Annotated in this window: 50 protein-coding genes and 1 pseudogene (2 of these 51 running past the window's edge); 10 read left to right on the plus strand and 41 right to left on the minus strand. The window is 43.0% G+C overall.

Annotated features, from left to right (window positions below; genetic code table 11):
* A protein-coding gene (locus tag B9N86_RS16965) for a histidine phosphatase family protein (RefSeq protein ID WP_208914339.1) crosses the window boundary here: on the plus strand, positions 1 to 321 show its 3' portion. It extends 297 nt beyond the left edge of the window; the window shows 321 of its 618 coding nt (coding positions 298–618); the start codon falls outside the window, past its left edge; the stop codon is at positions 319 to 321.
* Positions 322 to 455: 134 nt separating this feature from the next.
* Here the strand turns inward: B9N86_RS16965 and hcp are convergent, their stop codons facing one another.
* From hcp to B9N86_RS17000, 7 genes are all read right to left on the minus strand, one after another.
* Positions 456 to 1,748, minus strand: coding sequence for a hydroxylamine reductase (gene hcp, locus B9N86_RS16970; RefSeq protein ID WP_208914340.1), 1,293 nt, complete (start codon positions 1,746 to 1,748; stop codon positions 456 to 458).
* A 146-nt stretch (positions 1,749 to 1,894) separates the two neighbouring features.
* Positions 1,895 to 2,125 carry a DUF3953 domain-containing protein gene (locus B9N86_RS16975; RefSeq protein WP_208914341.1) on the minus strand — a complete coding sequence of 77 codons (231 nt, stop codon included), beginning with the start codon at positions 2,123 to 2,125 and terminating at the stop codon, positions 1,895 to 1,897.
* 157 nt (positions 2,126 to 2,282) lie between these two features.
* Positions 2,283 to 6,605 (minus strand): discoidin domain-containing protein, encoded by a 4,323-nt coding sequence (locus tag B9N86_RS16980; RefSeq protein ID WP_208914342.1) that lies wholly within the window; start codon positions 6,603 to 6,605, stop codon positions 2,283 to 2,285.
* An 847-nt stretch (positions 6,606 to 7,452) separates the two neighbouring features.
* Positions 7,453 to 7,677 carry a hypothetical protein gene (locus B9N86_RS16985; protein WP_208914343.1) on the minus strand — a complete coding sequence of 75 codons (225 nt, stop codon included), beginning with the start codon at positions 7,675 to 7,677 and terminating at the stop codon, positions 7,453 to 7,455.
* The gene (locus B9N86_RS16990) at positions 7,677 to 7,898 is read right to left on the minus strand and encodes a hypothetical protein (protein ID WP_208914344.1); all 222 of its coding nucleotides are present in this window, start codon (positions 7,896 to 7,898) and stop codon (positions 7,677 to 7,679) included. The genes B9N86_RS16985 and B9N86_RS16990 overlap by 1 nt, the downstream gene beginning before the upstream one ends.
* Before the next feature lie 165 nt (positions 7,899 to 8,063).
* Positions 8,064 to 8,585, minus strand: a complete 522-nt coding sequence (locus B9N86_RS16995; RefSeq protein WP_208914345.1) for an NAD(+) diphosphatase — start codon at positions 8,583 to 8,585, stop codon at positions 8,064 to 8,066.
* 62 nt (positions 8,586 to 8,647) lie between these two features.
* Positions 8,648 to 9,133 (minus strand): NTF2 fold immunity protein, encoded by a 486-nt coding sequence (locus tag B9N86_RS17000; RefSeq protein WP_208914346.1) that lies wholly within the window; start codon positions 9,131 to 9,133, stop codon positions 8,648 to 8,650.
* 304 nt (positions 9,134 to 9,437) lie between these two features.
* On the opposite strand from B9N86_RS17000, the gene B9N86_RS17005 reads away from it, so the two are divergent.
* Together B9N86_RS17005 and B9N86_RS17010 are read left to right on the plus strand one after the other, a co-directional pair.
* Entirely contained in the window at positions 9,438 to 10,376 is a 939-nt protein-coding gene (locus B9N86_RS17005) for a helix-turn-helix transcriptional regulator (protein WP_208914347.1), read from the plus strand.
* Between the two features lie 54 nt (positions 10,377 to 10,430).
* Positions 10,431 to 11,009 carry a type 1 glutamine amidotransferase family protein gene (locus B9N86_RS17010; protein ID WP_208914348.1) on the plus strand — a complete coding sequence of 193 codons (579 nt, stop codon included), beginning with the start codon at positions 10,431 to 10,433 and terminating at the stop codon, positions 11,007 to 11,009.
* Positions 11,010 to 11,170: 161 nt separating this feature from the next.
* Here the strand turns inward: B9N86_RS17010 and B9N86_RS17015 are convergent, their stop codons facing one another.
* From B9N86_RS17015 to B9N86_RS17105, 19 genes are all read right to left on the minus strand, one after another.
* A complete protein-coding gene (locus tag B9N86_RS17015; RefSeq protein ID WP_208914349.1) occupies positions 11,171 to 11,980 on the minus strand; it encodes an ABC transporter permease in 810 nt (269 codons plus the stop codon).
* 5 nt (positions 11,981 to 11,985) lie between these two features.
* Positions 11,986 to 12,780, minus strand: a complete 795-nt coding sequence (locus B9N86_RS17020; RefSeq protein ID WP_208914350.1) for an ABC transporter permease — start codon at positions 12,778 to 12,780, stop codon at positions 11,986 to 11,988.
* Positions 12,777 to 13,772 carry an ABC transporter ATP-binding protein gene (locus B9N86_RS17025; RefSeq protein ID WP_208914351.1) on the minus strand — a complete coding sequence of 332 codons (996 nt, stop codon included), beginning with the start codon at positions 13,770 to 13,772 and terminating at the stop codon, positions 12,777 to 12,779. The genes B9N86_RS17020 and B9N86_RS17025 overlap by 4 nt, the downstream gene beginning before the upstream one ends.
* Positions 13,773 to 14,312: 540 nt before the next feature.
* Positions 14,313 to 14,585, minus strand: a complete 273-nt coding sequence (locus B9N86_RS17030; RefSeq protein ID WP_208914352.1) for a hypothetical protein — start codon at positions 14,583 to 14,585, stop codon at positions 14,313 to 14,315.
* 354 nt (positions 14,586 to 14,939) lie between these two features.
* Positions 14,940 to 15,149 carry a hypothetical protein gene (locus B9N86_RS17035; RefSeq protein ID WP_208914062.1) on the minus strand — a complete coding sequence of 70 codons (210 nt, stop codon included), beginning with the start codon at positions 15,147 to 15,149 and terminating at the stop codon, positions 14,940 to 14,942.
* A gap of 193 nt (positions 15,150 to 15,342) precedes the next feature.
* Positions 15,343 to 15,483, minus strand: a complete 141-nt coding sequence (locus B9N86_RS17040) for a hypothetical protein (protein ID WP_208914061.1) — start codon at positions 15,481 to 15,483, stop codon at positions 15,343 to 15,345.
* 271 nt (positions 15,484 to 15,754) lie between these two features.
* A complete protein-coding gene (locus tag B9N86_RS17045) occupies positions 15,755 to 16,027 on the minus strand; it encodes a transposase (protein WP_208914353.1) in 273 nt (90 codons plus the stop codon).
* 186 nt (positions 16,028 to 16,213) lie between these two features.
* Positions 16,214 to 17,488 carry an MFS transporter gene (locus B9N86_RS17050; RefSeq protein WP_210190589.1) on the minus strand — a complete coding sequence of 425 codons (1,275 nt, stop codon included), beginning with the start codon at positions 17,486 to 17,488 and terminating at the stop codon, positions 16,214 to 16,216.
* A gap of 51 nt (positions 17,489 to 17,539) precedes the next feature.
* Positions 17,540 to 19,234, minus strand: coding sequence for a ribulokinase (locus B9N86_RS17055; RefSeq protein ID WP_208914355.1), 1,695 nt, complete (start codon positions 19,232 to 19,234; stop codon positions 17,540 to 17,542).
* Positions 19,235 to 19,250: 16 nt separating this feature from the next.
* Positions 19,251 to 20,357: an MDR/zinc-dependent alcohol dehydrogenase-like family protein gene (locus B9N86_RS17060; protein WP_208914356.1), complete on the minus strand. Its 1,107-nt coding sequence runs from the start codon at positions 20,355 to 20,357 to the stop codon at positions 19,251 to 19,253.
* Between the two features lie 179 nt (positions 20,358 to 20,536).
* Positions 20,537 to 21,655 carry an ROK family protein gene (locus tag B9N86_RS17065; protein ID WP_208914357.1) on the minus strand — a complete coding sequence of 373 codons (1,119 nt, stop codon included), beginning with the start codon at positions 21,653 to 21,655 and terminating at the stop codon, positions 20,537 to 20,539.
* A gap of 496 nt (positions 21,656 to 22,151) precedes the next feature.
* Positions 22,152 to 23,510, minus strand: a complete 1,359-nt coding sequence (locus tag B9N86_RS17070) for a glycoside-pentoside-hexuronide (GPH):cation symporter (RefSeq protein WP_208914358.1) — start codon at positions 23,508 to 23,510, stop codon at positions 22,152 to 22,154.
* Between the two features lie 119 nt (positions 23,511 to 23,629).
* The gene (locus B9N86_RS17075; protein WP_208914359.1) at positions 23,630 to 24,733 is read right to left on the minus strand and encodes a Gfo/Idh/MocA family protein; all 1,104 of its coding nucleotides are present in this window, start codon (positions 24,731 to 24,733) and stop codon (positions 23,630 to 23,632) included.
* 30 nt (positions 24,734 to 24,763) lie between these two features.
* The gene (locus tag B9N86_RS17080) at positions 24,764 to 25,612 is read right to left on the minus strand and encodes a sugar phosphate isomerase/epimerase family protein (RefSeq protein WP_208914360.1); all 849 of its coding nucleotides are present in this window, start codon (positions 25,610 to 25,612) and stop codon (positions 24,764 to 24,766) included.
* A 268-nt stretch (positions 25,613 to 25,880) separates the two neighbouring features.
* Positions 25,881 to 26,885, minus strand: a complete 1,005-nt coding sequence (locus B9N86_RS17085) for a LacI family DNA-binding transcriptional regulator (protein ID WP_208914361.1) — start codon at positions 26,883 to 26,885, stop codon at positions 25,881 to 25,883.
* Positions 26,886 to 27,044: 159 nt separating this feature from the next.
* Positions 27,045 to 29,588 carry an ABC transporter permease gene (locus B9N86_RS17090; protein WP_208914362.1) on the minus strand — a complete coding sequence of 848 codons (2,544 nt, stop codon included), beginning with the start codon at positions 29,586 to 29,588 and terminating at the stop codon, positions 27,045 to 27,047.
* A complete protein-coding gene (locus B9N86_RS17095) occupies positions 29,585 to 30,262 on the minus strand; it encodes an ABC transporter ATP-binding protein (RefSeq protein WP_208914363.1) in 678 nt (225 codons plus the stop codon). Before B9N86_RS17095 ends, B9N86_RS17090 begins: the two co-directional genes overlap by 4 nt.
* A 104-nt stretch (positions 30,263 to 30,366) precedes the next feature.
* Positions 30,367 to 31,287 carry a sensor histidine kinase gene (locus B9N86_RS17100; protein WP_244562735.1) on the minus strand — a complete coding sequence of 307 codons (921 nt, stop codon included), beginning with the start codon at positions 31,285 to 31,287 and terminating at the stop codon, positions 30,367 to 30,369.
* Positions 31,280 to 31,969, minus strand: a complete 690-nt coding sequence (locus tag B9N86_RS17105; protein WP_208914364.1) for a response regulator transcription factor — start codon at positions 31,967 to 31,969, stop codon at positions 31,280 to 31,282. Before B9N86_RS17105 ends, B9N86_RS17100 begins: the two co-directional genes overlap by 8 nt.
* 333 nt (positions 31,970 to 32,302) lie before the next feature.
* Between B9N86_RS17105 and B9N86_RS17110 the strand changes: the two genes are divergently transcribed.
* Positions 32,303 to 32,614: an ArsR/SmtB family transcription factor gene (locus B9N86_RS17110; protein ID WP_208914365.1), complete on the plus strand. Its 312-nt coding sequence runs from the start codon at positions 32,303 to 32,305 to the stop codon at positions 32,612 to 32,614.
* A gap of 79 nt (positions 32,615 to 32,693) precedes the next feature.
* Complete coding sequence (locus tag B9N86_RS17115) at positions 32,694 to 33,869, plus strand: MFS transporter (protein WP_208914366.1); 1,176 nt, start codon at positions 32,694 to 32,696, stop codon at positions 33,867 to 33,869.
* Between the two features lie 237 nt (positions 33,870 to 34,106).
* Here B9N86_RS17115 and B9N86_RS17120 read toward each other — a convergent pair whose 3' ends face one another.
* The 15 genes and pseudogenes from B9N86_RS17120 to B9N86_RS17185 form a co-directional block, all read right to left on the minus strand.
* A complete protein-coding gene (locus B9N86_RS17120) occupies positions 34,107 to 34,523 on the minus strand; it encodes an SRPBCC family protein (RefSeq protein ID WP_208914367.1) in 417 nt (138 codons plus the stop codon).
* 147 nt (positions 34,524 to 34,670) lie between these two features.
* Complete coding sequence (locus tag B9N86_RS17125) at positions 34,671 to 35,222, minus strand: GNAT family N-acetyltransferase (protein ID WP_208914368.1); 552 nt, start codon at positions 35,220 to 35,222, stop codon at positions 34,671 to 34,673.
* 340 nt (positions 35,223 to 35,562) lie between these two features.
* Positions 35,563 to 35,937 (minus strand): hypothetical protein, encoded by a 375-nt coding sequence (locus B9N86_RS17130; protein WP_208914369.1) that lies wholly within the window; start codon positions 35,935 to 35,937, stop codon positions 35,563 to 35,565.
* A 328-nt stretch (positions 35,938 to 36,265) separates the two neighbouring features.
* Positions 36,266 to 37,801, minus strand: coding sequence for a copper amine oxidase N-terminal domain-containing protein (locus B9N86_RS17135; RefSeq protein ID WP_208914370.1), 1,536 nt, complete (start codon positions 37,799 to 37,801; stop codon positions 36,266 to 36,268).
* A gap of 107 nt (positions 37,802 to 37,908) precedes the next feature.
* A complete protein-coding gene (locus B9N86_RS17140; protein ID WP_208914371.1) occupies positions 37,909 to 38,229 on the minus strand; it encodes a hypothetical protein in 321 nt (106 codons plus the stop codon).
* Positions 38,230 to 38,240: 11 nt separating this feature from the next.
* Positions 38,241 to 38,678: an ATP-binding protein gene (locus B9N86_RS17145; RefSeq protein WP_208914372.1), complete on the minus strand. Its 438-nt coding sequence runs from the start codon at positions 38,676 to 38,678 to the stop codon at positions 38,241 to 38,243.
* Between the two features lie 2 nt (positions 38,679 to 38,680).
* Complete coding sequence (locus B9N86_RS17150; protein ID WP_208914373.1) at positions 38,681 to 39,418, minus strand: tRNA(His) guanylyltransferase Thg1 family protein; 738 nt, start codon at positions 39,416 to 39,418, stop codon at positions 38,681 to 38,683.
* A gap of 238 nt (positions 39,419 to 39,656) precedes the next feature.
* Entirely contained in the window at positions 39,657 to 40,106 is a 450-nt protein-coding gene (locus tag B9N86_RS17155; RefSeq protein ID WP_208914374.1) for a hypothetical protein, read from the minus strand.
* 270 nt (positions 40,107 to 40,376) lie between these two features.
* Positions 40,377 to 46,649 (minus strand): 5'-nucleotidase C-terminal domain-containing protein, encoded by a 6,273-nt coding sequence (locus B9N86_RS17160; protein WP_208914375.1) that lies wholly within the window; start codon positions 46,647 to 46,649, stop codon positions 40,377 to 40,379.
* Between the two features lie 247 nt (positions 46,650 to 46,896).
* Positions 46,897 to 47,013, minus strand: a pseudogene (locus B9N86_RS30825) (bacitracin ABC transporter ATP-binding protein); the annotation flags it as partial.
* Positions 46,986 to 47,249, minus strand: a complete 264-nt coding sequence (locus B9N86_RS17165; RefSeq protein ID WP_208914376.1) for a hypothetical protein — start codon at positions 47,247 to 47,249, stop codon at positions 46,986 to 46,988. The gene B9N86_RS17165 and the pseudogene B9N86_RS30825, both read right to left, overlap by 28 nt.
* A gap of 54 nt (positions 47,250 to 47,303) precedes the next feature.
* Positions 47,304 to 48,587: an MFS transporter gene (locus B9N86_RS17170; protein ID WP_208914377.1), complete on the minus strand. Its 1,284-nt coding sequence runs from the start codon at positions 48,585 to 48,587 to the stop codon at positions 47,304 to 47,306.
* Positions 48,588 to 48,601: 14 nt separating this feature from the next.
* Entirely contained in the window at positions 48,602 to 49,249 is a 648-nt protein-coding gene (locus B9N86_RS17175) for a TetR/AcrR family transcriptional regulator (RefSeq protein ID WP_208914378.1), read from the minus strand.
* A gap of 197 nt (positions 49,250 to 49,446) precedes the next feature.
* Positions 49,447 to 51,063, minus strand: a complete 1,617-nt coding sequence (locus B9N86_RS17180) for a cobyric acid synthase (RefSeq protein WP_244562736.1) — start codon at positions 51,061 to 51,063, stop codon at positions 49,447 to 49,449.
* 369 nt (positions 51,064 to 51,432) lie between these two features.
* Positions 51,433 to 51,900: a macro domain-containing protein gene (locus tag B9N86_RS17185; RefSeq protein WP_244562737.1), complete on the minus strand. Its 468-nt coding sequence runs from the start codon at positions 51,898 to 51,900 to the stop codon at positions 51,433 to 51,435.
* Between the two features lie 244 nt (positions 51,901 to 52,144).
* On the opposite strand from B9N86_RS17185, the gene B9N86_RS17190 reads away from it, so the two are divergent.
* The 5 genes from B9N86_RS17190 to B9N86_RS17210 all read left to right on the plus strand — a co-directional run.
* On the plus strand, positions 52,145 to 53,479 hold the full coding sequence (locus B9N86_RS17190; protein ID WP_244563152.1) for a TraB/GumN family protein: 1,335 nt from the start codon (positions 52,145 to 52,147) through the stop codon (positions 53,477 to 53,479).
* A gap of 135 nt (positions 53,480 to 53,614) precedes the next feature.
* Entirely contained in the window at positions 53,615 to 54,493 is an 879-nt protein-coding gene (locus tag B9N86_RS17195) for a GNAT family N-acetyltransferase (protein WP_208914381.1), read from the plus strand.
* A gap of 231 nt (positions 54,494 to 54,724) precedes the next feature.
* Positions 54,725 to 56,563 (plus strand): UbiD family decarboxylase, encoded by a 1,839-nt coding sequence (locus B9N86_RS17200; protein ID WP_208914382.1) that lies wholly within the window; start codon positions 54,725 to 54,727, stop codon positions 56,561 to 56,563.
* 588 nt (positions 56,564 to 57,151) lie between these two features.
* Positions 57,152 to 57,475 carry a transposase gene (locus B9N86_RS17205; RefSeq protein ID WP_208914383.1) on the plus strand — a complete coding sequence of 108 codons (324 nt, stop codon included), beginning with the start codon at positions 57,152 to 57,154 and terminating at the stop codon, positions 57,473 to 57,475.
* 11 nt (positions 57,476 to 57,486) lie between these two features.
* Positions 57,487 to 57,671 carry the 5' portion of an IS3 family transposase gene (locus tag B9N86_RS17210; protein ID WP_280174990.1) on the plus strand. 721 nt of this gene lie beyond the right edge of the window, so the window shows 185 of its 906 coding nt (coding positions 1–185); its start codon is at positions 57,487 to 57,489; the stop codon falls past the right edge of the window.

The raw sequence follows: 57,671 nt of genomic DNA on the forward strand, positions 1-57,671 counted from the left end.
GATTCCCCTACTCCATTCCATCAATTTTTCAATGAACCTCATTTATACCAACCTATGGGCCAGGGGGAGAGCTATAGTGAATTAATGAGAAGAGCGCTTCCTGCAATCCAAGAAATCCTGACGAAACATGAGGGCCAACAAGTGCTTATTGTAACTCACCGGATCACGTTAAAAGCGATTATGAGCTACTTTATGAACAAACAGCTGCATGACATCGGGACCATGCCAGACATTCTCCCAACTGCTCTATGCCAAGTTACAGTTCACAGTGGAATTCTGAACGTTGATTTATATGGTGACACCACTCATTACCAGAATTAACCTTACTCTCCAATTCATATTCTTGTTCCCCTTTTTCAAAAAAAGACACTAACATGACGTTAGTGTCTTTCAATTTTATTTCTTTCATTATTTTCTTCATGAATAGCAATCCATTCACTATCAGCATCTGTAACCTATGACAGTGCCAACATCGCATTCATGTCTTCCTCAGCCGTGGTAATCAACTTCAATCCAAAGAGCTCTACCAGCACTTCCAGCACGCCAGACGAGATAAACTCAGGCGGCTTCGGTCCGATCCGAATGTCTTGAATGCCGAGGCTGAATAAGCCCAGCAAGATGGCGACCGCTTTTTGCTCAAACCAAGACAGCACGATGCTGACAGGTAGCTCGTTCACGGTACAGTCAAAAGCATCAGCCAAGGCCAGTGCAATTTTCACAGTAGAACCGGAATTATTGCATTGCCCAAGGTCAATATAACGCGGAATGCCCGTGTCTCCCACGGTGCCATAATCTACGTCATTAAAGCGGAATTTTCCGCAAGAAGTAGTTAAAATGACAGTATCGTTCGGCAAGGAAGTCGCTAACTCCCGGTAATAATTTCCAGCTTTGCCCGGCGCGTCGCAGCCTGCAATGACGAAAAAGCGGCGGATATGCCCGTCTTTGACGGCCTGAATGATCTCAGGAGCAAGTCCGATCACTGTTTCATGGTGGTATCCAGTCGTGAGCACTTGTTCTGACTCTACATCAGCCGCAGGCAGCAATAAAGCGCGCTCAATCAATGGGGTGAAATCATCATCCATGATCTTTGCTACACCTTCCAGCCCTGCTACTTCATAAGAGAAAAAGCGATCCGCATACGTGCCTTTAATCGGCATTACACAGTTCGTGGTAGCGAGAATTGCACCCGGAAACTGCTCGAACAGTTTGCGCTGATCGTACCAGGCTTTGCCGATGTTGCCTTTCAGATGCCCATACTTCTTCAGCGCCGGATAACCGTGTGCAGGCAGCATTTCCGAGTGGGTATAAATGTTGATGCCCTTTCCTTCCGTCTGCCGCAGCAGTTCCTCCAGTGCATACAAATTATGTCCTGTCACCACAATGCAATGGCCTTCAATTTTATTCTGGCTGACTGTGATCGGCTGTGGGATGCCAAAGCGATCTGTATGCGCGCGATCCAGCACATCCATGATCCGTACCGCTGCATTTCCGACCTTCATCGCCATGTCCAGATGCTCCTGCGTATTAAAGTTGGAGTTGGTCAAGGTCATGTACAAGGCTTCGTGGGTGATACGATCCACCTCAGGATCACTATATCCTAGTTGCCTGGCATGTGTCGCATAGGCTGCAATACCTTTTAATGCAAAAATCATTGTATCCTGCAAACTCGCTATAGTTTCATTCTTGCCACACACCCCAACCACGGTACATCCGCCATTCGGTGTCTGTTCACACTGATAACAGAACATATCATTTTCCTCCCATAATATAGAAAAATTAGTCGTTATCTACAGCGTAACAGAGCTCCTGACCTTGAGGTGTGATTACACACACATTTTTATATCGAGGTGATTGACAACAATTATTTTCATTCATTTAATCTTCAAACAAATTTTTAGGAGAAAGAAGTATATATTGAAATAAATATGTTGAATCCAGATACAAGAAAAATAATATAAGCAAATGCCTTTCGTTTTTCTTGCAGTTCAGAAAGGCCCATTACTAAGAACATTACTCCTAAGAAGAAAACCATAAAAGGCATTACTACAGCTTTATCAGTTATTAAAAAATAGATAGCTAAAATAGATGCAATGAGTCCAAACACAATTCTTAATATTTTTAACAAATGAACTCCCTCCCAACTTTTCCATAATTATACTACATACATGAGGTACTTAAAATTATTTATTCAAAAACAGGTTGACTTGCTTATTGCCACGACTGATTAAAAAATAGCCCTTGCCCATTGGGCAAAGGCTATCATCTTACTAAAGAAAAAGTACTTACTTAACACTTAACATACGCAAAATCATCACAATCGCCTCAGCACGCGTCGCCAGCTTCTCTGGCGCAAATATATGCTCGCTGCGTCCTTGGATTACTCCTGCTTGATAAGCTGCCGCTACATACGGCTGTGCCCATTGCGGAATTTGAGCGGTATCCTTAAATGTAAGCTCCTTCACATCAGATAATGATATACCCATGGCTCGAACAATAATCGCTGCCATTTCTGAACGGCTGATTTGTGCTTTCGGACGAAAAGTTTGATCCTCATAGCCACTGACAAGACCTGCTTGCAAGGCTTGTGCTATCGCAGGACGTGCCCAACTCTGAATATCCTTTGCATCCTTGAAAGATAATGGGCTTCCTTCACCTTCAAGCTTCAAAGCTCTAACAAGCATCGCTACAAATTCTTCTCTGCTTATCGGTTTATCTGGTCGGAATACCCCGCCATTGTAACCTTTGACAAAGCCAAGCTGGATAGCCTGGTTAATATAACCTTCCGCCCAATGACCAGCGATATCTCGCAGCGTAGTAGTGGAGTTATCATGGCCGGCCCCTTTTTGCCCAGTATCTGTACCCTTATCATCCTTACCGTCCTTGCCACCCTTACCATCTTTAGAATCCTTAGACCCTTTACCATCCTTAGCATCAGGCACAGTTCCAGGAGATGTAACGGATCCCGGACCCGTATCACTTGGATACCATGGGGAGCCAGTTTCTGCTTTAATCTTCACACGGAAATCTTTGCTCAATAACGCTTCTCCCTTAGTAAACGTAGCCGTTAGAACAAGCGATAAATCGGATTGTCCCGCTGCAGGACGTTTCAAAAGCTGTCCGTCAGCGTTCAAATAAGCTGGATTTGAGCTACTCCATGAAATTGCAGTATCATAGGCGCCTTTCTTAGGAAGCAGTATGTTCGATTTAATCACTTCACCATCCTTGATCTTTAACAAAGCAAGCTCATCCTCAATTGTGAGCATATCACGAGCTTTGCTTAGCGCAGATAATGCAGTATCAATTACTGGCTTCGATGCGGATAATTGATTTATTGTAGCTCCCGCTGTTTCCAAAGCTTGCTGCAGACCTTGCCAGCCTTGTTCGGAATACTTTTCTCGCTTCAGCTTCTCATCATGGATGCCTGTGATCAGATCAATTAGCGCTCGTTTATCTCCGCTTTTGTTCTTATCACTAAACACTCCGAACTCCTCAAAGGAGTATCCGAAGATTGTCGCCCTCTCAACCCCTTCGAATTTGACGTACCTAGCTTTTGTATTGTTAAAGTTAATGACCTCATAACCGCCTTTGCCGTCAATAATACCATTATTCGTGGTTGTAACATTCGTCCAATTTTCTTTGTCCTCGGACACAAGTATTTTATACTTCGTACCATAAGCTGTCTGCCACGTAATAGCCACCTTATCCATTTCCATCGATTCACCAAGATCTACAAGGAACCAAGCTTCATCTGTCCATTCACTTGACCATCTCGTATCCGCTTTTCCATCCACCGCTTTATCCGGTGTATAAGAAGCAGATTCAGGATTTGAAGACTCGGCGAGCTTATTTAAGGCTAGATTGCCATGCAAGTCGAGTTTTGTATTCAGTACTAAGACTTGGTCAATCACACCTTTGAACGCATTGGTGGAACTACCTATTTTCTCCATCGGCAATACAAAGGTTTCAAGTTTGGATCCATCCTTCAACGTTGCGGAATATTCGCCACCATTAATAAAAATCGATGTACCAGCGTCATCCCCTGTCAGCACGATATGTGTCCATTTGTCAGTAGGAATTTTATAGTCGAACACGCTCGTATAATTTTCTTTCGTAAAGCCAATTTTCCCGCTATTCCCCATGTTAGACTTTAACTGTCCATCAGGCGATTCCAGCAAAACAGCGTCGCTTGGATTGTCGACATCCGGCTTAATCCACATCGAGAGTGTCCAGCCAAAGCCAAGTGAGCGAAGTGGCGTTTGAATATAGCTAGCTCCCCCGTTAAGCTTAACCCCTTCTCCGAATATCCCTTCCTTTAGCTCCACATTATGATCAGTAGCATCATAACCATTACCGGAGGCATCGCTAAACCCATTTTCAAATGAATACTCAATTACCTTATTGTCCTGATTCTTGACATCTACCTTATGCGCTAAGTTCACATTTGGCGGATCTCCAAATTGAGCAGACTCCGATAGGAACAATTGAAAATTGTTATCTGATCTTGTGCCAGACCACATTTTTTCAGAAAGCACCTGCATAGAAGGCAAAATTCGTCGATGGGAATCCGCCATGGACACACCCTTTTCAACGGAAATGTCATTCCATAGAGCAAACATGCCGCCCTTCACTTTAGGATGTCCATATGGAAGTACATTTTCAATCCAATCGATAGGCTCCCACTTATTATAAATATAATCATAGTTCAAATAATTCCTATATAATTGCGGTACGATATAGAGCAGATTAGTGTTGACATTAATAATGTCATAGCCAAGCTCAGCCGCTTGCTTCGCACTACCATATGGCTCATACCATATGTCCATTGTCGCTTCATTACTTATAGGAGTGTTACCATCATATTGAGACAGGCCGCCCCATACCCGTGCATGCTTTCCTTTTCCATTTATATGGTTGATTAATGTGTCCATATATTGTCGGAATGCTTCCTTGTCACTTCCAAAATATTCATCCATACCGATATGAACATCAGGACCTATAAATGTAGGATTGTCGCCATCGATATATTCATCAAATAAGCCTTTGACAAATGCGATCGTTTCGGGTCTAGTTATGTCCAACTGCTTACCTTCACCTAAAGATGGATCATAATCAATGAAAACACCAGAATGTCCAGGCGTATCGATTTCTGGTACTACATTAACGCCATATGCCATGCCTAGCCTTTGTAGCTCCCTTAATTCATCCTTCGTATAGAAGCCATCCTGACTTGCCAGTCCAGGATATCTCTCACTTTCCAGACGGAATGCCGCCTTCTTACCGTTAGCAAATGGCGTTCCAACATCATCATTAAGATGAATTTGGAACCGATTCATTTTGTAATAGGACATCAACTTCACATAGTCTTGCAAAAAATCAATGGTATAAAACTTACGAGCTACATCAAGCATAAAGCCGCGATTTTCATACTTAGGATAGTCACGAGTAATCCCCATCGGCATGCGAATATGTTCAGCATCATGACTTAAGATTTGTAGAATCGTTCTAGTTCCATAAAATACACCTGTTATGTCTGTAGATGTAATGGAAGCGTATTCATCAATATCTAATATATAACCCTCTACGCCAAGATTAGATAGTGCTGTATCAATCGATAGATAAATATCCCCTGAGCGCGGCGCACCATATTCAATCTCAAGATTAAGCTTGGTTAGATCCTTCAGATCTTGCTTCGTCGTCTCAGCTGCTTGCTGCAAGGTAGCCTGATCCGCTGGATTTACGACAATTCTTGATGCTTCCGTTAGCACAAAATCCCCTGTTCGCCCAAGCCACTCGCGCAATGAAGGAATAACCCTTGGCTCTGCATTTAAATGCCCAGATTGCGTATGCTCGCCCGGAACAGTCACAAGTAAGTTATCTGTTAGTTTATGTTCGGGATCGCTCTCACTTTCGATCTGCAGCAGCAGATGAACGTTGACATCTACCATAGGCGTATGAATATTTCCTTCCTTGTCAATGACAGGCAGGCTGTCGGTGCCCAGCAGTGTTAATTTATAACCTTCACGAATTGAAGGAAGTACTACGTTCTCTTGGTCTTTCTCTATGGAGATGGCTTCCTTTACCTCCTGCATAATCTCAGGCAATACATCTCTTTCCTCATACACTTCAAATTCAAAAAATGAATACCCATACAGCACACCTTCAACAGGTCTTCTCTCCACACCTTGAAATTTTACATATCTCGCTTCCTTTTGCTCAAACTCGATAGCCTCATTTCCCGGGCCTTTCGCTGTCAAAATTCCATCATCCACCGTAACATTGCTCCAATTTTCATGATCACTGGATACTAGAATCTTGTAAGTATTCGCTGGTGTTTGCCAATTAATGACCACACGGGATACTTGTTTAATCTCACCCAAATCCACATAAAACCATTGATCATCCTCTGCTGCTGAGGACCATCTTGTTTTGGGATCGCCGTCTACCGCATTTTCAGGTACAAGCCAATCCACTTCATTTCCTGATGCAAAGGTCGGCTGGCCTAATGCAAGATTGTTTGATGAAGCAACTACTTTATCCGATTTAACGATGCCAATCATGAAAGCGATTACCAAAAATAGCATCACAAAAGCCTTTTTATTGTTCATCCCTGTCCTCCCATTGATATGGATTATAGTCATTTCTAAACTACCTCTTTTATTAACCCCCTTTCGAAAAAAAGCGCTTTCAAACCTTATTACTCCAACGTTTTCTTTTACAAATTTATTATAGGTAATTGCTTTCTTAGTTTCGATATACTTATTTTTACTTTTATATACAGATGTTGATGCTATTGTTAATCTTGTTACTTGGCTCGATATTTTGCCGACGTCACATCTTCAACTAGTCCCAGTCCATATAAGATGTGATATCAAGCTTCTTTTTCCCGCAATTAGGACATGTCAGCACAGTTGTAGTTGGGGAGAGTTCTTCTAACGGTTCGGACGGCAGTGGTTCTGAGCATCGGGAGCAATTATAATTTATTTCATAACGATCAGAATTGGACTTAATCTGCAAGAACAGCTCATTGTGCAAATTGTTGCATTTGCCACAAACGAATAGTGCTTCGTAACTGTCGTGCTTAGCACTCTCATCAGAAATGAATGCCGTGATCCGCTGACGAGCCTCTGTATTCTTAATTATCGGTAAGATTGAACTTAGGTACATATGGCTGAATCCAATACCCAAAAACACATCACGACTGTATGTACAATGTTTGCAATTTAGTTTATAAGCTGTCCCCACACCATTACCTGCTTTCATCATAGGATTACTTTTCTATACATCATTATCTATCCTACACACCCTATGTGCTTCTCCGTACTTCTCCAGAGCATTTACGAGTCCTTCATTGTTCCTTCGCTGACAAGCTGGCCGCTGTCCAGATTCAGAGCTCTGCGAGTGAACATTTTGTTGTTATCAGGCACGCTAGAGTGTGGAATCCCAAATAAATAACTAGTGCCGTTTATCGTTTCGGTCATACAGAACCCCATGTACCAGTTCGCCTCTGTAGTTGCCCGCTACCAATTCGCACAAGCACTCCACATCATACCGCTTTAGCTTCACCACAATCTTGGTGTTATAAAAATCGTACCTCGGTACCGTGCGAATGGAAGCAATATACGGTGTTTCTACGGTTTCATCAGCCACTACAGCGACACTGTGGATCCTAGCCAGCATCACCAATCGCCGCAGTTCATCCGGATTCCAACATAGTAGGGCCCCAACTTGACTTTATGCTCTTTGTTCGAGCCCATGTAGGAAGTAACACACCATTGCAGTACATGATATGGGTCTTCAATTAAATTATAGGTTTGAAATAAGTAGGTATCCATCAGCTTAACTGCTTTATCTGCAATACGATTTCGGATCGACTCAGGTAGTGCATCGTATGAAAACATAGTCTCATCCTTCCATAAACATCGTAACCATTGTTCCCTTGTAGGTCATAGCTGACTGCTGTCGGCACGATAACCAGATAACGCCCCCGTGGACTAACATGTATATATTCATCTTAGTAAGCTCTTTTCCCAACTGCACAGTTCTACTGTTAATTCGCCACTTCTTTAAGTAATTCTGTTAGGCCGCCCTAAGTCATCTGCTTCAATTCGTTCAAGTATAGTCAGTAAAAAAGACTCCGCCAAACTCCCTTTCATAATAACCTTTCTGGCTTCATCAAAAGCAAACCACTCAGCATGCTCAACTTCCTCATTAATTTGCATAAGTGTCGCATCATGTGCTACAGAGACGAAATTTAACATCAGTGTATTGGAGCGTTCAAAATACAGGCTTCGCATGTACTTGTACTCATCCACATGCAGTCCAACCTCTTCCTCCACCTCACGGATTAACGTCTCTTCCGCTGATTCCCCTCGATTGACATAACCAGCCAGCAAAATGTAATCTTTCATATTATATTGCCGGATCAACAGCACCTTGTTCCGTTCTTTGTTCAGCACTGCTGTGCTTATCGCCGTACTAAAGATAGGAAAGCGAAACACCTGACATGAATCACAATACGGGATCAATCCTTCTCCTTCACATTCCTTGGAATGTAATTCCGTTCCACACACATAACAATACTTCATCACTCATCCACCTGCATTCTATGAAATAAATAGTCCATTTCATTATATATTTCTTTTGTGATTTATCTCGTTCCAAATATCATGAGAAGCTTTCCATTTTCTTTTGCAAGAGCAATATAAATGACCCCGCCTAGACTTCCCGGAGGAAGAGTTCCTTCGATAATCCAAGCTTCTGCAATAGGGTTATAGCTGATAGCGAAGGGAGTTTCCTCCAAAAAATGAGAATAATACTCCGCTAAATAGGAGAAGATTGCCGTTGCAACTGCATGCTCATCTGTAAGCTCACCAAAAGCAATTTCATCTCCAAACCGATTTTGCTGGAGAAGAGTGTCGCGATCGGCGAAATAGAGTTCAAACCTCCCATATAAATTCTCATCATCCAAATCACGTTCTACAAAACCATATTCGATGACTTTTTCCTTTTGATAAACGTTGCTTTTGCTCTTTTTCTTATAGTCGACCCGTACGGTGATTTGATTGACTCGAAGCCGGTCACGTTCTCGCTCCTGCTCCGCTATTAATTGCTCCAAAGCATCCATAAAGCTCATTTTGAATCACCCTCAAAGAGATTGTTGAGATCAGGAGGAATCTATGCACTTCCATATATTTACTCCATCTAGTTGTGAATTATAACACAGGCTTAGACTTCACCTAAAAGGTGCTCCTCTCTTTGGCTGATGTTTGTTCGACAAACACCATTCTACCAAAGATTCGGAGCCCTTTTCACGTTTTCAAAGAGTCGTACTTTCGAAATCAGGGTTAATTACTGTTTAACGTAATACAAATAACATCGTCAGGACGTTGTGATATAATATTTCACAAAATAAAGTAATACTTGTAGAAGGTGATTTTTTGAAGATTGATAGGTTGATAAGTATCATTAGTGTATTAACAAATAAAGAACGAGTTACTGTACAAGAATTAGCGGATAAATTTGAAGTATCTAAACGTACAATATTTCGTGATTTAGATACATTAAACATGGCTGGAATTCCAATTGTTTCTTTTCCCGGGATTGGAGGCGGAATTTCAGTATCAGAGGGATATAAGTTAAATAGAAGTATTTTATCAGAAGAGGATATTAAAAACCTATATGTCGGATTAAGTGGATTGAGAAGCATTAAAAGTGAAGGCTCAATACAATATTTAATAAACAAGCTTTTGCCTAAAGATGAAAGTTTGATAATTGCTGAAAGTGATATAATCATTGATCTTTCATCATGGTTTGAAGAAAGCGAAATGCAAAAAAAGGTCAAAAAGTTACATACCGCAATTTTGAATAGGCAATGCATTGAAATGGAATATATTTCTAAGCACTCTCAATCCAAGAGAATTGTTGAGCCCCATAAACTTGTTTTTAAGCAGACATATTGGTATTTATATGCTTTTTGTCTGAAAAAAAATAATTTTCGCTTATTTAAACTATCCCGAATATTATCCTATGAGGTATTGGATAGCATATTTTGCTATAGACCTAATAGTGAAATCAATTTCGATATAAATAATAATATTTCTTCTACCTCTGAATACCCTATAGAAGTTTTATTAGAGTGTGACAATGAGGACAAATTTTATATAGTAGACAAAATAGGTTCAAAATATTTACAGCCTAGTGATGATTGTGAAGTTAAAAAATGCTTGATTCGCTTTTATACTTCTAACATTGATTGGGTCGCAGATTTAGTTATTAGCCTTCAAGGGAAGGTTCGTGCAATTCAACCAACATCGCTACGTCATACAGTGAAGGAAAAACTTGAAAAAATGTTTTCCTTCTATAAAGATGACATATAGATGTCATCTATTGCCCTGTAGAATGACAATAAATAAAGAAAGGGAGTTGAGAGCATGAAAAAAGAAATACTTGTGTTTATTTCGGAAAACTATGCAGACTGGGAAAGTGCTTTTATTTGCTCAGAGCTGAATAAACCAGAAACAGGATTCATCATTAAAACATTGGCAATTAATAAAAATCCAATAAAATCAATGGGTGGTTTCACGGTTGTTCCAGACTATTCAATAGCTGAAATTCCAATACATTTTCATATGCTTATCTTAGTGGGTGGAACTTCATGGCTGAAAAGTGAGAATGATGTTGTTAAGCAAGTAGTTGATTTATGCATTAAAAAAGGTATTCCGATTGCAGCGATATGTGATGCGTGTACTTTTTTAGCAGATAAAGGATATTTAGATGATAAAGAGCATACAGGCAATTCACTAGCCTATTTAGAGGAGTATGCACAAAGCTATAAAGGCTCGAAGCACTTTATTGAAAAGCAAGTTGTTTCAAAAGATGGATTGATTACTGCTAACGGAACATCAGCGGTTGAATTTGCTAAAGAAATTCTTAAATATTTGCAGGTAATGGAAGAAAGCAAACTAGAAGATTGGTATCAAATGTTTAAAATGGGCTTTTATAAAGAATAAAAAATTTGTAATTCGAAAAGCCGCGTGAAACCAACACATCCAGTCTAATGTAGTGTGTGTAGGGTCTCGTCATTTATAAAACATCATCGCGCTAAGCGGATAATAGGCTGCTGAAATGATTCAGCAGCCTATACACCAGCAATTAAGAACAAGATGAGTTTTTAATTACTTGCACTCGTGTAGCGCTTAAGCCCCTGTAAGAACAAAACTCTGACCAAAGCAAAGAATAGAAACGGCGCACATATTCCCCACACTAGACCAGTTAAAGATAACTTGTCTAACACATAGAGAGGGGCGATATTCGATACAAGAAAAATTGGAAAAACAAACGTACCAATAGCTTGAATCATCCGATTATAGATGACCATGGGCATCGTATTCGCTTCCCATAGCTGCGCCCCAAGGTTATACAGACTAGATGTATTGGTAAACCAGAAAGCCAAAACCTGCGGGAGCATCATCAGAGCGTATGTCATGACTCCTCCACCGATAATATAGCCCGCGTATCCTATCAATTGTATGGCGTTTGTCTCAAGCCCCAATCGCTGCCAAGCCACGCAAACCAGACCTATGCCCACGATGAAATCAGGGATACCCATCACATTGATTAATCGTAAGGAAAGAATAAATTGAAGAGAAACCGGCTTAATCAAGTACATATCCATCGTTCCATGTCTGACGTGCCCCTGGAAAGCGAAAAAGTTGTTTACAAAAAAGAAAGCATAGATCGCTGTCATAATAAAATAAGTTCCCATAAACAACAAAATATGATCCGGGGTTAATCCTGCGATATCCACACCTGATCGATACACTACAATTACATAGACAAAATGGGTTAGAAGGGATGCCAATGATGCAAAGATTTGCATGAAGAAATTAATCCGATATTCCAGCTCGTTCAGTATGCAATTTTTTACAATTATTGAATAAATGGCTCCATACCGTCTCGCGCCCTTTATTAGCGAATGCATATTGCCTACCCTCCTACAGCACTGTATTTTTTGTTGCCCAGTCCCCAGCAAATTCTGGATACCACGGACATGATCACGATCCAAGTTAATTGTAGACCGATCCCTATCCATATCTCGTTCATTTCATACCGTCCATTTATGATGTTGACTGGAAAGAAAATGGTATACGTAAATGGTAAAAAGTTAGTCAGAGATGATACGGTCTTTCCGAAAATATCCAAAGGAAAAATTCCACCACTTAATAATGTAATAAAAAACCCCATAGCGAAGTAGAAATACCAGATCTCATCCAACCAGAATGCCAGAGCACTAATGATATGGTAGATCAGAAAATTGAGAACAAAAGCAAACACTAGTGCAAGCACGAAAACTGGGAATCTAAGCCCACTTGTCGCAATATCGATCTTAAAGGCTATAAGCACCGTGTAAATGATCAGAAACGAAATGGTCAAATATACGGCTTTCCCTCCCATGTATGACGATATCTTATACAAGGTATATGAAGCTGGTCTGTATAAGAAGCTACTTAATTGGCCGTGTTTAATATCATTGGAGATTTCAAATTGAATGCCGGAAGATATAATTTTAGATATCACCGCTGAGAAGACCGTATACAAGAACATCTGCTGGAATGTGTATCCAAAAACAATAGCATCTCCACTCGCTTCGAAAATTGATCTCCACATAAAATATTGAATGACAATCGGTAGAAATGCACCGAGGATATTAAAGAAAAAGTCGACTTTGTACTCCAGTGAACTTAATAAGCTTAACCTGAAGACGTAAACATATTTTTTCATCGGAGTTGATTCACTCCTTTCCTCTCGTACAGCCAAGTGATGGCTTCTTCGATTGGAATATCATGAATATCGACATCTTCAACCGGGAATTCCGACATCAATGCTGCAAGTGCTTGTTTGACTTCGTGCCTGTCGATTTCAAGAGTCACTTTAGAATCAGTCAGGGAGATGACCTTTCCAAAACATTGGAGATTGTTGGCGTCAATCTGATCAGAGAACTGAAGCTTAATGACCTTTTTATTAAAGATGTCATTAACCTGATTTAGATCACCGTCATAAACCACTGTTCCCCCGTTAATAATGACGCTTCTTTTACACAGATCCTGTATATCCTCCAAGTAGTGACTTGTGAGCATGATCGTCGTTTTATTTTCGCGATTATACTCTTTGAGAAAGTTCCTTATGTTTTTCTGCGAGATAATATCCAAACCGATTGTAGGTTCATCCAAGAATACGATCCGTGGTTTATGCAGAAGGGCAGCGATCAGCTCCATTTTCATTCTTTGTCCAAATGAGAGCCGTCTCACCTGCATATGCATGCAATCCTGAACATTCATTAACTCCACTAACTCCGTCAGATTTCTTTTATAATCCTTCGTATCGATATCATACAAATATTTGATGAGCAAGAAAGATTCACTCGCGGGAAGATCCCACCACAACTGATTTTTCTGGCCCATAATAAAGGAAATTTGTTTTTTTAGTGCAGTTTCCCTCTTCCATGGCACATATCCTAATACGCTAGCCTCGCCAGCGGAAGGATACAAAATACCAGATAACATTTTCAATGTTGTTGTCTTGCCTGCTCCATTCGGACCGAGGAATCCAATGATTTCGCCTTCATCGACATGGAACGAAATCTGGCTTACCGCGGTTTTCTCTTCCGTCTGTCTGGAGAATAGACCTTTAAATGCTCCTTTAAGCCCTGGTTCCTTTTTTGTAAATGTGAATGCTTTTGTTAGATTGTTTACCTCAATTACCGTTGATCGCATGTTGACTCCTCCTAAAAATTCTGGTTTTTTAGAAGGAACGCAAGTGTATGGTTGCATCGGAGACAGATTTGTAAAAAAACAAAAAAAGCCGAAAAACCCTACTAAGGGCTCCGCTTCGGCTCAAGATAATGATAACCTTGCGTTCCCGTAATGGTCAAAATAGGCAGACGAATCCCTTGGTCTAAAATAGGATTTTTTCTGCACTACTCAATAAAATCGACCATTACAGGTTTGCTGGCATTAAGAATTGCTCCTTCCAAATATCTCCTATACTCTAAATTACGTCTATATTAATTGAATGTCAATTAGGTTTTCTAAATTTGCTTGTTATGAATAGGTTGAGAAAACGGCAGCCACTTAACCGACTGCCATCTCTTCGTTCTGATTGAGCTATCGTTTCCCGTTAGCTTAATGAAAAACTGACTTAAATCCTCGAAATGCTATGGGAGAATCCAATGAACAGAAGCGTGAATATGGTGTTATACGATGTTGCACACTCCTTGAAATACGGTCAAAGCTTCTTAATATGATAATTTCTTGTTAGAATAAAAATAGTAAGTGTTTGTTTTCTTTCATCTTCTTTATAAATTTAACGATTCCTCGAATAATAATTATTGATAAAATGATAATAATGACTGGAGCAATTTCTAAAATAAAAACAGGAACTAATGCTGATAATGAAACGAAAATCTCGTAAATAAAAAAATAATCAACTATTCCAGCAACTACGAAAGACATTACAATCAATTGAAATTTCTGATAATAATAACTAAGCTTATAATAGGCTCTTCTTAAGTAATCAAAAGCTTTCATACTTCACCTCAATGCAATTTATTTACAATATGCTACGATTATGTTTAGAAATGGTTTCAGGTGTTTGTGTAATTGTGTATATCGATTAATTTGCGAACTTCGCAATTAATTCCATACTTGGAGTTATTCGCGAAGCGTTTAAACTATCCTGCCCGTTAGCTTAATGAACTAAAGCAGTGAAATGTAGTTAAATGCTTATCTAATCGGTAATCAGACTAGGTTATTGTCCTTGGCTCGGGACAAGAACTTGTACCGTAAAAACAAAAAAAGCCGCTAATTGCGACTTTCAAAGGGAACATCTACTTTTCCCCCGACACATGTACGTACCGGTTCCGGTCATTTATAACACTCCCTTCACTCTTTCTTTTTTTTGAAGAAATCGAACTTGATCACATAATCAAAGAGAAGGGTGATTGCAACAGCTCCAAGTGGAATCATTGCGTATGCCCAAGGCGGATTATTTGGAGCTTCACCAGGGGGTGCATCAATTAAAATCTCAAAAAGAACAACACAGTAAATTACGGCCAATACAATACCTGTTACGTTCCTATCTTTTTTACGCATAGCTATTTTTCACCTCCCTTAACATGAACAACCACTGAAAATAAATCCTCTTATGAAAATTCAAAATAATTATATTGCTTTAATTGTATTTAAACCATTTTCAAGCAACAATATGAGTTGGCCATGCCACGAGCATTCCTCCAAATCCATATGGGTAACTATTCCACAATTTATTTTAACACGAAATTGAATTCTACTGCCCGTTGGTCCGCCCCCGCCCACGCAATGCGGCAGTCGCCGGATTATCGCCGTTTAAGACGGCAAAGTCGTCAGCAGTCTGAATCCAACAGGCGGCGCTTGGCGGAGGTATATTCATCCATGTCGCGGTGCCCATAAAAAACTGTAATCCATAATTGAATTATTCTGCCCGTTAGCTTAACAGGCTTAGACACTCATCTAATCGGTTAAGTATCCAAGTTCTTGTCAATTTCGGCCAAGTATATAAGTTCTTGTCGTTGAGTTAGGACAAGAACTTATATACTTAAAACAAAAGAAGCCACATTTTATGCGGCTTTCAATGTCTATATGTTCCGACTAGCGCTTCGATGGCTTGGTAGGTTTGACGTCGCTTTGCTCTTGTCCTCTTTGCAGTTCCCATAACTTTTTTAGATGGCATTTTCCGCTCGCAGCCGCAGGACTTCTTCCTCCAAGGTTTTAGCCTTCTTCGGTCTCCCGTTCTTCGAACCCGTCGATGCTCCTCTCTTTTCCTTGAGCCCCTCGATCCCTTCCCGCTCGTAGTGAGCCACCCATCTTCGAACCATCCTATCGTCGATGCCCAAGTCCTTGGCTACCGTCTTGTAGCCAAGACCTTCCTCCAGGAACATCGCAACTACCTTGCGCTTGAATTCGATGTCGAATGTCTTCCGTACTTCGCCCATGAAAAAAAACCCTCCAAGTAGACTTTCATGCGCTTTTTACACACTATCTACTTAAAGGGGATAATATCATTACCGCGGCTTCGTATGCATATAAGTTTTTGACCTCCGACAGCTCACAGTTGGCTCCAAGTATATAAATGGTTTTGCTCTAACAATTTCATAAAACAACGTTAAACCTCAAGTTGTTTAAGCATTCACAATTTCATGACTTCCTTCGCTGGTAGCCTTTTGATCTTTTTTATCAGGCAGTGTAATAAAAATCATGATGAAGCTTGATGCCAGGAATAAACATGCAAACATCCACGTTATCCCAGTATATCCGAGAATCCCAATGAAAAGGGTTACAAGGACGGGGCCTACAAAGGCACTGAGACCAGCCCCTAGATTCAGGATCGACATGGCCGCCCCTTTTTGCGTTTCAACAAGAGAAGGTACCAGCGCTGACAACGGCACATACCCGCTGAGACATGCTCCCCATAGTACGCCTATGACCTGAAGGACAACGATATTTCCTTCGGCAATTTGTGGGCTGTAAAATAGTAAAAGCGTAAATACGGCTGAGCCTACACCGCCAAACCACATCACGGTATTCTTCCAACCAATCTTATCGCCCACAATGCCAAATATCAGGTTGAAGACAATGTTGCCGATAAAGATCATGGCCCAGAGGTGTAACCAGGAAGCTGTGCTAACGCCTTGACTCTCCATATAAAGAGGCATATAAATAGGGAAACCAAACTGTGCAGCTGTATTAATAATTCGAACAATACCGGCTAATGCGACTTTAGGCTCTTTTTTTACAATGGCCAATCCGCTTGCGATATCCTTCAATTTGTTGCTTGTTTTACTTGATGCAGGCAGATTCAATCGTTCTCCGCGATTAATAATGAGGGCGAACAGAGCACCCATAAGTGCCCATACTAAGGCGGTCCATAATGTGTTTATCGCTCCCAGATGTTCTAATGCCCATCTGGAATAGTAGGCCCCGATTACGTTCATTCCGCCGGTAAATACGAACCAGAACCAGCCAACAGCCGAGCCTAACTTATGCTGAGGCGTCTGATAAGCAATCCAGACAAGGAAAGAATACGCAAATAGTGGATAGCCTAGCCCTTTAAATGCGTAAGTTAGCAGCATGACCACAAAGGATAGATTGCTGACACCTAATCCTACAAAACCTGCCGAACCCAGGATATACAGAATAAGACCTGTCAGCATCGCCTTCTTTGGTCCAACTGCATCAACAAGCACACCGGAAAGAAATGAAGAAAGAGCGATTGTGACGCCATACACCGTAAATAACATACCGGATTGCTGCACAGTGAGCCCATGTTCTACTAAATACGGACTTAGCCACCCTGCCTCCAGGCCGTCTCCCGTCATGAATAAAAGAATTCCAAGATACCCCCAGGCAAGCGAAGAAGGAATCCCGATCCTGTCCAGAAAGTTTGTACCTTTCATAAATATCCTCTGTCCTTCCATATCGAGATCATTAAATTACATGTTCATAGATCATTTCCCGGTCTCTTTCCGTTCCACCATGGTTTTAATCTTTATCTTTTTAAGACGTTTAAGAGGACTGTCTGAATTTCTGCCAAAATAATCGTGCAGTGTGACATACTCTGAATACAGTTCATCATAGATTTGCCGATGTTCAGGTCTAGGTGTATAGGTCTTTTTGATTCCTTTGCCCATCTCTCTACCTGCACGTTGGATGGTGTCGTATCCGCCTTGACGACTGCCGGCTGCAACAGCACCCAGCATGGCTGCACCCATAGCCGTTCCTTGCTGTGTTGCTGCAATATGAATCGGCTTGCCAATAATATCGGCGAAGGTTTGCATAATAAACGGGCTTTTTTCTGCAATGCCACCGGTTGCGATTATTTCTCGGATGATTACTCCATGATTGATAAAGTTTTCAATAATCATTCGCTTCCCAAAAGCGACAGCTTCTACTAACGACTTGTATATTTCTTCAGCCGTTGTAGCCGTGGTTAATCCGAAAATGGAGCCCGTCAAATCCGCATCCACCAGGATGGAGCGGTTGCCATTCCACCAGTCAAGGCTCAATAGTCCGCTTGCTCCCGGTCTAATATTGTCTGCTTTCTCGTTAAGCAGTTCCAACACTTTTTTATTAGCTGCTCTAGCTTCTTCTTCAATACGTTCTGGCACGCAATGTTCAGCAAACCAGGCAAAGTGGTCTCCCATACAGGATTGACCGGCTTCATATCCATAAAATCCAGGCAGGATGCCATCTTCACAAACTCCACTGATGCCTGGTACCTTGATATCGCTATTACTTACCAGCATATCGCAGCCGGAAGTACCCATAACCATTAATAAAATGTCCGGTTTTGTGATACCGCTTCCAATTACTGCAGCGTGTGCGTCGCCGATCCCCACCGATACGGCTGTGCCTACGGCAAGGCCGGTCCACTGTGAGCTTCCCTCCGTAATTTCTCCGGCTTTATGGCCTACTGGAAAGATGTCTCGAGACATTTTTTCATCAATCACTTGCTCCAGTCTTGGGTCAAGGGCTTTAAAGAAAGCAGCCGAAGGATACCCATTCTGTTTATTCCACATGGCCTTATAGCCTGCTGTGCAGCTATTTCGTTTTTCTACACCCGTCAACTGTAATGTGATCCAGTCCGCCAACTCCATAAATCGGTCCGCAGCCTCATAAATCTCAGGCGCCTCATTTAAAATTTGCCAAATCTTTGGAAACATCCACTCTGAGGAAATTTTCCCGCCATAATCAGCTAGAAAATCTTCATCCCTGGATGCGGCAATTTCATTCAGCTTATCCGCTTCTTCCGCAGCTGCATGGTGCTTCCACAGTTTCACGTAAGCATGGGGATTGCTTTTAAACGCATCGATCATACATAAAGGAGTTCCATCTGCCTTAGTAGGGAGCATCGTGCATTCGGTAAAGTCCGTACCTACTCCAATAATCTGTTTTGGATCAATGCCAGAATTGTTTAACACTTCCTGAATTGTAGTGGAAGCGCATTTGAGATAATCGGCAGGATGCTGCAATGCCCAGTCAGGACCGAGTATGGTAACACCGTCCGGCAACACTTTATCTATGATTTTATGAGGGTATTCCCTTTCCGCAACAGCTATGATCTCTCCTGTGGCCACATTAGTTAGTATGGTTCGAGTGCTTAATGTGCCAAAATCAATGCCAATTACAAATTTTCTTTTCATCGGAATTCACCTTTTCTCAAAATGTGATCGCTACCTTGAAATCGCCATATTTCCCTGAAGCGTATTCAAACGCTTCTTCCCACTTCTCAATCGGAAAATAGCGGGTGACGATATCATTGGTTTTCAAATTTCCATTCGTAATATTTTCAATGACAAACGGGAAGCAATACGGACTCAAGTGAGCACCCAAAATATCCAGTTCTTTGCGATCACCAATGATGGACCAATCCACTGTAGTCGGTTCACCAAATACACTGAATTCTACAAAACGGCCAAGCTTTCTGATCATACTCAATCCCTGTGTAACACTGGAAGGGTGTCCAGTAGCTTCGATGTAAATGTCACACCCGTAGCCTTCTGTCATATCCAGAATCGTCTGAACTACATCGGTTTCTTTTGGGTTAAGCACAATGTCCGCGCCAAATTCTTTAGCTTTTTCAAGGCGATTCTCGATCAGATCAAGAACGATTAAGGTTTTCGGATTTTTCATTCTTGCGTAAGTGACCATCCCTAATCCCAGCGGGCCTGCTCCTGAGATAACCACAACATCCTCACAACCAATCTGTGCACGATCTACAGCATGCTTCGAGCAAGCATAGGGCTCAATCAGCAAAGCGGATTCCAATTTCAATGTCTCAGGTACTTTATGAACAACAGCCGTTTGCGGATATCGTACATACTCAGCCATCCCACCATTGTTGTCTTTTTGGAAGCCGAAGATATTATGAGGCTGACACATCCAGTATTGACCACGCTTACAAAATCTGCATTCCTGACAAGGCACGATTTGATCTGCAGTTACACGGTCGCCAACCACAAAATCCTGTACATTCTCTCCAACTTCTACTATGGTTCCCAGAAACTCATGGCCTGGCACGAAGGGCGGCTGTACCCATTGTGGCTGTGAATCGTCTCCCCAAAACATCGCTGCCCCATGAAAGCACTTCAGATCGCCTGCACAAACACCACAAGCCTCCGTTTTGATAATCATATCGTCGGGCCCGCACTGTGGTGTAGGAAAGCTCGTTTCAAGTCGATAATCACCTTTGCCATATGATACAAGCGCTTTCATAGTTGCTGGTAATGTTTTGCCCAAAACTTTTTCGTTCGAATGTTGCTCCATGTTTATCCACCTTTCAATCTTAAATATGTTTTATAAAACACTTTTACTTAAGTGATTGATATAATCATATTACTACCCTATTTTGTTGTCAACCTCAAAATAAAAAAAGCTGGATACTTAGGGGTTCAAGTCCCTTTAGTAACCAGCTTTTATAACCTGTTTGCACGGTTGCAAGCTCATTAAATCTGATCAATAAATTCTTTTATAAATGGCAAAGCAGCACCGGCAGCGATCGCTTCCGTCTTATAGTTACAAGTCAACAAGAAGTCAGCGCGATGTTCAAACGTATTGCGTAAAGAGACCAGCTTCTTCAAAGTATCAATGTATTCATCCATAAAAGCTCCCACATAACCGCCGAGAATAATATCACAATCAAATAACATTCTGATATTATTAATGGCAATCGAAAGATACCATAGATACTGATCCCATATTTTAAGCTTATCGGCTTTTCCTTCTTTGACCTGATTAAAAAAAATCTCCAGACTTCCGTTGCCTGCATCTGCCAGTAGTGAAGCGGAGCAATACGCTTCCAGGCAGCCCATCTGTCCACAGTAACAAGGAAATCCATCCGGAACAATCGTTATATGACCGATCTCCCCGCTCTTCTGATTTTCTCCCGTATATACCTGCTTGTCTATGTAGACGGCTCCCCCAATGTTGGTGCTTAAGGAGATATAGAAGGCGTTGGTCATCTCCGGTCTAACCCACATTTCCGAAATTCCGGCTGCATTGGCATCGTTAATCAGTATGGACGGATATGGGATATATTTTGCAAACTGCCGCAGCGTCTCTCCTGTAAAGTCCAAAATTTTTCCGTAAAAAACAGTTTGATGGTCTTCCGTAATTAGGCCTGGCACAGCAATACCGACGCCTAAAATTTTCGATGGTTCTAATTCTAAATCCTTCACCGTTTCCTGAACCATCATGCCCAATAGTCGGAAGTACTCATCCGTTCTTTCAAACGGCTCATTTTTTCGTTTAATTTGAATTACATTTCCACTTAAATCCACAGCAACTATGGTTATTTGATGTCTGGTAATATCTAATCCAATCGCTGCTTTAGCATTACTTACACAGGAATAGGCTCTCGCTTTTCTTCCTCCTGTGTTGCCAATGGTTCCTGTATTGGCGATTAGATTTTGTTCAAGTAATAGATTTAAATTTTGCGTTACGGTTGGCAGACTGAGCTGCAGCTGATAGGCGATGTCCTGCTTGGACAAGCTTTCATTTTGACGCAGAAGTTTATAGATCTGATTGCGATTTATATCTTTAATACTGACTGACTTGGCTTTCATGGCAGCCTCCTGAATTTACAAAACAGTTTTGTAAAAGTTATCATCCGATTTTTATATTATTGTAATGTTTTTGCCCAAAAACTTCAATAAAGCTTTTTACGTAATAGAAGGTGCACGGCGTAAATGATGCGATACACTAAGGCTCTTTCGTTACATACGGCATGTTCTATTCAATTACCACTTGAATTGCACTTTTTCTCTATCCACGAAAAAACAAAAAAGCCGCTACTTTAAGCGACTTCTTAAGCATTAAGCAAAGGCTGCGGATCAATCTGCCGGCTGCTTTTGCATATATGGGGCTCTTGTCCGGGCCATATGACAGTGGAAACTTTCTTAGTCCCATTGCTTCTTCTGTATTCCAGCTAATATTCTTTCTACGGGAGCCCATCCTATAAATTTTGGTTGGGTCCAACTTGGTGCCGGTATAAGATTTTCAATTTCTAGATAGTTATCAATTCTTACCCTGTTCTTTAGAATGCCCCGCATACACTATATACTAAGCTTGTATCGAAGCTGCGCCGCTTTGACGCTGTGTTTCCAGTTCTCCAATCATTTTCTGATCGAACTCCAGCTTATAGAATAGAAGCAATAGAGCACATATGAGGAAGCAAATGAACGGTATCCATACGAAGTTGAATTGGATAGCCGCAAGCCCTGAAGCAGCCTGCTCCTGGTTCGGGACATAGTTGCCAATAGCAAGCACCCACGCTGCCACTGCTCCGCCGATGCCCATACCGAATTTAACGCCGAAGGAACTCGATGCTGTCAACAAGCCTTGAGCCCTGATCCCGGATCTCAACTCTCCATAATCAACGGTATCTGCCAGCATCGCGAACATGAGGCCTGCTGCAAATCCGATACCGATATTACCAATCGCGACGGCTCCGATCAGAATCGGAATAGAGCTCAGTACTGCCGCCACATACACAATTAGCTGACTCGCTGCGCCAATAGCTACGCCAAGCAGCGCCGTATTGCGCTTGCCGATTCTTTTTGCCAACATCGGCATCAATGCGATACCAACGAGTAGAATCACATTTAAACCATTGACAAGCGGAACAAGATCTTCGCGGCCAAGATTGTATTTCAAGTAAAATACTGCGGACTGGCCTTTGCTCGTCATGCCTACCCAAAAGAACACGTTCATGAAGAGCAAAATCCACCAAGGCAGATTGCCCTTTAACGCCTTTATGCCATCTTTGAACGGCACAACTTGATTTTTATCGCCCATCTGAACTCGCTCACGCGTATTTGCAAACGTAGTGAAAAAAAGTAAGACTGCAATCGATGCGAACAATACCATCGTCCACAGAAAGCCCTGCTGTTGATTGCCTTTGCCAAAAGCAGCTACGAGTGGAAGCGCACCGATGCTGACGATCAAGCCGCCTAGTTGACCAAAAATCATTCGAACCGAATTGACAACCGTACGTTCCTGCGAATTACTCGTCATACTTGTCAGAAGCGATGTCAATGGCAGATTAATCGCCGCATACAAAATACCGAGTACAATATACGTGAAGTAAGCGTATACAAGTTTGCCCGTATTGCCGAAGTCCGGTGTCATAAATGTCAGCACTGCAACGATACCGAACGGGATCGCAAGCCACAGGAAGAATGGCCTTGATTTACCCCACTTCGTATGGGTGCGGTCGATAATCACCCCAATGATCGGACTATCAAAAGCATCGATTACCCGCGCCACCAGGAACAAAGTACCGACTGCCGCCACATTCAATCCGTATACATCCGTATAGAAGAACATCAGATACATCGTAATCATCTGAAAGACTAAGTTGGAAGCTGTGTCTCCAAGGCCATAACTAATTCGTTCTTTCCATGAAACCTGGTTATCCATAAGATATCCCCCTTTTAGCCCACTCCATGTAACCCCTTACATTTATCCTTATAAAAATCTCTTCATGTAACTGAACTCGTCCTCCGCTACAACTAGCAGAGGACGAGACTATTTACTATTTATAATGATGTCAGTGTAACTTCTTTACCTGTTCTGGCAGATTCATAAATCGCTTCAAGAATTGTTGTCACCATATAGGCCTCTTCAGGCTTCACCAGCGGTTCTTTATCTTCCATAATAGCCTCGATCCATTGTCGGGCTTCACGATCGCCTTCATCCTCCACTCGGGAACCGTAGTACGGAATCGAAGGGTTCATTTCAGGCTTGATCTCCACAAGTTTTCCAAACATTTCGGCATTTAAATGCAAGTCCGGTTTCCCGCTGACGGGATGACGTCGCATCTCCGCCCCGCCCTTCGTTCCGCAAAGTGTCGTCATCGCTTCGCGAACGTCAAGCGTATTCAGAGCCCATGAAGACTCGAGAAATATCGTTGCACCGTTCTCCATTTTAATAAAACCAACAGCGGAATCTTCTACTTCAAATTCGTCGGGATTCCATTGTCCGAACATGTTCGCCCTGTTTTGATCCTTTAGCTCATGAAACACGGAACCAGATACGGACTTCACTTTATAATTGTTCATGTACCATAGCGTCAGATCGAGAGCATGTGTTCCGATATCAATTAATGGGCCCCCTCCTTGCTTCTCTTTATCCATGAATACACCCCATGTCGGTACCGCACGACGGCGGATGGCATGTGCCTTGGCCAAATAGATATCGCCCAAGTATCCATCGTTACAAGCTTCTTTGAGCATCAAAGCTTCTTCTCTAAACCGGTTTTGATAACCAATCGTAAGCTTCTTTCCGGTTCTTTTGGCGGCATCGAGCATATTTCGGGCTTCCTGTGAATTAATGGCCATCGGTTTCTCACACATAACATGTTTACCCGCCTCTAGCGCATCAACTGTAATGGTAGAATGAGAGATGTTAGGAGTTAGCACGTGAACAGCATCAATCGCGTCATCCTGTATGAGCTGCTTATAATCCGTATATGTCTTTGCCCCCACAGCACCATATTGCTTGGAAGCCGTGTCGGCGCGCCCCTTGATGATGTCGCAAAACGCTGTTATTTCAACTAAATCTGCTAATTTGGCCAATGCTAGCAAATGTTTGGCATGGGCAATTCCACCACAGCCTATTATCCCTATTTTTAATTTACTCATATTCATCCTCCCACTTTTCACCGTTTAAGATTAAAATAGTTTTGAAATATAGTTATAGCTAATTTCAACACTTTCTAGCTGGTTCTTGTTCGTCCAATCTTGCTCGATAAACAAGTATCTTGCTTCCGGTTTACTTCTAAATGCATCCACAATTGCAGGTATGTCCATAATGCCTTGACCGGCTTCTGTGAAATATTCGATCTTGTGCAACTTAATCATCAATCCCATATCGATAAGGGCGTCGTCACCGATAACTTCAAATAAATTCACCGGTGTTGCATCAGCAGGCAAGTCTTTCTGATGAATAAGATCGCAGCGATCTCCCAGCTTGTGCAAATATTCAATCGGATCGATTCCGCCTCTTAGTGCCCAATAGGTATCAAATTCGACTTTAAGAAACTGTTCATCCGTATTCTCCAAAATAATGTCCAACACATACTGATTGTCAAACTTCTGAAACTCTTCAAAATGGTTATGGTAATACAACTGAAGACCGTTATCTTTGAACATCCTCCCGGCTGTATTTAATTTAGCGCACAGGTCAAGAACTTCTTGCTTATCGCTGAAGAAAGCGATTGCAATGGCAAGTGAAGTAAAGCCAACTTTTTTGGCATAGGCTATAATTTTCTCCGCTTTGTCCTCATGTAGAAATGCCAAGTCGATATGGGCTGAAACAGCTTTCAATCCAAGGCGATCCAATTCCTGTTTCAATTCATCCGCTGTCAGATTGCCAATAGTGGCCCCCATATTGTCTGCGTCATGGAAGAACAATTCCACATTTTTATATCCGATTGAAGCGACTTTTTCCAATGTTCCTTTAAAATCTTTCGTTAATTCATCTCGTACCGAATACAACTGCAATCCAAATTCCAAACTCATAAATAGTCCTCCCGAAAAATAGATTCACAAATGTAATAGGACGGCGCTTGAACATCAATGTAACAGATTACATAAAATTAAATAAATGCCTTAATAAACGGCATTCATAAAATGTAACGGATTACATTTGTGTTGGGTTCATCTTACTCCAACCCTTTCAATTCGTCAATCATAAAAAACGTCTTTCGCCTTCATACTTTCTTATCTCAAAAGAAATCGGCAACAGTGAGAGCAGCGCTCCGCCTGAACCGATTTAAGATATTTCTATTTATGATTGAAGTGTTGACTCTCGTTTAATCAACTGATGTTGCAGCATCACATTCTCATACTTCTTTTCTGTATGAACCATATTATGAATCAGTAAATTCATTGCAGTGTAACCGAGATCATATTTCGGCTGATGAACCGTTGTCAGTGCAGGTGTAGACATCGTTGCTTCATGGGTGTTATCGAATCCGATTACAGCGATATCGCCAGGTACGGACCACCCTTTCTTTTTAATCGCATTGACACAGCCTATGGCAAGACTATCATTCATGCAAAATATAGCAGTCGGAAGAACTGGCAATTGCAGCAGCTCGTTCGTCAGCGCTTCACCATCATGATGGAAGAAGCCTCCGTGTTTGATCCATTCTTCCCGACAAGGTATGTGATGTTGTGTAAGCGCTCTGCGATACCCTTGCTCTCTAAGACGTTCTGAGTACAACAGCGTAGAAGCGCCGATCATTGAGATGCGTTGATGACCTAATTCAATGAAATGACTTACAGCGTCAAAAGCTGCCTGTTCATCGTTGATGGATACGCAACACGTATAAGATGCATTTTCGAACTCGCAGCATTGAACGATGCTATGCTTTTGGCCCAGTGCGCTTAGTTCTTCTTCGCTAAGCGTCGTGCTAAAGGTAATGACACCGTCAACGAGCCTGTTTTTTAACATTTGAAGCAGTTCTTTTTCACGCTCCAAATGATTCGAAGTCGGGCACACCAACACATAATAACCATCTTCCTTGGCACGATCTTCTATGCCTTTAACAATTTCGGCGAATATAGGTCTATCCAGGCTCGGGGTTAACACAAGCACCTTCATCGTTTCCGATCTTCTTAAATCCCGCCCCAACAGGTTCGGTTGATAATCAAATTTATGAATAACGCTTAATACTTTTTGCCGGGTAGCTTCTTTAACTAAAGGACTTTCGTTCAAAACTCTAGATACAGTGGCTACAGAAACACCAGCCAACTGGGCTACTTCTTGGATCGTCATGGATTTCTGCATGTGTTCCCTTCCTTTATGCGCTTTCAAATATTCAGCTTATTTTCCCGCAATAACGAACGTAGTTCACCTGTTTGCTGTAATTGCATAATATCAGAGAATTCAGCCATATTAAAGTGCTACCACGCCTGTCGAGTCATTCTTAAAGCATATTACTTCGTATTATTCTGCTATTCTTAACCTCTCCACGATCGTTTGCCGACGAATATTTCGGTAAGCTAAATAAGGTACGATTACGAACAACAGGAACAAGATCGGGTATGTAATAAGCAGTGGTGACAGCACAAATTGATAGCTGAAAAACCATAGATTGCTGACCAACCCACGAACAATAAAAGCAGAAAACAATATGCTCAAAATGAGAGACAGCACGATTGTCGCACCTGCATAATACCCTCCCTCATAGAGAAGCATTCGCTTTAACTGCCGCCCCGTCATCCCTATACTTTGCAGCATCGCAAACTCCAGACGTCTTGATAAAATGCTGGTCAGAATTGAGTTGATAAAATTCAATATCCCGATCAGACCAATAACAAAGCTGATCGCACTACCTACGATGATCACCATATTCTGCAGTTGCTTAAAGTTGTTGACGTACACCTGCTTGGATTCATAATTCATGAGCGGCTCAATCGTTTCCGTATAATTCTTGATAAAGGTCTCCATCGCGGACTCCTGATCATCAGCCATGTTGAAGCCATACGTCATAAGCACGGGACGCGTTACAACTTTCAAATATTCTTCTGTAGGCAAGTACATGGCAAATTCATCATACGAACGGTTTCCAATTGTGAACTGATTGATTTTTGCCTTGGCCATGACCTCGTACTCGTATTTCTTTCCATCAACCGTAATCTGGACGGTGTCTCCGATTTGATAATGTGAAGTGTTCCATTCCACACGGCCTTCATCATCTTGATGGACACCTTCGATGATGTATTTTCCACTTTTTAGTTTTGCCGTATCCAATTTTCCCTCAACAATATCCAGACGCTTCAGCGGCAAGTCATCCAATCCATATAAATCGAGCGTAGGGTTACCATCCTCCGCTTTGTTCATGGGATACCCATGAGAACTAAGTTCATCTGGATCTTCTCGATAAATGGAAGATTGACCCAAGTAGATGTTGTAGTAGATTCTGCCGCCTTCCTGGAATCCCTCTTGCTCCTGAACTGCCTTAATAAAACTCTCACTCAGCTCATCTTCAGGTTGGCGAAAACGATTATCATTAAAATAATTCGCATGCCCGATGAGATAATCCATATTTACAAATTTGGAAACAAACTTGTCCATATCAAATCCTCGTGAGAGGGTAAAGACCGTGCTGAGCAGCACCAAGCTGAGCGACATCGAAATCAGCATCATGACCGTTTGTTTTTTGCTTCTGCCAAGATTCGACCATGCCATTCTCCAGATTTTTCCGCCATCGGTCGATTTCTTCTTTTTACGCTTAAAGGATTCCCTGCCACCTTGGTAGCGCACCGCCTCTACGGGCGATACGGCTGCCGCCATCTTGCCTGGCTTACGGGTGCTAATCCATACCGTCACGAATGTGAATATAGTGGCACCCATAAATATGAGTGGATGAACCGAGATGTTTACAGGTCCAACATATGTGAGAATGCCGAGCATCAGTTCCAGTAAGGAGTTACCTACAATGAGTCCAATCACAAGACCTAAAGGGATGCCAACAATCGATAACAACAGCGCCTGTTGACGAATGATGAATTTCATTTGTCGCCTCGTTGTACCGATTGTTTTCAACAAGCCATAGTCACGAATATCCTTGTTAACGGAAATCTGGAACAGGTTGTTGATCATCAAATATCCTGTAAAGGTAATCAGAAGAATGACTGCTACAATAGCAATGAGAGAAATTGGATCAGCAAGTGAAAAATTACTGGAAAGATACGCCCAATTCACATTGGCTGCAATATCCGTTGGCAACGGATCAGCATTATTTCCACTTTGCATCGTATAGCCACTTTCCGTGATGACCTGATTCAACTTGTTCTCCAGGCCAAAGCTATTCTTAAATAGGATATAAGCGTTAATGGAGCCTGTTGTATTATGATCCACTAGATTCGTATGACGTAGTTCTGAAGCATGCGCTTGCACAAACTCTTTTGAGACTACAGCCATACCGACTGGAGCAACAGGATCGGTCTCCCAATACCCAGAGAGTACGAAGTCTGTCTGCATCTGCTCCCCCTTCATCGTATACGTGAGCGGTACTTTTGCACCGACTTCATGAGGAACGCCAAGCAAGTCTAGCGTGACCGTATCCGTAATAATTTCATTCTGTGCTTGGGGGGCCTTCCCCGTTGTCGGGACGGTAAACCCTAACTTCATTGCAGTTTCGTCCATATAGTACATTTCCAAGCGTCGCTTGAGAAAAGCCGAATTATCAACATGATCAGCGGCAATCAGGTTGTAGCTGATTTCATCAATTAACGGATGATCTTTAACAGCATTGTACTGCTCATCCGTAATGTATTTGAGCACAGCATGGCCGTCACCTCCCGCTTGCCGTAAGGTTTGGTTCTGCAAATTCTCGACCATTCCGATCGTCGTCGTGAAGAGACAGGTGAAGAGGACAGTCGTCATCGCAATGGCAATGATCGCGATGACATTCCTCATCCGATTGGCTTTAAATATGCGAAACGCAAGACGATGGATCATTTTCCGATTCTGTACGCGGATCATGACAGGTTCCCGCCTATCAATTTCCCATCTTCAATCCGGATGACCCGATCCGCCATTTGTGCGATTTCTTCATTATGGGTAATCATGACGATCGTCTGTCCAAATCGTTCACTTGTCACTTTGAGCAATCCCAGCACATCGAGACTTGTCTTACTATCCAGATTCCCTGTTGGCTCATCTGCAAGAACGATAGCAGGCTTTGTCGCAAGTGCCCTTGCAATCGCAACACGCTGTTGTTGTCCACCCGATAGCTGGTTCGGTAGATTATTCAGCTTCGTTTCCAGTCCAAGCGTTGTCACAATTTGATCGATGTAAGAATTATCCACCGCATCACCATCCAACTCAATCGGAAGGGTAATATTTTCATAGACATTTATAACAGGAACCAGATTATAGCTCTGAAAAATAAAACCGATCTTGCGCCGTCTAAATATCGTCATTTCGTCATCCTTCAGCGAGAAAATCTCTTTGCCGTCCACCTTCACCGTTCCGTTTGTCGCTCGATCCAGGCCCCCAAGCATATGCAAGAGCGTCGATTTCCCACTCCCGGATGTTCCAACAATGGCGACGAATTCGCCGCGTTCGATCGTAAGATCAATACCATCCAAGGCTTTTACGACATTCGGCTCGGCACCGTAGTGTTTCATCAGATTAGACGCCTCTAATACCACCATCAAGTAACCTCCTTATGTATCCAAAGTCTATATCACGTGATGATATTGACTTTACATCGATGGTCTTTCCACAATCTTTCTGAAATCTAACAGTTCTGAAAGATTTACTTCGTACTCGGGAGGAATACCGAAAAAGCGGAGCCCTGATGTAGCGTTGAGTTGACCTTGATATATCCCCCTTGTGCCATGATCATTTCTCTGGCAAGGTATAACCCGATCCCTACACCCTCATAGGCACCTACTGCCGATGAGCGATAGAATCGTTGAAAAATCTCATTACTCTCATATTCTGCGATTCCGATTCCGGTATCGTTAATGTCTATTCGGCAAAACAATTCATAGGAAACTGCAGACACCGAGATGCTGCCGCCAATAGGTGTATATTTGATCGCGTTATCTACAATATTATGAATGGCTTCCGTGGTCCATTTCCGATCGAACACCGCTTCCAAACAATCACAGCTGAGTTGAATCTGAATTTTTTTCGCTTCCACCTGTTGTTTCACATCTTCACATACCGAAACGAGCAGATCTGCAATAGACTCTTTTTTCGGTGAGACCGAGATAATCCCCGCTTCCAAGCGAGAAGTTTTCACTAACGCATGAATTAAAAATTGCAGTTTCTCCGATTGAAGGGCAATCTGGTCCACCATTTCAGCACAATCGTTAGACAGATGCGGCTGCTCTTTGAGTAGCTGTGAATAGAGCAAAATATTAGAGAGAGGCGTCTTCGTCTGGTGGGATATATCCGAAACAAGTGATTTGAGTCGATTTTTTTCAGTAGCGAGGTTTCGTTCTCTAGTCTGGAACTGACCAATATACCGGCTCAATTTGGTCTCTAATGCGGATATAGCAGATTCGTCATATTTGGATTCCTTAAAATTCCCCTCAATTGCACAATCGACCATCTGGGTCAGCCTGCGAATGGTTCTGCGCATGCTTAAACGATACCAGACTACTAGACTTACACTAAACAGCATGCAAACGATACTCCCGATGAGAACAACCATAGTCAATTTATCCACGCTTATCCACCGTCCATGAGTAGCCTACACCATATACCGTCTGGATGTATTTGGGCTTTGCTGGACAATCCTCCAACTTGTCACGTAGCCGTTTGATGGTCACGGACAACGCGTTCTCATCTACATATTCAGCCCCATCCGTCCATATTTTATCGACCAGGACGCTACGGGCCAAGACGATCCCTTGATTTTGAACGAGCAGCTTTAGTAATTTTTGTTCAGTTTTGCTCAGCTCCACTGGTTCTTTCCGTTTGAGAAACCTCATCTCATCAAAGTGAAATTCAAAGTGATCTATTATAAGGCCCTTGTTGCTACTCTCCTGCTTACTTCGGCGAAGTATTGCAGATACTCGCGCACGAAGAATCATTAAGCTGAAGGGTTTGGTGATATAGTCATCGGCACCCAGCTCAAACCCCGTTACAACATCCACTTCCAAGTCGTTCGCTGTTAAGAAGATGATTGGAGTTGCGAGATGTTGTCTGATTTCCATGCAAAGATCAAGTCCGCTGCCATCGGGCAGATTCACATCCAACAAAATCAAATCAAATGTCATCTGGGTTAAATAATCCCGCGCCTCGGATTGGGTATAGCACTGTGTAAATTCATAATCTTCTTGCCGAAAAGTCAGGACAATGCCTTGATTCAACGCTCGGTCATCTTCAACAATAAGAATCTTATTCATGGTCCAGCCCCTTCTCTAAACATACTTTTAATATAAACTATGTATGTCCCGCATATATAAACAAGGCTCCATCTTAAATCATCTATGATCTAAGAGAAACCTTGTTTAGAACCTCTGCTCTACTTAATATACGCTATATTTTCCTAACGTTGATGTGCGGAATGTTTAATTCCCACTTGTATCCATTAAAGCAGATAACTCTAATAGCTGTCTAATCAAAAGTCTAATTCTTGTCGGCAACAATATAGCTTCTTATTAAGCTTGCTGGTACGGATTTAACAGCGCAGCACATTTTATATTTACAAATCTATAAAAGTAGATATAATAATCTGTATGGAACCTTTATTGATTTATAAAGCTTTGTCTAACGAGACTCGTAGTCAAATTATGCAATGGTTAAAGAATCCAGAGGAATTCTTTGATGAAAAGCCTTATTTACAACAAGGTCTCAATTTCCGAATTGGTGTATGCGTAGGAGATATTCAGGCTAAAGCGGGACTTGCACAGTCTGTTATTTCGAGTTATTTGTTGACTATGCAAAAAGCTGGTTTGTTGGAATCTGAGCGAATTGGGAAGTGGACGTACTATCGTCGGAACGAAAAGACAATACAGGAATTTTCCGAGTACATCCAAAAGAAACTATAAACGGAAAGGAGGTCTTTTTTTTCGTATTTCATATCTACATTTCTATATATTTAAGTATTAATGGAGGCTTACATTTAAAATGAAAAAGGTTAACTCTTTACTCATCATTATTCTAGCTTTAGGTGTATTCGGCATTATCACAACAGAGATGGGGATAATAGGTGTTCTCCCCCAGGTCACTCAAAAATTTAATATATCGACTTCACAGGCCGGATGGCTTGTAAGTATATTTTCTTTAGTCGTTGCCATTTCAGGTCCATTCCTGACATTACTCGCTTCCGGGATTAATCGTAAAGTCATTCTATTAACCGCTGTGCTTATTTTTGCGATTTCAAATATTGTTTATGCCTATACTACCATGTTCGATGTGATGCTGATTTTCCGCATTATCCCTGCTATTTTTCATCCCGTCTTTTTTTCGGTTGCCCTTGTCACCGCAGCCAAACTTGTTCCTCCGGAAAAAAGCAGTAAAGCGGTCACTAAGGTTTTCGCCGGAATAACGGTCGGGTTTGCTTTTGGCGTGCCTTTAACTTCTTATCTCGCGGACAAAATTTCGTTAGAAGTCGCTTTCCTTTTTGGTGCTGTTGTAAGTATAATTGCCTTTGTAGGTATCCTAGTTTGGCTTCCTTCCATGCCTGTTAAGGAAAAAATGTCTTATGGCAAGCAGCTTGGTATATTACGCAAACCTCAATTGTGGTTAAATATCGTGACAGTTATTTTTATCTTTGCAGCTATGTTTTCTGTGTACAGCTACTTTGCTGAATATCTTGGACAAGTAACTCATATGAACGGATCATGGATTAGTATCATGTTGATGACCTTTGGTATAATCATGATTTTCGGGAATTTCTTATTTGGGAGCCTTTTGCATAAAAGCATGACAAAGACCGTCATCATGTTTCCTCTGCTATATGCGGTAATTTACTTATTTGCTTATTATCTGGGATCATATTTCATTCCGATGGTAGTTATCGTATTCATTTGGGGGGTAGTGCATTCCGGCGGGCTTATTATCAGTCAAGCATGGTTAACGACCGAGACAAAAGAAGCTCCCGAATTCGGCAACAGCTTGTTTGTCTCATTTTCCAATCTTGGAATTACTATAGGGGCTTCTATCGGTGGCTGGTCTATTTCTCACTTAGGGATACATCAACTTATTTGGAGTGGAATTGTGTTTGCAATGCTTGCTTTCTTATTGATCTTGCTAAAAATAAAAATGTGCAAATCGAACGTAGAGGAAGTAAACGTACGTTAGTATCTCGAATAAATCAGGATTTTCTAAATATTTTAGTTCCATTTGATTCTAATAAGAAAATCTGCAAACTTTTATAATGTGAAGTAAATAAAGAAGAAATTTCTCTTTCAGAAATTTCTTCTTTATTACCTACAAGACAGACCTGGTCAAATAAATCTCTATAGATTTTTTGAAGCTTACGATAATCTTGACGGGACCAGTGGGCAACTCATAAAAAAGAGCCAACTGGCTCTAAAATTATTTAACTAATCCTACTCTCAACTCATTAACACCAAACTCCAAATAAGCCTTTAAACAGGTCAACATATAAACCCATCCTTCTTTATTATCTATCAATTGACTGATGAAATCATCATCATTTTCATTAAAACCTTCTTCGTTAACTTCAATTATTGTACTCGATTTTTCCAATTCTTTCAGTGTTATCGTAACAATATGTCCTTCCCCATTTGCACCCCACTTGAACATGATTTTCTTATTTATTTCCACTTCCAATACCTCTATATCCAATTGAGCATCGTACTCATCATATCTCAATGTAACCGTCTTTCCTTGCTCCCACCTATCAGAACTGTGCGAAAACCAGAAATTCCTAATTTTCGTAGGATCTACGAAAGCTTCAAATACTTCATTCGCTGGCTTTAATATGTTCATTTTCGTAAGGTTGTTCTTCACAATATCAACTCTCTTTCCTTGAGTACAAAACAGTTATCGTTGTTCCATGATGTTTTATACATATTATCTCCAAAAATAAAGTATTAAATGTCTTCCGGTGTACAATCGTATTTCATACCCTCTTCCTTACAGAGGTTTATACTCTTCAATCAGAATGCTGTACTGAAGCTCGTCATCCCAGCTGCCATTTTTGTATCTTACCTTCCGGAAACGGCCTTCTTTTTCCATGCCGGCTTTGATCATGACTTTCTCCGAGTTTAGATTGTTTGCATTACATCTTGCGAAAACCCTATGTAAATTCATTTCCTCAAAACAAATCTTAAGCAACCTATTTATGATTTCCGTCGCATACCCCTGCCCCCAAAAGTCCGGCAGCAAAAAATAACCGATCTCCCCATTACCGCCATCCCGATTCCGTTTCACCATTTCCACATCCGCAAAACCGATAAATTGCCCGCTTGAAGATAAAAAAACACCGAATTCATAAGAAGGGCGACCCTCAGATGTATGGTTATTCTGGAGAATTCGATTAAAATAGGGCAGCAGTTCCTCCTCTTGGCCGACCTTATCCATATAGGCGTATTTCATGATTTGTTCATTCGAAAAAATAGAATAAAACAATTGGAAATCTTCTTCGTTATATTCCCTAAATATCAAACGTTCGCTTTTAAACTCCACCGCGTATCCCTCCAAAGGCTGACAAGTCACGACAAATCCACTTCCAAATTCGATAGGTTAAGCCATTCTTCTTAACCGATGGAATCATCAAAATGCTTCAAAATCAAGGACATTAACGCGCCGTGCGTAACGACCGCAATATGATGGAACGGTCCATGGACGATTTCGTTTATGACTTCATTTTTAAGATTTATATAAATAATTCTATATCATGCGATGTTTACCTTTTTATCTTTATGACCTTCCGGGAAAAACGAAAAACAGCGAAGCCTCCCTGTTATGAAACGTATCGCTTAACGTAGAAAGAAGTCCCCTTTTCAGGGACTCCTTTCTACGGTGATTACTGTCTTATGATGAGGATGTCTTGAGGCGGTCTGCCAGTGCTTTGAATTCGGGAAATTTCGGAGTCCGTAAGATTGCGGCCTACCAAAATAAATGAAGATGTGACATTGTCAAAGCCCAAATTACCCAAATTCGCTACGTTTTGGCTGCCGCGGAACACGCGGAATGTGCCCTGAAAGTTAGTTCTCGAAAACAGTACAAGCGTTACTTGGGATCTTTCCACAACGTTTCTGAGTCGGAAACTCGAGAGGACGTTATCAAACCGAAATGCCCCAAGATCCCGAACCGCAACTCCTCCACGTCTGAAGAGGATCCGACGACCCGAAAAAAACGTATCTGACCAAAGCGCAAGACGTACATCTCTATTCGCCAACTATATCACTCCTTTTCTCAGGTTGATATAGTATATTACCAAGCTCAAAGAACGGTACAAGATACAAACACCGGTTCAATAGTTTGTTTTGGGGATTGATTTAATCAACAATAAACCGTAATTCGGATTCGGCCGACTGCCATAATAAAAATTGCTTAAGCATGCAAAAAAAGACGGTTTTTCAACCGTCTCTGATTCTTTCGAAACATTTTGCTCTCTTAAGCATGGATATCTCAAACTTCGTTTTGGACTCCCCATTACCACAATAGATGAACTAAACAGATATGATCTATTGCTCATGGGAAATCGTTCTTGGATGTTTGATCCTTTAGTCTCTCTCCATCGTTAAAATCTTCTCTTTCGCATCCCATTGCCCTTGCGCTCCAAGAGCTTTGGCAATGAAACGCATCGGCACATAGGCATAGCCCTCAAAATTCTGCACCGGCTCAGCAAGCACTTCTGCTCCTCCGTTGATCGAAGCGTGCTTCGAACCCATTTTCAGGACGATTTTGGCGCCTGTCAGGTCTTCCGTGAGCGTGATTTGCTTCGTGGCATTGTCCCAGGACAGCTTCGCATCAAGCTGATCCGCAACATATTTCAGCGGCACCATCAGCGTATTGTTGACGATCACAGGCTTGTATCCTGCGCCATACAGGTCGGTCGGGTCTTCATCCGTATACATAATAATCGATTTGCGGGTAATTTCCATGTCATCCTTCACGAAACGGTACAGGTCAGACTTGCTGTCCAAATGGCGCAGGACCTCGCCTGGCGTTCCTTCGCCAGGAGCAACCTTCCAGAAGCCTTTGGAACTGTCCACCGCATGGATCGTCACAGGCTCATTCACTTTCCACGTTTCTGACTCGGAATGTACCTTAACCTGCTTAACAGGGATTTCTTCATCAGCTGGAAGCTGTATGGTCAGATCCATGTTTTGCTTACGGATATTCAGCTTGCTGTCGAGTAGGAAGTCGAGCGAAAGCACAGTGTCTTTGCCCAAAATGGTGCGAAGCTCAGGCGCTGCCTCAAACAGCCCGTTTACGTTTTTGTCGAACTCAGGCAGCAGCTCGTTCACCATGACCATCAGTTCTTCCACAGCCGCATTGATTTCCTTTTCTCTCTCTGCGGCGGTTGGCTTGGCATCTTCTTGCGGAACTCCGGCATAGGCTGTAATGAGCGGATAATAAGTGTCGTACAAGCGACTAATAAGTTCCTTCAGACCTTCCTCATCCTTGGATAAGCCTATCAGGAAACCTTTGGCCAGGCCGGCCAGTTCATCCCCGCGAATCTCGATATGCAGCTTTTGCAGAGACAACGACTCTCCGTTGACTTTATCGGTTACAGGCGTGACCGAAATATTAGACGGATTCGGCGTATGTTTCAGCAGGAAGCCCAGCACGTCTTTGTACATTTGAACCAGGTTTTCGTTGTTCATTGGCAAAACCGCAAAAGCAGCATCCAACTCTTCCGTATCAAGCGGTACGGAAATCGGCTGCGTCATCCCTTCGACGGACAGATTCAGCGCCTTATTGTCCATTGCCAGATGGAAAGGAAGCTTTTTGCCTAGAAGCTGAACGGCCCCTTCCAACGATACATGATTCATGTCCTGCATAATGGCTTGGTCGATCGTGACGGACAAGGAATTGAAAAGATCGATTACCTTCTTGTCCTCTTCGCTCAGCTTGCCATCTGCCGGAACCAGCTGCAGGGACAATGTCTGCTTGGATATCGATGATTTGACATCCAGCGTGCTCAGAGCTGCTTTGCTGACATCCACACCGCCAACGGCTTGGCACCCTGCAAGCACCACCAGAAGCAAGGACAGCATGGCGGCAAGTCCCCATTTGAAACGATTCATCATCATGTTCCTCCTTATGTACCCATAATTTCTTGCGATGAAAAGCGCTCGGAAATATCCGATTGAATATAGTATGCCAGTGCCTGTCAGCACATGTAAATATTATTTTTTCATTAATTTTGGAATCCGTTACGGCTCCCTCTTAAAAAACACAAAAAAAGAGTCGATGAACGTTGACTACTAGAATAGATCATATCATTCCAGCTCATGCCATTGGACATCTTGTGACCCCGCTTTTCCATTTCAATGGTCAGGTCGAATGAATCGGCGGCATCCGCACGCATCCCCGGCGTATCGAACAAAATGACGTTTCCCTGCTTATCCCGCTTGATGTCAAAGCCCATATTTGCGCCAGCCTTTGCTTTCGCGTTCACCACCAGTACCAGTACGGCAAGGACCACAGATACAGCCAGGATCCATAGCCAGATACTCATATCCCACCTCATTACAACATTTTCTCAACCTCAAACTTTCCATCGGCTGATTTTACAAAATATAGCTCGTCAAAACCTTCGTCGTATGTAGGAATCTGTAGTTTTTTTAGCGTGCTTTTTAATCCGATCTCACGAACTTTTTCTTTCCCTTCTCTCTGTTCATTTCTTGCATAAGACAATTCATAGTCAGGCTCAAAGTAATAACCAACTACCTTAAACTTATTCTTTCTTGCAATATCAATGTACTTCTTCCTGTCGTCAATTGTTGGATTCGTATTGTCAACAACAAATGGCTGTTTAGCCTCAATCGAAGCCGCCAAATAAACATCCTCACGGTTCCTACTCCTAAGCATATCAAGATTAATTCGCATATGAGTCTTGAAGAACTTCTCTTTATAAAAAGTTGATTTTCCGGATGCTTGAATCCCAATAAAAATTACACATTCCACAATTACTCATCCTTTTGTTGATAAACGTATTGATTAATGTATTCTCGATTCTGACTAAAGATCGGTGTATCGAAATCAACATCCCACTTACTGCGTGTAGCTTCTCCCTTTTTAAAATACTGTTTTGTGATGCATACCCCACGCTTTTGCCACACAGGCAAGTCATTCCAATTTATCCCTTTCTCTAGAAACAACTTATCCTGAAGCTTCTTTCCATCCAAACCTTGAAGCTGCTCGTGAGGAAAATTAGCTTGTGCCACCATTGAAATGCTGTTCTTTGTGGCATCTTGTTGTCTCCAAAGAAAATAATTCGTTACTTCATCATGAGGAACTACCCAAGCTCTACTATCAAAAGTCGCAAATGGCCTGTCAGGGTAGCATTCCTTAATGGCTTCATTAAACTTTGCCGTTGCCATCGAAGCAGACACTGAAACGATTTTTTGAAGGTTATTATCGAACCATGATTGTGTTGTTAATTTATCATAGTTAGTAAGGAGAATGGATATTTCATCGCTCTGTTGATATACCAGTTTACAGCCCATAATATTCTGTGCTAAGTATTTGCATGTCTCCCAAAGTGCGTTAGTTAATGATTCATCAAACGGCTTCCTCATACCACGTGTAAACGTATGAAAGTGACAACCATCTATCCGAATAATAACAGGTAGTCTTTGAGGAAGTGCTTGTCTAAAAATATTTTCATACCCCTTCATTCGATTTCCAAAATCATCCTTTTTCATTTCCTTCTCCTTTCTTTCCTTTTTCAATATTTAATTATTTGGTGTTTTGATGAATCAGACCTTCATCTAAGACAGGATTGTAGATGTGCTGGAGCAGTATAAAAATCACCACAATGTATATCTCTCCTTTATAAATGTAATAAGTACTTATGTTGATATTAACCATTTGTATAGAAAAAAGACACTAACAAATGTCAGTGCCTTTAGCGGTATTCTATTTCAAATTCAACGGTATCGACTACTCGATCATACCACTAGCAATTAACCCCTTAAAATTTTCAACAAATTTTTTATAATTATATTTTTCAAAGGCTATAGGAAGAACATGAATAGGCTTTGACATGTCCATATAATATCCAAATGACTTCCAAACAAAGCAATCTTTCTCCTCTACCACACTAGTAGATACCACTGTGCAAGAGAAATCCATGTCATCAGAACAAACCAAAATAGGAATAACAATATTTGTATAATCTAATAACTCAAAAACTTTCTGTTGATCACTAGCATCATAAAGTCCGATAGGAGGAACTAACAAATTAAAAGAATCGCTATCTGTATTTTGATTCAAATAATCAATCAATGTAATTTCATTTATGTAGATCATATTCTGTGGATTTTGAAAACCATGCACATGATCCAAGCGAATATCAATTTTACTTAGAATGTATTTCTTGGATTTACCCACAATTACCTCCCCGATACATAAAAATCTCTTTGAACAAAGGTTTCCCTTCTTCCGTACGCTCGCCGCTCACTCGATCTTAACTCCGGCGTTCAGAAAGCGCGACTCAGATACTGGGCTCACTTATCTGTTACCTTTCGTGCAATCCTCACCATAAGTATATCATGGTTGAAAGGTAACCATTATGAGTTTACAACGAAGAGGCTGTCCCAAAAGGTCAATTGACCTTGGGGCAACCTCTTTTTTGTGTTCATGTTCTTGTCTTGTATTTGTTTATTTTACATACGTCAGGTTCTGAAGCATTCGATTTAACACCGCGGCACTTTCGCCTCTAGTTGCATTCGATTGAGGGGTAAGTCGCTGGTGACGATCCCCGTTCAACATTTCAAGACCGCTCAATACATCCACCGCTTTTTTTGCCCAGCTACTAATATGGGACTTATCAGCAAAATGGGGTTTCGATGAACCGTTGTGTGTGTATCCGGCATATTGCATTGCGTTGTACACCATGAGTGCCATCTCTTCTCGCGTGATCGTCTGCCCTGGTTTAAAGGTGCCGTCCAAATACCCGCTTACGATTCCGGCATTGACAGCCGCATTAACCTGCCCGGCATACCAGTTATCTGCTGTCATATCCTTAAATGAACTTGCTTGAGCGTCTACGGTAAGACCTAATGCTCGGGTTAATAACGTGGCGAACTCGGCTCGTGTTACCGGAGCATTCGGAACAAAGGCCTGCTCTGTGCGTCCGGTCACGATCATTTTGGCAGCGAGGGACTCAACGTCTACCTTTGACCAATGCGACACGATGTCCTGGAACGTTACCGGGTTCTGAATAACCAGATACGTGCTGTTGGTTTGACTATAAATATCGACTCGTTGACCATTCAATTTGAACGGAACCGGGGTGTATCCATTTCCTGTACCGTCTACTCGAACAACCGCAATATCAGCTGAACGATAATCTTTGTCGATATTCAAAGACCGCTTCACATACGATTTGAATTTATCCAGCTTGATGGTCTTACCATTACCGGACGTTACCATAACGGTGTAGCTTACCGCTTGCAGCGCATCGTATCCTTTGGATGCCGCTGATTTAAGAGCATTCGAATCCACTGCAAGTTGAATGACCAGTTGGATACTGCTGATATCCGATCCGGCCTGTCCAGCCAGTGCCTGGAGATTGACCTCCTTCTTCGGAAACTCATAACTTCCGTATGGAGTTACAACAGTCAACACTTGGGCGCTTGTTTGATCAAGCCATGCTCGGAGCGCTTCATTCTCGATGGTAATGGACGAAGACTCTACTTGCTGATTACTTGTAACCTCAATCGTAATTTTCCCGTTAGAAGGCTGCTTTAAGGCTTCCTTCATTGCCGCCCCAGTCACCGTGCCTTTTGCCACACCGTTCTCCACCTTAACTTGAACCTTCACCTTGCCTGCTTCCGCTGGTGTTGTTGTACCTGGGTTCGATGGATTCACAGGAGGCGTTGTCGGGCTTGGAGATCCAGGGGTGCCCGGGTTGCCTGGTGTGCCAGGCACTTCAGGTCCGCCAGGGTTAGGACCTTCTGGAAGTGGTGCTCCTTTCAGGTCCGTAATCCGTCCTTCGACGGCCGAAGTCTTGGCTGTGATGGTGCCTACTTTTTTCACATAATCAGAGAATACCTCATAGTCAGGCATGTAGAGCAGATTCACACGCCCTTCTAGATAAGCCTTCTCAAGCGAAGCATAGAAATCTCCGCCCTTGGCGGTAAATGCATTTGTCGCTACCTCGTACGATTTATTTAGATCGATCGGCTCGTATCCGTTCTTGCCTTTTACCTCGATACGAAGCACGCGCTGTCCGACCGGTTTGGTCGAATCATAAATGAACTTCATACCCGCGATATGCGGAAATCGTCCGTCCGCAGCTGGCATCTTGGAAACCCCGTTCTCCATCGCTTCTTTAATCTCAAGGCCTGTCAGTGTGATGGTGACAAGATCATTGTTAAACGGAAGGACGGTCATCACGTCTCCCATAGTGACTTTACCTGCTGCGATGGATTCGCGGATTCCGCCACCATTCTGCAAGGCAATAACCGCATTCGTTCCGGCTGCTTGCGCTGCAGCCAGCATTCCGTCCGCAATCAGATTTCCAAGATTCGTTTCCTTGGTTCGCACATCGGCGCGAACACCATTCAGCTTCACTTCTGTCATACCAACTTCCGTTTGTTTTAACTTCTCTACACCCGGCTTATATTTGGTATTCAGAATTTGCAATGCTTCTTGATCCGGCTCTATCACATTTTGGCCATTGCTATCTTTCTCGTCAACCGATATCAGGTTGCTGTCCCACTCTTGCAGAACACCCTCGTTGTCAAATATGACCTCAAGCTGACCTAAGAACTGGCCTTTTTCACCTGTCTGCACAATCAGCTTCGGCTCACTGTCCGACCGATCTACAACAGCCTTATCCAGCTTAGTATGACTGTGACCGCCCACGATGATGTCGATTCCTTCCACATCCTTGGCAAGATTTACGTCCATATCATAACCCAAGTGTGAAAGTACAACGATTTTATTGATTCCTTCATTCTTCAACATCGATACGGTGTCTTTTGCCTTTTGTACCGCATTATCAAAAGTAACGGCTCCCGGCGATGCTATATTCGACGTGTCCTCCGTTGTAAGACCTACCAGACCTACCTGTTCACCATCTACCTCCATTATGATAGCAGGATATATGGTTGCATCCTTGGGATCCTCAGTGACTTCATTCTTGAATTTCTCACGTAATAAAGAATCGGCAGAGAAGTTCACATTCGAGGAGACAAACGGGAATTCCGCATGCTCAATAAAATCATTCAAGACCTCTGACCCTTTATCGAATTCATGATTACCGAAGGTCATCGCATCATATTGAACCAGATTCATAAACTCGAGATCAGCAAGTCCCAAATATTGATTAAAATACAGTGTGCCGGAGAATACATCCCCTGCATCCACGAGCAAGGGATTGACCGCTTCCGCTCTTGCTTCTTTGATCGCTGTAACACGACGCGCAATGTTATCCGGTGAGTTTACGGTGTCCAGATTGGCATGCGTATCATTGGTATGCAGTATGGTGAGCGGGAAGCCGCTCGCAGCTTCTCCATGCAGGTCGATCTGTGCAACAATCGGATCATGATCCGACACGCGGCCCTTGGAAGAAGGGAAATCAGCGTTAAGATGTACAACATCGACTTGGCTTGATTTTGTCAGGTTCTTGCTGACCAAAATATGATCAAGCACCTGTGAATTTCCGTCATAGGTATACGTATATTGTTCTTCGAGCGGAAGTCTGTCAATCAGGTTGTCTAATTCATTTCCTTTCAAAATCGTCGCGGTCTCAGTAAATTGGAAATCATTCAAGTCGCCCAGAACGATGACGTTAGCGTCAGGATTTCCGGTCACAACATCTTTGACAAACCCGTTAACTGCAGCTGCAATCTGATGACGCTGCGTTTCGCTGGAGAGAACCGGCGGCTGGGTATTACCAAAAGGTCCTTGGTCCCCGGATTTCGAGTTAAAATGATTCGCAATCACGATTATCTTCTCGCCCCGGAATTCAAACTGCGCTGCCAAAGGCTTACGTGATGCACTAAATGCAGGATTTAACGGATCGATTCTGCCCGGATTATAGGTCAGCTGATCCTTCGCCGCATCATAAGCGACGGAATCTGTGGATGAACCTTTTTGGCCATTTACACTGTCCGATAATTGAACGCGATCTGTGTTATATAGGAAACCAACCCGGATGTTAGCTCCTGGCGCTCCACCGTCATTATTATTCACCGGATCAATGTCGGTAAAGCTGTAGGTTGGGCCTCCGGCTGCCTTGATTGCATTAATCAGGGCTTGGTAGCTTTGGTCTGCTGCAGTGATGCCATCGTTCCGTTCACCGTTGTTGTCCTGCACTTCCACCAGACCGATAATATCCGGAGACTTAATATGGTTTACAATCGACTCCGCCAGCTTATTGATTTTGCCTGAGTCTACTCCCGGATAGAAATTCTCAATATTATACGTCGCCACTCTCAGCTGTTCGGCATTCACATCGATGGTGGATACCTCTGATTCAAAAGAGCTGCTATTAATCGCTGGTAATTCGCCTTTACCTGGAATCACCTTGAAGTTCCCACCGTTATAACCGATCACGCCGATCACATCATTGGCAAACGTATCGCCAGTGCTTACTTCCTGTCCCGGATTGCCGTAGGCAATCAGAAGACGCTGCGGGTTGAAATTGCCTTGTTCTTTTAGAACCAGACCACCAGCCGGTGTAATGACGTCGGCGATTTCATTTTCAACACGGCTAGCAATATTGTAAGTCCCGCTGCTTATCCAATACGGACTAATGATCGTTGGCTGCGGAAGTCTAACCAGCATACCCTCCAGAGATTCATAGAAATCAATAGCATCTTCCTCTGGATCGAATGTTGTCAATCCGTCATTATCAATAATGGCGGCAGGAATCGCGCGTCCACCCTTACCAAGGGTAACAGGTTCCGGCAGCTGTTGATCTTGCCCAATCTTCTTGAAGGATTGAAGCTCGATTTGAGTGGAAGTAAGATTGCTGGAGCTTCCTTCGTTATATTCAGTAACTTTTCCCGTTACGGTTACCAGATCTCCGACCTGTGGCCGGTCTGCATCCGTGGAAAATACAAAAATGGCGTCAGAGGTATTCGGATTGGAATCAGGCGAAGTATCTTGGATATAAAAGCCCTTTATGTTTCCGTTGGAGAAAGTATATCCGTATTGCGTAACAATGCCCTCAATATCTTTTACCGTTTGCCCATTATAAGGTGAGAAGTGAGCCTGTCCTTGGATATCGGCAATCCGCGGCTGCTGGGTGGCTTTATAGGCAAATTCATAGACCTTACTAACATCTGCACCAGACACAACAATCGCCTTGATGGTCATATCACGGTCGATTTGAACCGGCGAGCTGTAAAGCGTGCTTGATGTCGTCGGAACCGTTCCGTCGAGCGTATAATAAATGCTTGCCCCATGCGTAGGGCTGGATAATGTCACCGTTCCTCCGGTAATAATCGGTCCAGCACCCGGACTAGCAGATACGGAAAATAATTCTTCGATTAAAGCATCGTCACTTAGAGGGATCAGTTCATAGATGTTTCCAAACTGCTTCACCACGCCCGTGACACGGCTGAAGGTTTTACCCGTCTTCAGCTTGGATAATCCGGAATAAATGATGAATTCATGCCCATCCTGCTCCGCAGTATATTCACCCGGTCTGTTCTCTGTCTTGATAGAAACATTCTCTAGGTAGACAAGTCTTGCTTCATATGCCTCCCCTTTATCTGCGGATAGATCAGACCCGCTTATTCGGAGAGCTTGCGGTAATCCCGCATTTTTTTCCGTTATGTTATGCGGCAACAGGGCATGTGGCTTGAGTTCCTGAAGATTGTTGTATATCTCCATAACACCGGCCACACTTACCCGGTCACCAACCTCGGCAGTCAGCGGATAGTCATAGAGTACAATGCCGGCAGTCTCGTCCTGAATATAGGTTTCTCTGCCTTCGATATGCGTAATAATGCCTTCCGTCCAGACATTTTCACCTTTTGCCTTGCCGTGGGCATCAGCCACCGATGTTGGCGTAAGAATATCGTACTCGAAAGTAGATACAGGTCCATCTGCAAAGCCCTCTTGGACTGCATAGGCATTAATCTGTGTAGGCTCGTTGAGTATGATAGGGTCATTCACGAGCTGGAAGCCTAAACCTTCTCCGCCTGACAAGTAAACATCCGCGTAGACGGAAGCTCCTACGGTGGGAGGGTTCAACGTGATTCGTGTTCCGGCTGGCCAAGCATTAGGTACTGGACTTGCCGTGATCGGCCCGAGAGCGTTACCCGGATTTCCTGGGGATGTAGTATACGTACTGTTGCGAGGATCTGGTGATGAAACCATAAAATCCGCAGCGTTGTTGTCCGTGTCAAAGCCGCGGTTGCCGGCAGGGCCTCCTGCCAACTCCTTGCGGATTGCAGCATTGGCGTTTGATAATGCCGGTGTTGGCTGCGTTTCTGATTGTGATGCTGAGCCATAACCAATAAAATCAATTGTTTCGCCGTCAGCGTTAACCAGATCCACTTTACCGTTGCTGCCGCTTAAATCCAAAGTTCCTTGAAGATCAGGCGTTGGCAAAGGATTTCCGCTGCCTGATGTACCACCTTTTTGTTGAATTAATACATAAGTATAAGGCTCCATAATGCCGCTTAAAGGGGTTTCCTGATTGAAATTACCTGTTGCACTGGCATAACGTACTTTCCAGCCCTTGAGGTCAATCGGATTTTCTGTCGGATTGTACAGCTCAATGAAATCATGAGTATGTACAGCTCCGTTATTCCCTCCACCTCCGTAAATCTGACTGATCACAATTTGTTCATTTTGTGGCGAAGCATCTGCCACCTTTACGGGACTGAAAGGAACCATGATCGTTACGAGCATAACGATAGCCAGAAATAAGCTTAGCTGCTTGCTGCACTTATGTATTCGAATGCGCATTCAGGTTTTCACTCCTCTATTCTATTAAATATGGACCTGCTTACTATATACCAGAAATGTTATGAGAGTTCTAATAGAAATTGGTTATAATGTAAAAAATAACTCTAGTTATCCCCAGCCTGCTAGTCATACGTCCGGGTTGATATAAAACCGTAATAAAGGAGACACCGCATTGGGTGTCTCCTGATATTCTGTAGAGAGGCGAGCCTATGACTTGCATATCTACATATCACCGTTCCAGGCAATTCACGGCAACGAATTCACCCTGCCATATCTGCAAGTGGATATCTTTTAATACGGATTGATAGGTTCCTTGACCTGTCAAATAATTTTTGCTTAATCCCTTCGCTTCCAATATATGCAGTCTTCTATCTCCCCTTGTTCAACAATCCGTTCCGTGATACTGAATTTTTTCATAGATACAGTGCTTACTAAAATTGTGATCGCCACAATCAGCATCAAGACAAATGGGAGAATAACATAAGCGGCTACCAGGCTCGCCACAAGCTGAATTTTGGATGCTCCCATAAAAGAACCGAGGATTCGAACCAGACTTTGTCCGATTGTGCCAGCAACCAAAGCGCCAAGGATAATACCCACACCCGATATCAGCAGAGACTTATATCTTTAATAGTGAAACCAATGCTTCAGCAGCTAAGAATTTTCCAAAGTTCGGATGGATTTTATTCGCGGAATAACCAACGCCAATATTACGATAAGAATGCCGGAGACGATGAACAATAAACCAATCCCCCGTCCCTCGCCAATACCGATCACCTCACCCACTGTGGAAGCAAGTTTACCTCCCTCTCGTAAAAGCGGGTTAAATACATGATCCGCCAACAAACCAGCCATAGCATACGCAACCACATAACCCAGCTGCGATAAAATGCCAATGATGCCCCATGCCCTGCCTTGAGTTTCATTAGGGATTTTTCTACGGATCATGACGTCAGCACTCGTGTTAATAAACGGCAGCGCCGCGAAGAACAGAAATCCGGCTCCTGCAATAAAGTAAATATTTGTGGTTAGACCTATCAGAGAAAAGAACAATCCGGCAAAGCCTAAGCCGATAGCCAGCACATGGGCATATTTATTGTTGATACTGAAAATACCGATCATTAGGCTACCGATCAGCATTCCTGTTGCACTTACAGACAATACCGTGCCAAGCGTTTTTGAATCCGTGAGGGGCAGAAGCATAGGAGTAAATAAAGTTTGGAGAAAGCCCACATAAAAAGTAATAACAGAAAGAATGACTGTAAGGTGTAACACCCCCTTCGCAGATGCAAGGACATGCCAGCCCTCCTTCAAGTCCTTTACAAAAGGCTGATGCACTTTGGCTTTATGAACAACCTGTAAGTTCCTTTTCACTGCCAAAACCGCAAGCATCGTTACCAGAAAGGTGGAGATGTCTATGATTAAAATGCTCTTGATATCCATGAGGCGAAGTAAAATCCCCGCTATGACCGGGGAGAGAAGATATTTAGAGGAGGCGGCAAGCTGCACCAGACCACTGGCCTTGGCAAACTGCTCTTCTGTCAATAAATCCGTTATGGTAGCTTTGTAGGCCGGTTCCAATAGAGAAACAAATACCGAACTGAACGTAACACCGAGGTATATTTGCCAAAGAGCAGGATCGCCAGACAGCATCGCTATTAGAATAAAGACAAGCCCAAAGGCAGAAAACAGATCGCCCACAATCATCATCAGTCGCCGCTCGAAACGGTCTGCCAACACCCCACCGATGGGACTAAGTACAATAGAAGGAAGAAAGGCGCAAAGGGTTAGCAGTGCAACACTGGTGGCAGTCTGAGTCATTTGGTAAACATAAATACCCAGTGCAAAAGCCGTCAAGCCGCTTCCAATGCTCGATACCCATTCTCCAGTCCATAACACTAAAAAGTTGCCGAAGGATTTATTGTTTAATCTCTTCATTCTCCCCCATCCTCTCATTCTCCCTCAACCTTTGGCGGCTGCTGAATCAACTTGACTACATAGGAGAAGCTGCCTTTTTCTGCCCCCAGTATAATTTCCATGTTATAAATGAATGCCTGTATCTTTTGGATGATTTCTTCAGACTTCCAGTTAAATATCCCTTCATCGAACAGAAACTGAGAGGCGACCAGCAATAATTCCATCGATTCTTTCGGATAAGGAGTTTGAAACAGCTTCTCCTTTATTCCCTGTTCAATTACCTCTGTCAAAACAGGCGTGAGCTTTAGAATGGTCTGAGCCAAGCTTTTTTGGTGTATTTGTGCATTCTCTGGTTGGTGAAACTGCTCAATTAGATGTCCTTTTCTATCCGTATCCGGCTTTTGCGCCATAATGATTTGAAACATCTTTTCATGAACTGTAAGCTCATTGTTCGTGGCAATCTGCTTCGCTGCTTCTACCCCTTCGTCGATGAATCGCAGGACAACCGCATCCATGACTTCTTCCTTTGATTTAAAATAATAGTATAAGGTGCCTTTAGCGATTCCGATGGCCTGCAACATATCGTTCACTGTCGTTTTGGCATAACCTTTGGTAAAAAAAAGCATTTCAGCCGTATCTAAAATTTCATTTCTGCGTTCTTCAGGTTCTTTGGATATTCTCATGATCGTTGCCTCCATTCCATAGACTGACGGTCGGTCTATTATGATTATATTGGTAATCCAGATTATGTCAATGGATTATTTCAAATCGTACCTTAAACCGGGAGTTGATCAAGACCACCCCTTTTTCGGACAAAAAAAAGCCCGGCACCTGCAACCACAAGCGCCGGACTGTTTCGTTATGCTAACCTCTGACTATTTCAGGATTGCGGTTCCACATTCCGCAATATTCGGTAGATTGACTCCATATCCAAATGGCTGCGAACCTGATCCGCCAACCGGTCAAAGGCAGCCTCCCGCTGGGCGGCAAAGTTCAATTCGCAAGGCAGAGCCGCCATCCCCTTAGCTTCGCGAAGCCCGTTCAACCAGCCTCTGCGGAAAGCATCGTTATGGAACAAGCCATGCAAATAGGTGCCCATGATGCGTCCATTCGGATGCAGCAGGCCGTCAAATCCGGCGAAATCCGCTCTATCCTTGCCCATAGCTTGTAGCTCCATCAGCGGTTCGGCCGCGACATCCGCCGCCGTCGGCAGCGAACGGCCCATATGAATCTCATACCCTTCCACGGAACAATCATAGAGTGGAGTGTTGCGCAGACTGGAGGCGATCACGGTCCCCCGTACCCGTTCCGTCCGCTTGTCAGCCGCGAACACAGTCTCCATCGGTAGCAGGCCCAGGCCGTCGATAACCGCGCCAGCCTCGGCTTCCGCTCCATAAGGATCACGCAGACGTTCGCCCAACATTTGATAGCCTCCGCAAATGCCAGTCACTGCCCCATCCTTCGCATAAGATACCAATGCGTCAGCTAACCCATTCTCCTGCATCCAGTGCAAATCGGCCATCGTGCTCTTCGTCCCCGGAATAATGATTGCATCCGGCGTTCCAAGCTCTTGCGGCCGGCGAACATAGCGGATGCGCACATCGCGCTCCGCCGCCAGCGGATCAATATCGGTAAAGTTCGAAATGTGGGGCAAGGCCACGACCGCAATATCCAGGTCGTTCTCCGGAAGTACCTTCCCCTTCCACTGCTCCAGCGCTACCGAATCCTCAGCTTCAATATCCAAATCGTCGGCATACGGTAGCACGCCAAGCACCGGAATACCGGTGCGCTCTTCAAGCCAGTCCAATCCGGGCTGTAGCAGCGCGACGTCCCCGCGGAATTTGTTAATGATGAATCCTTGAACCCGCTCCCGTTCATGCGGCTCCAGCAGTTCCAAAGTGCCGACGATAAAAGCGAATACCCCGCCGCGGTCGATGTCAGCGACGAGCAGGACGGGAGCCTCCGCCCAGGCCGCCATGTTCATATTGACGATATCGTTCTGCTTAAGATTAATTTCGGCTGGGCTGCCTGCTCCCTCCATGACAACGATATCGTAGGCATCGCGCAGCCGGTTCACCGCCTCGACCACGATCCGCTTCGCTTCAGGCAGGAAACCGGAACGGTAATCGCGGGCGCTTAGATTTTTATAAGGCTTGCCATGCACGACGACCTGCGAGTTCATTTCTTGCATCGGCTTGAGCAGCACCGGATTCATATCCGTCGTCGCCGCAATGCCGCAAGCTTCCGCCTGCACGCCCTGTGCGCGCCCAATCTCCTTGCCATCCGGCGTCACATAGGAATTTAGCGCCATATTTTGCGACTTGAAAGGGGCTACCCGGTATCCGTCCTGCTTGAATATCCGACACAGCGCCGTCGTAACGACGCTCTTGCCGACATCCGAGGCGGTTCCCTGAAGCATGATCGTCCGCCCCTGCAGGCGTCCTCCTTTTTCTTTTGCCTGTTCAGCGCCATGCTCGGCTTCAGATCTCTCACTCATATCTTTCATCCTTTCGTGGTTATCTCCTGTTGAAGCGGTAAGACGACAGTCGCCTCCATCTATTCGTTAGACTGACGGTCGGTCTTTTTGATTATAGTGATAGTCTAGATAATATCAATGCAGAATATATCAAATCATTATCCAAATAATGAACAAAAAATGCCCTGCAAAGATAACTACAGGCCTACAATCAAAATGAAACTAAAGATTCTTAAGCCTAAGCATCACTACGAATGCAGATTATTCTTCCGATTGCTGTTGCCCCAGTATTGTAGCCATAAAATCCACCTTCAATAGTATCTTATCGAACACTACTTTCCAGTCAAAAAATTGAACGAGTTCAAAAATTTGAATGAACCACGCATCTCATTAAATTTTGTATATAGTCACATCATAATTACTAAATACATCCTCAATTAATTTATAAACAATATCCCAATCTCCGTTGGCAAGACCACATCCGATGTTATAGGGTAGTGCAACACTAAGCCCCTTTTCCTGTGCTTCATTTTTTAATGAAACCAGAGCTTTTTGTAATGCCTCATAATCTGTATATATGACCTTCTGCCTTCCGTAATTTAGTTGACCAAATAAGTTGGCCACGTATTTAGACCCTGTTTTAACCATATGACATTTCCCTAGTAAATCATGAGGTGCAACATTATCGCAAAATTGTTTGTAAGAAGGATAAAGATTGGAGTAGGCGTCTCTTAATGACTTTGCAATCCCTGATCCCATAACACCTTGGCAATTCACTTGATGAGCCATAATATCTTCCGCTGCATCCAATAAACTTCCTTCGACAATTTTCATCATATGTACCCTTCCTTTCTTCATAAAACCTCTCCTACCATTTAATCATATCTAATGTCCTTCTCAAAGAGTTTGTAAGAGTTCAATTAACTACGAGCTTCCGTGGTTGATACAAATAAATCCAAGAGCAAAGTTCTCTAATATGGTATAATCTACTAATGTGGTAATATACAAAATTCCACACATCATAGAATCGAGAGGGGAAAGATTTTTCATGCAAGACAATACACATTGGAGCAAATTTAGGCGTTGAGCTGGAGCTGGGGCGCTGAGCTTAACAATCCTGTTAGGTCAGGTTATCCCAATTCATGCCGACACACCTGCTGCAGTTCCTGACATCAGCCGTTGGTCCATCTCTACGCTGAACGAAGGCGAGAAATACGGGATTTATCCGATGGAATGGTATTACGACGGAACTTTCAAAAAGTCCATAACTTCCAATAAATTCAATTCCTTGATGGATGCAACTGCGAAGAAGCTTGATCTGCTCGGACTCAAGAAAAAAGAGGCTTCCTTGTCCTTTACGACTGGTGAAGTAATCACAAGAGAAACTGTAATTACCTCGTTACACAAGCTGCTAGCCAATTACGAATTGCCGGAATCTTTCGGGATAACTGGAGTTGAACCAATTGACTATATGCAGCAAAAAGGCATCGTTAAAGGAACTAAAGCTGGTCTTCAATTGGATCAACCATCTACGATTGAACAAGCAGCTGTAATGGCAAGCAGAATGGTTGAGTATACATACGATATGACCGGAGGCGGAGCCAAAGGTCTCATGTGGAAAGTAACTAACGACAAAAACACACTGTATTTGCTAGGATCGGTTCACTTGGGCATCACCGATATGTACCCAATGCATAAAAGTATCCGAGATGCGTTTGAAGCGTCGGACGATCTGTGGGTCGAACTTGATCTTGTAGGCGGGGATATGAGTTATTTTCAAGAAAAAATGGTGTACAGTGACGGCACTACATTGAAGGACCATGTAGCCGCTGCGACTTACGAGAAGCTGCAAAAAGTGCTTACAAAGCTAGAAGTACCAGCCAATGCTTTCGATGGTTACAAGCCATTTGCCGTTTCGAACAGTCTCTCGACGTTCGCTTACTTCGATAACCCAACCGAGATCGGGATTGCCAATGCTACCGGTATCGATCGTCACTTCCTCACTAGTGCGATGCTGATGGGCAAGCCGATTCACGAGCTGGAAGGCATCAAATTGCAGGCTGACCTGTTTGCAGATGTACCTGCTGAGCAGCAGGAAAAAGAATTAAATGCCATGCTAGATGCTTTCTTGTCCGAAAGCGCGGCAAATGAAGTTGCTAAACAATTAAAACAAATGCAGCTTGATTGGATTAAAGGCGATGTGGAAGGTCTGAGAAAAACCCTGACAACAGATGGACAATTTACTGAAGGTGATGCGAATCAGCGTCTGATCGGTGAGCGAGACAAAAATATGGCTAAAAAGCTAGCTGAATTGTTGGAGCAAAAAGGAGAGAATACCTCCTTTGTTGTCGTAGGCGCGGCACACTATGTGATGGAAGGCATGGTTGTCGACCTGTTGAAAGAAAAAGGATATAAGGTTGAATTGGTTCAAAAATAGTATGATACATTAGTTCTTTTAAAGGGAAAGGAAGTATCTCTAAGGTGGCGATGAAATAATCGCGATAAGAGATGCTTCTTTTTAACATCCTATAGTTCTGAACTATAACTTTTCGTATTAGGAAAGGAACCACCAATGAAATTAGCCTATAAAATCGTCAAACGAAGCATCCTTTCACCACTGGACCTGGAACAGGTCAAAGCTCTAGAGGAAGTATGCAACTCGCATGACCAGATCGTACTGAAATTGAACTGGAATATGCTAAAAAATAGAGAGGGTACCGAGATCACGGACTTGTTAGCATATGTAGATGGGAAGCTCGTAGGCTTTCTCGGACTATATATGATCGAGGCAAAAGAAATCGAGTTAAGCGGCATGGTACATCCAGAGTACCGGAGACAAGGAATTTTCCGGGAAATGTTTAGGCAAGCGAAGGAAGAAGCTGTACAAAAACAATTGGACACAATCTTGATCACTAACCCAGGATCTTCTGAATCTGGTAAGGCATTCAGCGAAGCTTTATTCGCTAGAAATAAATTCTCCGAATATTATATGGAGAGACAGCATGAATACGAGGATAAACAACCATCCACAATTCAGTTGGGACTACGCCTGGCTACGATAGATGATTTGGCAGAGTTGATTCGATTAGATCAAGAAGGCTTCTCTTCCTCGCCTGAGGATGCAGAGCAGTATGAAAAAAAAGCATTAGCGACAGAGAAAGTGACTATTCTTATGGCAGAGATTGAGGAGAAACCAGTAGGGAAAATACTTTTGAGAGAAAATGAGACAGAGATCTTTTTTTATGGATTTGTCGTTTCAAAAGAATTTCGAGGGAAGGGCTATGGACGTAAGATTTTGAACGATTCCATCACCTACGCAAAAACAATTTTGCAAAAGGAAAAGCAAGCTCTTGAAGTCGCAGCTACAAACGCTGGTGCGTTGCATTTGTATCAGTCATGTGGGTTTGTTTCGATTCGACAAGATGATTATTATGAATTACGAATTGATTAATGAAACTTTATTAGTGGAGATTCGATACTTATTTTATTCGCCTTGTCCCTTTCAAAGGGGCTAGGCGATTTTTATTATGCAAGACAAGGTTTGGCATCATTGACCTAAGATGCGATATTGTCGATAATAAAAGGGATATTCCATATTTCGATAATGTTCAAAGCAATGAATTTGACAGGGACTCATCTTGCAAAAGTGAGTTCACTATCTTCAAGAGATTGGAGTTATACAATGAGATATCTGAATTTAGAACAATGCATCATCGATCTGGAAAAGCATGGGCATTTAATTCGTATACATGAAGAGGTTGACCCTAATCTTGAAATGGCTGCCATACATATGAAGGTGTATGAGGCAGGCGGACCCGCATTGTTATTTGAAAATGTGAAAGGTTCGAAGTTTCGTGCGGTATCCAATCTTTTCGGAACGATCGAGCGCAGCAAGTTTATTTTTCGGGATACGTTTGAGTCGACACAAAACGTAATCGCTTTGCGCAACGATCCTGTTAAAGCGCTCAAAAATCCTTTTAAATACGTCGGTACAGGGTTAGCAGCAAGAACGGCTTTACCTATCAAAAAAAGTAGCGGCTTACCTGCTGATTTTCAGGAAATTCAAATATCTGATCTCCCACTTATCAAGCATTGGAAAGATGATGGTGGTGCGTTTGTCACCTTGCCTCAGGTGTATTCGGAAGATCCGGAAAAACCGGGAATTATGAATTCCAATCTGGGGATGTACCGCGTACAGCTCAGTGGTAACGAATATGAAATGAACAAAGAAGTCGGAATTCATTATCAAATACACCGGGGCATTGGCGTCCACCAAGATAAAGCGAATAAACTAGGCCAGCCTCTTAAAGTGAGTTGTTTTATTGGCGGCCCCCCTGCTCATACCATATCCGCGATTATGCCCTTGCCCGAGGGGATGAGTGAACTTACCTTTGCGGGATTACTCTCAGGTCGTCACTTCCGTTACAGTTACGTGGATGGACATTGTATTAGTCATGATGCGGATTTTGTTATAACAGGAGAAATCCATCCTGGCGAGACCAAGCCGGAAGGTCCTTTCGGTGATCATTTGGGCTATTACAGCCTTATTCATCCTTTTCCAGTCATGAGGGTGCATAAAGTGTATGCCAAGCAAAATGCGATTTATCCATTTACTGTCGTTGGCCGGCCGCCGCAAGAGGATACTTCCTTCGGGGAATTAATTCATGAGCTGACAGGTGGAGCGATTAAACAAGAGATTCCTGGAGTAAAAGAAGTTCATGCCGTCGATGCAGCTGGTGTGCATCCATTGCTCTTTGCTATCGGAAGCGAACGTTATACCCCCTATCAACAAGTGAAACAGCCGGCAGAGCTTCTTACGATTGCTAATCGCATCTTAGGAACTGGGCAATTGAGTTTAGCCAAGTATTTATTCATTGCGGCTGAAGAGAAACAGGCCATCAGTACGCATCATATTGAGGATTTTTTGGCCTATATTTTGGAGCGTATCAATCTGCACCGAGACATTCATTTTCAAACCAACACAACCATCGACACCCTCGATTATTCAGGAACCGGACTCAACACCGGAAGCAAGGTCGTGTTCGCAGCTGTTGGAGATAAAATAAGGGACTTGTGCACAGAGGTGCCTGACTCCTTGAAAGATCTGCGTGGTTTTGATCCTGCCAAAATGGTGATGCCAGGCATTGTCGCCATCCAAGGACCTGCATTTAAGAGTTACGCCGAGGCGCAGCAGGAAATAAACGATTTAAGTGATGCGATTCGAGAAAAGGGTCCTCTCTCCTCTTGTCCGATGATCATCTTATGTGATGATAGCGACTTTATGAGCGAGACGATTAACAATTTTCTCTGGGCTACCTTCACTCGTAGCAACCCTTCCCATGATATTCACGGCGTGAATAGTTACACCCAGAACAAGCATTGGGGCTGCGATAATGTAATTATTGACGCCCGCAAGAAACCACATCAAGCGCCACCATTAATACCTGATCCAACCGTTGAAAACAACATCCAACGTTTTTTTGCAAAAGGTGGTAGTTTAAGCGGTATTCAGATACGGTAGAAGTCTCCATTCCCAAAACCTCCTATACGGATTTATCCGTTTAAACGGTATTCAGATATGGTAGAAGGGCGTATCTGATTGGGTAAAATATTCCCAGGAACGCCGGATTTTTGGGTCACTCGCTCCAACAAAATAGTAGTATTTGACACGCAACCTGAATAGGGTTGCGTTTTTATTTTTATGAATGACCTAACGGGATTCAGTCCCCACGCTGGGTTTCTATTATTCATGAACCTTACACCGTGTGCTTCTCCTAGCGCGCGGTGTAAGGGTGAGGTTACAACATGTTGACGGTTAGTCGCCTGCCGCCACATTTACACACTATTTTTGCGGAATGCTTGAGGACTGACGTTCCACTATTTCTCCATTTTTGGCTCTTTTGATGTGTATGCGGACAGGAGATCCGCTATTATCCGTCAACCAAAGGAATTCAGGGGTTTCACGAGCATATAACGGAACCTCTGTCCGCGAATATCACAATAAACAGATGTTTCTCTCAAATAGCGGATTCTCTCTTTATAGCCCCCTAATCCAATTGGACACTCCAAGGTACCTCAGATACACTAAAAAGAAATGAGGAGTCCGTCCATGAAAAGACGATTTCGATGCCCGGTTGAGGCGAAAAAAGAGTATGTCGTAGAGGTGCTGTCTGGTTACCGGACAGAGATCGTTGCGAGAAAACACGGCATGTCTCCCAAAACGTTAAGCGGCTGGGTTCGTCAATATGAGGATGAGGTGGGAGATCTTATGGTCAAAAAGCAGAAAGAAGCCCAAAAAATAGAGCAGGATGCGGCCAAGTTCCAAGAGCTGCAGCAAAAATATGACGAGGCGATGAAACTGTTGGGGGAGAAGGAACTTGAAAACCACATCCTCAAAGATCTCGTAAAAAAAAAGTATCCCGACTACAAATAGCCTCCTATTGGATTGAGCAAGGCTATCCGATCCGTACCGTCCTACGGATCTGTGACGTGCCGCGATCCACGTACTATTACCGTTTGAAGCATCCTGAACGTCAGCAGCCGATCAGCAACGGACGACCGATCCCGGGCTATTCCTGTGACCAGAACGGAAAGGCCGTCTCGGATACCCGTATTCAAGGGTTTCTTCG

Origin of the sequence: Paenibacillus uliginis N3/975 (genome assembly GCF_900177425.1) — a bacterium.
Taxonomy (GTDB): Bacteria; Bacillota; Bacilli; order Paenibacillales; family Paenibacillaceae; genus Paenibacillus_AQ; species Paenibacillus_AQ uliginis.

Excerpts from the sequence above, each read along its gene's own strand:
- B9N86_RS17090 (WP_208914362.1), bottom strand. The coding sequence starts at position 29,588 with ATGATCCGCGTACAGAATCGGAAAATGATCCATCGTCTTGCGTTTCGC.
- B9N86_RS17075 (WP_208914359.1), bottom strand. The coding sequence starts at position 24,733 with ATGAGTAAATTAAAAATAGGGATAATAGGCTGTGGTGGAATTGCCCAT.
- B9N86_RS17110 (WP_208914365.1), top strand. The coding sequence starts at position 32,303 with ATGGAACCTTTATTGATTTATAAAGCTTTGTCTAACGAGACTCGTAGT.
- B9N86_RS16995 (WP_208914345.1), bottom strand. The coding sequence starts at position 8,585 with ATGAAGTATTGTTATGTGTGTGGAACGGAATTACATTCCAAGGAATGT.
- B9N86_RS17175 (WP_208914378.1), bottom strand. The coding sequence starts at position 49,249 with ATGAGAATATCCAAAGAACCTGAAGAACGCAGAAATGAAATTTTAGAT.
- hcp (WP_208914340.1), bottom strand. The coding sequence starts at position 1,748 with ATGTTCTGTTATCAGTGTGAACAGACACCGAATGGCGGATGTACCGTG.
- B9N86_RS17070 (WP_208914358.1), bottom strand. The coding sequence starts at position 23,510 with ATGGATAACCAGGTTTCATGGAAAGAACGAATTAGTTATGGCCTTGGA.
- B9N86_RS16990 (WP_208914344.1), bottom strand. The coding sequence starts at position 7,898 with ATGTTTTCATACGATGCACTACCTGAGTCGATCCGAAATCGTATTGCA.
- B9N86_RS17085 (WP_208914361.1), bottom strand. The coding sequence starts at position 26,885 with ATGCAGAAATCCATGACGATCCAAGAAGTAGCCCAGTTGGCTGGTGTT.
- B9N86_RS17040 (WP_208914061.1), bottom strand. The coding sequence starts at position 15,483 with ATGGGCACCGCGACATGGATGAATATACCTCCGCCAAGCGCCGCCTGT.
- B9N86_RS17045 (WP_208914353.1), bottom strand. The coding sequence starts at position 16,027 with ATGGGCGAAGTACGGAAGACATTCGACATCGAATTCAAGCGCAAGGTA.
- B9N86_RS17180 (WP_244562736.1), bottom strand. The coding sequence starts at position 51,063 with ATGAGTGAGAGATCTGAAGCCGAGCATGGCGCTGAACAGGCAAAAGAA.
- B9N86_RS17080 (WP_208914360.1), bottom strand. The coding sequence starts at position 25,612 with ATGAGTTTGGAATTTGGATTGCAGTTGTATTCGGTACGAGATGAATTA.
- B9N86_RS17010 (WP_208914348.1), top strand. The coding sequence starts at position 10,431 with ATGAAAAAAGAAATACTTGTGTTTATTTCGGAAAACTATGCAGACTGG.
- B9N86_RS17020 (WP_208914350.1), bottom strand. The coding sequence starts at position 12,780 with ATGAAAAAATATGTTTACGTCTTCAGGTTAAGCTTATTAAGTTCACTG.
- B9N86_RS16985 (WP_208914343.1), bottom strand. The coding sequence starts at position 7,677 with ATGCTGGCTAGGATCCACAGTGTCGCTGTAGTGGCTGATGAAACCGTA.
- B9N86_RS17000 (WP_208914346.1), bottom strand. The coding sequence starts at position 9,133 with ATGAGCTTTATGGATGCTTTGGAGCAATTAATAGCGGAGCAGGAGCGA.
- B9N86_RS17205 (WP_208914383.1), top strand. The coding sequence starts at position 57,152 with ATGAAAAGACGATTTCGATGCCCGGTTGAGGCGAAAAAAGAGTATGTC.
- B9N86_RS16980 (WP_208914342.1), bottom strand. The coding sequence starts at position 6,605 with ATGAACAATAAAAAGGCTTTTGTGATGCTATTTTTGGTAATCGCTTTC.
- B9N86_RS17115 (WP_208914366.1), top strand. The coding sequence starts at position 32,694 with ATGAAAAAGGTTAACTCTTTACTCATCATTATTCTAGCTTTAGGTGTA.
- B9N86_RS17120 (WP_208914367.1), bottom strand. The coding sequence starts at position 34,523 with ATGAACATATTAAAGCCAGCGAATGAAGTATTTGAAGCTTTCGTAGAT.
- B9N86_RS17060 (WP_208914356.1), bottom strand. The coding sequence starts at position 20,357 with ATGGAGCAACATTCGAACGAAAAAGTTTTGGGCAAAACATTACCAGCA.
- B9N86_RS17105 (WP_208914364.1), bottom strand. The coding sequence starts at position 31,969 with ATGAATAAGATTCTTATTGTTGAAGATGACCGAGCGTTGAATCAAGGC.
- B9N86_RS17025 (WP_208914351.1), bottom strand. The coding sequence starts at position 13,772 with ATGCGATCAACGGTAATTGAGGTAAACAATCTAACAAAAGCATTCACA.
- B9N86_RS17200 (WP_208914382.1), top strand. The coding sequence starts at position 54,725 with ATGAGATATCTGAATTTAGAACAATGCATCATCGATCTGGAAAAGCAT.
- B9N86_RS17170 (WP_208914377.1), bottom strand. The coding sequence starts at position 48,587 with ATGAAGAGATTAAACAATAAATCCTTCGGCAACTTTTTAGTGTTATGG.
- B9N86_RS17015 (WP_208914349.1), bottom strand. The coding sequence starts at position 11,980 with ATGCATTCGCTAATAAAGGGCGCGAGACGGTATGGAGCCATTTATTCA.
- B9N86_RS17055 (WP_208914355.1), bottom strand. The coding sequence starts at position 19,234 with ATGAAAAGAAAATTTGTAATTGGCATTGATTTTGGCACATTAAGCACT.
- B9N86_RS17030 (WP_208914352.1), bottom strand. The coding sequence starts at position 14,585 with ATGAAAGCTTTTGATTACTTAAGAAGAGCCTATTATAAGCTTAGTTAT.
- B9N86_RS17185 (WP_244562737.1), bottom strand. The coding sequence starts at position 51,900 with ATGAAGAAAGGAAGGGTACATATGATGAAAATTGTCGAAGGAAGTTTA.
- B9N86_RS17065 (WP_208914357.1), bottom strand. The coding sequence starts at position 21,655 with ATGAAAGCCAAGTCAGTCAGTATTAAAGATATAAATCGCAATCAGATC.
- B9N86_RS17135 (WP_208914370.1), bottom strand. The coding sequence starts at position 37,801 with ATGATGATGAATCGTTTCAAATGGGGACTTGCCGCCATGCTGTCCTTG.
- B9N86_RS17050 (WP_210190589.1), bottom strand. The coding sequence starts at position 17,488 with ATGAAAGGTACAAACTTTCTGGACAGGATCGGGATTCCTTCTTCGCTT.
- B9N86_RS17035 (WP_208914062.1), bottom strand. The coding sequence starts at position 15,149 with ATGCGTAAAAAAGATAGGAACGTAACAGGTATTGTATTGGCCGTAATT.
- B9N86_RS17150 (WP_208914373.1), bottom strand. The coding sequence starts at position 39,418 with ATGAAAAAGGATGATTTTGGAAATCGAATGAAGGGGTATGAAAATATT.
- B9N86_RS17140 (WP_208914371.1), bottom strand. The coding sequence starts at position 38,229 with ATGAGTATCTGGCTATGGATCCTGGCTGTATCTGTGGTCCTTGCCGTA.
- B9N86_RS17095 (WP_208914363.1), bottom strand. The coding sequence starts at position 30,262 with ATGGTGGTATTAGAGGCGTCTAATCTGATGAAACACTACGGTGCCGAG.
- B9N86_RS17160 (WP_208914375.1), bottom strand. The coding sequence starts at position 46,649 with ATGCGCATTCGAATACATAAGTGCAGCAAGCAGCTAAGCTTATTTCTG.
- B9N86_RS17195 (WP_208914381.1), top strand. The coding sequence starts at position 53,615 with ATGAAATTAGCCTATAAAATCGTCAAACGAAGCATCCTTTCACCACTG.